The following is a 57671-nucleotide window of genomic DNA, read 5'->3' on the forward strand; positions in this document are numbered from 1 at the left end:
TATCCTCCACGCGGGCCTAGTCCGGCAACAGGCCGGGCCTCCCAGGCCACTTTTCCGAAGACCGACAGCACCCGGCTGTCATGCAGAGGGAATTGCAACAGGCGTGCCAACTGATCACGGCCCGTGTAGGGGGTCGTGATAGCTGCGCTTTTTGTTCGAGCGAGGGAGCGTACAAAGCAACCCCGTCCCGGAAATCCGCTCCACATCGAACGTTCAATCGGGCGAAAACACACACTCTACTTTATCTACAAACAACCTCCGGCCATTGACGATCTTCTGAACGTCGGTTGCCGCGCCCCAATCGACTACCCAAGTGATACATCTTTGACCTCGGCTAATTGGATGGGCACATCCAGCAGCGATCCGCTCTATCACCAATTGGCGCACATTTGACACCCGAGCAAGCTTGCGCAACTCGCCTCTGCGCTCTCGCGCCGTTTCCTCGGATGACGCAAATAGTGACCGCTCAAATCAGGCATTTGCGGATCGACAAATGCGCCTGAAGACTCGGGAAATCGTCAAGCGATAGTGGGCGGTGGGCCCAGATAGCATCTGATCAAGGTCGGTGGAGATCGAGCTCATAGACGAGGGATCGCTTCGCTCTTGCACGGGTGCGGTCGACGACTAAGCGCCTTTCGTATTGGCTAAGCGCAGTGTCACACCCTCGACAATGTCGGACACAGAACAAGGCGCATGGCTGCTATCTTATTGTTTTAAAACAATGTTGCCGTGCGGCACGATACGTGCTCCATTTCGGCAAAGGCGTTGCCGGAAATCTAATCAAGTCTCGCAAGCTACTGGTGGCCTAGGCGAGGTCAGAAAAAGATCGCGTCCTCGCGCATGTCCTGCAGCATCGGATCTGTCATCCATCGTCGTGAACTCACCCTACGGTCGATCAAAGATTCTGCCGTCTGCGACAACCGCGTGGCTCTTTTTGATTAAGCCGCCTGTCTTGGTAAAGGTACGCAAATGAAAAACAACGAACGCTACCTTGCGCGCCTCGCGCCATTGGCCGCCACCATGATGAAAAATGGCGTTGTCGAACAGATTGGTGCGATCTGCCACCGGTTCGGCGAGAACGGAAGCGTTCAGGTTTTGCTCATTACAACGCGAGACTCTCACCGGTGGACGATACCAAAAGGGTGGCCTATCAAGAAACTGAAACCTCACCGTGTTGCGGAGCGGGAGGCGTGGGAAGAGGCGGGCATTCTAGGAAAAGCGAAAAAACGCCCCTTGGGCTATTACACCTACGTCAAAACACTTGAGAACGGCAGGAAAGTTGTTCCGGTGGTCGCGGCGCACTTGCTCAAGGTGGGTGGAACCCACAGCAAGTTTCCAGAGCGGGGAGAAAGGCAACTCGAGTGGCTTTCGCCGATTGAGGCGGCCTCTCGTGTTCAGGAGCCCGAGTTGAAGGGATTGCTCACGACTGTGTTGAAGAAAATCCCGCTGAAAACTGCAGCCGGTGAAACGTAAAGGGCTCCCGCATAGCTCCAGGGACGGGAGGCATCCTGAGCGTCGGTCCTGACGATTGTCCATGTTCGGCAGTGAGTGGCGGCTGCCATTCTTGATCATCACCGTGTAGCGGCTCTTGCGCTTAACTAGCGAGGTGCCATTGGCGTCGCCGAATTCGCGTCGGAGGATAAGAAGATCGCCCTTCCTGCTCAACGACCAGCAAAAGCAGCGCCGTGTCGGGGTCTCGGGTCTCACGCTCCTGTTTCCGTACGAGACGGCGAGCCCGATCGATGCGCTGGACACCTTCATGGCGCAGAATGCGGCGACGATCCAGGCCCAGCATCCCGCGTCTGTCTTCGATATCCATCCTTCGCGGTTTGCTGCCGCATCGATAGCGATGGACCACCTCGCGGTCGGGGCATTAGTCGGCGGCCGAGATCCGGCGCTAGTGATTCGAATTTCTCCCGCAACTCCTGTGTCAAAGCCCATGCGTCGGCGTCGCTATCAACCACCCGAGGATTGAGCAGCACCAAGAGCTCGGTTCGGTAACTGGTGTGTTCCGTGTTGCGGAATAGCGGTCCAAGCAAGGGAATGCTCTTCAGCCCTGGAAAGCCGCCATTGGCATGCTCCACGCTATCCTGCATCAAACCGCCAATCGCTATCGTATCACCGTCTACTGTCGATACGGTGCTTTGGAGGCGGCGTACCGAAATGATCGGGGACTGAAGATCGGTCAGTGTGTTCTTGTCGGCGGTGCTGACCTCCTGAAAGGTGTCGAGTGTTACACTACCACCTGCGCCGATTCGAGGCGTAACAGCCAAGATTACGCCTGTGTCGCGCAATTCGATGTCGCTCACCACTGGGGAGCCCTCACTCACGGTGGATTGGGATGCTCGCGTCAAAATCGGCACCTGATCGCCCACCTGAATTGTCGCGGTTTGATTGTCGAGAGCCAGAATACGTGGCGCCGATACAACCTTTACGTCTCCAAGCCCACTCAGCGCGTGTAACACGGCGTTGACGTCCGAACCGGGAAATACATACGACAAGCCGCCTTGTGGAACCCCACCCAAGCCCCTAGACGAGAGAAGATAGTCCAGGCCGTATTTCAGGCGCTTGCTCAACCGCACCTCGGCGACAATGGCCTGGATGAGAACCTGTCGAGGCTTGACGTCCAGCCGACGAATTGCGGCCTCGATTGTCCTGTAGTCTTGCGGTGCTGCAATGATCACCAACGCGTTCTGTCCGGTGTCGGCCTGGATGCGCACAGGCCGCGAGAGGCCGAGACTCACTGCTGAAAGAACCGCTTCGTCCTGCGCCTCGTTTGTTAACGCGGATGTGTCCGGCCCTTGGTCCGGAAGGCCGGGCAGGTTGACTGGCAGGCTCGATCGCTTAGATGCGTTACCTCCGACTGAGAGCTCGCCAAACTCTCCCGCGACTTGCGGGGAACCTTTGGTACCGGGTATCTTGGCGCCATAGGCCTGCGCCAGGACATCCGCCACTTCCTTTGCTCTTCGGTTCTGCAGTGGACGTACGTGAATGTTCGTCGTCGCCTCGGATGCGATATCCAGCTTGGCGACAGCCCGACGGACTTGCTTGAGTGACGCAGGATCGTCCGCCACCACAAGGATGCCGTTCAAACGCTCGAGCGCGGCAAACCGGACGCGCTCCGTGCCGTGGCCATTTTGATTGAACAAGAAACCGAGTTCTCGCTCGACCGCGGCTGGACTCGCCTGAGACAGCGTATACACCGCAAACGACTTGTGGAGCATGGCATCATTGTCAAATAGGCTGATTAGTTTGCGTACGGAGCTCACGGCGCCGGGCGGCCCCGTGATGGCGATTCCCCGCTGCCCTGGCGCTGGTTTCAGACGCACGCTCTCTTCGACATTCGGTCGGATTACCTCGATGACTTCGGCCGGATTGACATAGCGAACTGGAATAACTTGAAGTTCGCTTCGGACTCCGCCGGCGAGGTCGGTCAAACGCCCCACCCGAACTCCCTGCTCGACCACCGCCAATCCGTAGCCGTAGGGCCCCAGCGCTTGGTCGAGCAGTCGCGGCACATCGCTAGCAGGCACTTGGCCAGAGGTACGAAGCGTCATTGTCCCACCCACGCCCGGATCAATGATCACAGGCATGCTCATAATATCGCCGACAACATCCTCCACGACTTGCCGAATGTCGGCATTGGTGTAGTCGAGGCTCACGCGCCTGTTCTCCGACATGACCGGCAGCGTTCGTTCCACGGTGGCGGTGACCGCCTCGGCCGGCGGCTGTGCCAGCAGTTCAAAGCCACGTGCTTGCGGTCCCCGCGCTCCACCTAGGGATGGTCCGGACTCAAGCGAGCCGAAGCTTGGCGGCGCGAGAAGGGGGTCAGGTTCAGCAATCGAGTCGAAGTTAGCACACCCGGTAATAAGTAGACAAAACAGCGCCGGCAACGTCCTGCGCGCTGGTGATGGAGGGGGCTCCGCGCTTGGGACGCGCATTGAATCATACTTTCTCTTCACCGCCGCAGTGTACACATGACTGGCACTGTATTTGGGTGAGCGGGAGATCACTGCCTTTCTCGCACTCCTTGAGTGGCTGCCGTGTTTATCGCGTGTTCGCGATAACGGTTTCCTTGGTCTTGTAGTCCTTCGAAAGGAGGTTGGACATCAGTTCAAGAACCTGATTTAATTTATCCAGAAGCCCCTGCAGCCGAATGAGGGCCATCTGGCCTTCGCTGTTGGCGCTATCAATGGCGGCCTTAAGATTGTTGATGGCAGCGTCGAACTCCGACTGCACGCCTGCGTTGTCGTTTTTGATTTGCTCGATGGGAATGCCGTTGTCCAGCATCCACTGATGCACGTCGTGCGTAATACCCTGGAAATCGACGAACTCACCATACCAGACGATTGCGTGTTCATCGGCAGGGCGATTTTTACGCAGCTCAGCCAACGCGGCATTCATGTCTTTCAATAAGTTGTTCCGCATCTGCATGTCATCATGTTCAGCTCGGATTTGCTTCTCGTTGATGTCATACCGCTCCATTAGGATCACCATCATAGTCGCAGACAACGGCAGGCCACGCGGGAGGAGATTGCCTATCTGGATGGCCGAAGTGTAGGGCTGCGACGTTGAGTCGATCATTTTCACTTTCCCCAGATCTCGGTTAATCGTCGTCGAACTGTGCTCGAGAATTTAGCCCATATTGATGATTTTGCTTCTCATTTCGGTATCGGTGCGACGGATTTCAGCAAGTTTCTCGAGAATGTCCTGAATCAACTTTTCGTAGTTTGCGATGAATTCGCTTTCGTCCTCTGCCTGCTCGTGCGCCTTGGTGCTATCCGCCTCCAGCCTCACCTTCTCCTCCTGGAAATGGGTAGCGCCCATGTTCAAGCCGGCGCCGGGCAGCTTTGAGGCTTCCGTTGCGATCGTGCCCATCGCACTCCATCGCATCCCTTCCGTCTGCGCGGCTGTTTGTGCTTGGATGATGGACGTAAAGTTAAACGCCTCCGCCGTGTCACCAGATGGCGGGGCGTCGTGGTTTCCCGGCTGGGTAGACGTAGCGCTTTTGTCGAATAATCCACTTCTGTCCGGAGTCTGTGCCCTGCCTTCAAGGTTACCCTCCGAAAGCCGCGTCGCGGAATTGTCCGCAATCGGCGCCTTGAGCGCACGGTCGTGCGCATTGAATTGCTTTTCAATCTGACGGACGCCCTTGAGGTTCACGCCAGCACCGGCCATAGCACCGCAAGAGATGGCTATCGCACCTAATAACTGGCATACCCCTGAATCGCGAAGCGCTTTGGCCGCCGCTTTCTGCCCAGCCATCTCAGCGTCACGCGCAGCCCATCGGTCCTCTCGAGCCGCCTCGCGGTACTCCCTATTGAGACGGAGGACGAGTGACGCGACTGCTGATATGTCGACCGTCGTAGCGAAGTCCTTCGCCTTCGCCAGCGTGCCTGAGAGCTTCTCTTGGATTGCAAAGTCCGCGAACCGGGGTACATCGGCTCTTGTGGAAATCCCGATTGACGAATCCCGCGCCCGATCGAAGAGATCTGTCCGAGGGAGCGTGATCTCGCCTTCCAACGCGCTAGGCTGGTGGACGGTTGCAAGGGTCGCCATCAAGGGAAGTTGGTGCTGCGCGGTACGGTCCGACAGGTCGTAGTCGCGACCGCCGCTTGCCTGATCAATTGTATCGAGCACGACTGCGCTCCTTAAGCTGAATAGGTGAATGCGACTCCAAGCGGCTGTTAGCCGAAGTGTCGTATGAGGTTCGCGTTGGAGCGGCTTTGTTTCTCAATGGCGTCGGCAACCTCTTGTGTGGTCGTTTCCCTATCGAGGAGCAGGTGACTGATAAACTCCATTTCATCGTCTTGAAGCTGCCTCAGCCTGGCAACAAACCGTCTGATGTCCAACGTTTGCGCCTGCGTATCCGTTGCCTCCTTCTGCTGGACGGCATTCGCTATGCCGGCCCCGGCCCCTCCCAGAGAAGAAATTGCTTCGCCGACTCGAGCGGCACTGGAAACCCGCTGACTGATCTGGACAACCTTGACGGAATTAGACGCCCCCGCCTCCCCGAAGCGGCTCCACAAGGCAGTGGTGCGCAACGCTTGATTTCCAGCTCCACCCACCCCGGCGCCTAGCGTTAGCACCGATATGGCGAATAGAATGCCAATCGTAATGCCCAGGGCCAACTTTTTGGCCTCGCCTTCCTTAATTCCGTCTTTCATGAGGCTCTTCGCAATTGCCTCGGTCATCTTTTCGACAACACCCGTCTCGACAAGTGTCGCGACTCCGACAGTCACTGCTGCTGCGACCACAGACAGAGCCCCGCCGGTCACGACGGCAGCCAAGACAGAGAGCCCAACCGCCAGCCATCCCAGGAATTTCATGGCGTGGGAGCTCTTCTTTGCTTCCGCCAACTTTTTCGCCGTTTCAATGATGTTTGCAGCGATCTTTTTGTGCAATTCTCTTTGCTGCTCACCCCAGTGTCGCGCATCCTGGATGCCCGACGCGACCAGACCGTCGTCCATCTTGGTCTTCAGGGTCAATAACGTGCCAAGGAACTCAATCCCATCCAACGAACGAGGCGCCGGTAAGCTCGGAATAGCATCTGACTTGACAGCGTTTTCGGAAATTGGTGGCGGCACTACGTCGACGCCCTGGGCATTGGCTGGAAAGTCAATAATGGAGGCGTCGACTGGAGGAGCAGTCCCGACTTGTGGTGTTGCTTCGCGAACGACAGTCATCGTAGTGCAGCTATGCATCATCGCCCCCCTGGGTCGCCGCTTCTGATCTGAGCCGATTCAGCATCATTAGAGCGCGTCGGCTGAAAACTGCGTGCTCGGGCTTTCTAGCACTCAGTGCCAAGGCACCCTCGAGTGCGTTGACGGCCGCTGCGGACTGGTCGAGCCTGATGAAACATTCCGCAGCGCGAAGCGGTATCTGCGGATCCTCGCTGTTCAGAAGCGCTGCAAGCCGATAGGCATGCACGGCCCTTTCTGCGTCACCTAGCATCTGGCTCGCAGCAGCCAAAGCGAACCAGAAACGCCCGTCGATGTGTCTGTGCAAGCAGAGGAAGCGAAAGAAATTCAGCGCCTCCTCGTACTTGCCGGAGGAATAGTAGCGGTGGCCAAGCACATAGAGAGCTTCAATCTCCTCATCAGTGATCCCAATGATGGCAGCTAGATCAAGGCGCCCAGCCATGAGCTCAGCGGCGAGCTGTCCCGCCCGCGCCATGTCGGCTGCATCGCCAGCCTTCAAAGGATTAAACTCCGTCGCCGTCATCATTATCAAATCCTCTGTCTCGTCGGCTTAATGCGTGGGACATGCGAATTGGGCGCTGGCGGCACGACGTGGCTTGAAGTCACTGCCTCGCAAGAATACCGGCGTTGAAAATCCTCGTCTTCGGCTTCCATGCATGCGGCAATTGAAGCGGAGCTCATCGCGTTGTCGCCGACCAGTTGCGCGCACCGGGCAAGTTGTTCGCGAGTCTTCCTCAGGAGACTATCTATCTGCACAATTGTCTGTTGCGCACTCTGTATCGTTTCATCGAGGTCCATGAGGCTTCCTACGGCTTGCTATGCCAATGCGACTGTGGCGCAGCATGCTCGAGTACGGACGAACCATCTGCTCTCGGGAACGGGCGGTCAAAGCCTGACCAGCACACGGTCTGTCGATGTTCGGGCCACGCTTGCGACATCAAACCCCAGACATAAACATTTGCTCGCATCATTACTTGAGGCCTTGCAAGGCGCAAAATACTTGATCGCTATGAACACATCGGCGGCCGTTATGAAACGGTGCACTCGATGCCGACTGCTGCGGGAACCTGCCGGTTCCTGGCCCTACAGCGCCGCGCGTCTTTTCAGACGCGCAAAGGACGCTGTATCACTTTGAATTGCTGCATGTTCTTGTCCTTTAATCGGCTACGATTAAAGGCGACATGCAGTAGAGCCAGCTGTTCGGGCACGTGCTGCAAACGATGGCTCCCACTCATAATCCTCGAGACGTTGGGTGAACGCGTCTCGGCAAGAGATTGTCGGTAAGACCATGGCCGGATAGATCCGGTCCGGTTTCTAGTTCAAACCGCTACGAAAAACGCACCCGTCTGAATAGGTCTCGCAGACCGCTTGGCTGATGCGCAGCCGGCCGCTTCAAGCTGTTGTGGGCGGACCGAGCGATGAAACGCGCGCATCGATTATCCATATGCAGCCGGTCTGGCACCATACCGGCATTGTATTTGCGCCGACCGGTTGGCCGAATTAAATGCTCATGAGAGTTGATAGTTTCGACTGGCTTGATTGTCGGCAGAAGCCCCGATCAAGTGCTTACGGACCTGGTCAGCAGCATCGATCTCATAGCCATGCTCTTACCGGCGGGAACCTGGCACGATGGATTTTTCCCTGATGAGGTAAGCGAGCAGATATGGCGTGTATTACTGGCAGGCAACGTACAAACTACGAACCAGGAGAATTTCGGCGTACATGTCTACCTTGTCTGATCTCCGCCGACATCTCGCCGCAACCGCATTCTTGGCTTCCATCACGAACGACGTCGTGCGGGCGAGGCGGATCGCAAAGGGGCTTGACGCAATTGCGCCGGGTAGCCGGGAATGCGTCATTGCTTACGCTTTTGCAGATCTGACGGCAGGCAATATTGAGGCAGCGCTGGAACGTCTCCGTCCTCTTGCCGACGCGAATGACGCATATGGGATGGCGTTTCAAGCCCTGGTTCTTGAGGTCGCAGGGCGCTCAAGCGAAAGCACTACTGTGCTAGGGCGTGTCCCAGGTGGCGACCCCGGCCTCGACGGGCTCCTCTCAGCCTTGGGCAAGACGGTGCCAGCACATACTATAGAACGGAGCATCTGATGAGCAGCGTGCATAAGATCTTCTCGCAAACACTGCCGGCCAAGTTGATGGCGGACACATCGGCCGCATCGATATTGCCAGCTGAATCCATCGAGGCCTTTCGTGCCGCACTCGAGCGGCCAGAAGCGTTGGAACGCGACAACGCTCTACTGATTACCGCTGGCGACGGGTCGAAGGAGAAGGGGCGCGGACCTGACGTCGTTCGCACACCCGATGGCATGCTCGGCGGGATGGAGAACCTGAGCACGAGCCTTACCCACGCCGTTGACGCCACTCGCAGGGCTACAGAACGCTTGAACCCGGGGGAAATCCGCTCGGCTGACTGGCTGCGAGCGCAACTCGCGCTATCGGCCATGACCTTGCAGTACGGCGTTGCGGCCAAGATGGTTGGAAAGGCTACCGAAAGTCTCGATACATTCCTGAAGAGCCAATGAGGGACAATGGTGGGGGTGTCACGTGCATTGAAGCGGGTGGTGGCACCTGTTGTGCTACTCACGCTGGTGAGCTGTGGATCGAAGATAGAGCTCTACCGCGATCTTTCTGCGCGTGAGGCTAACCAAATGCTTGCGTCCCTTCTGCGTCAAGGTATCCATGCCGAACGGGCGACAGACAGCAGGGGTAATGTGTCCCTGTCGGTGCCTACGAAGGACGTGCCGCGTGCTATGGATGTGTTGGATAGTGCTGGGCTGCCTCGCGAACACTTCGCGGATCTGGCGACTCTCTTCAACAAAGAAGGGATGATCTCATCGCCGACAGAGGAGCGTGTGCGCTTTATTTATGGTACGACACAGGAACTCTCTCGGACTTTGTCCAGTATCGACGGCGTGCTCAATGCGCGGGTCCATGCGGTTTTGCCCGAAAACGCGGGTGATGACCTTAATACGGCCTCACCCTCAAGTGCTGGCGTGCTCGTCCGTTACAAACCTGGCGCTCCGATTGATCAGATCGTGCCGAAGATCAAGGAATTGGTCGCAAATAGCCTGGAGGGTCTGTCCTACGATCGGGTCTCGGTCGTCCTGGTTGAGGCTCACCAGGACGATGCCTCGGTGGGTCCCGTCGATGGGGCTGCCTCGCCGACGGAAGGCAGCGACCAATTCTACCTTTTGATGGGGCTCGCAGCCGGCATGGCGGTGTTGCTAATTGGCAATGTCGCGCTTGCATTACTCCTGTGGCGGCGGCGCTTCCGCCGCACGCCCGTTGGGGCGGCGTCATGAATTCAAAAAACGAAGCGAACAAACCAGCTATAACCGCGACGAGCTCGCGAGCGACTTCGGATGACTGGCTTAACGCGCCATGGGCGGGGGCGCTGATGCGCTGCATTGCCGATCCTGCTGCCGATCTCGATATCGCTATCGCGAGTGATTGGCCCGACTGGATGCCCCTGGGTACCGCTACCCTGGGTACCGCTCTGGCCGACCCGTTCATCCGCGTGAAACTTGGACGCTGGCTGCTTCGCGAACAATGTACAGCTCCGTCTGCCATTATTTCGGCCAGCGATGCACAACGCGCGCGGCTCGCTCTATTGCCGGCGCCGGACGCCGTGCGCCTCATGTGTCTGGCCGGCGCTTGGATCGGTGTGCCCAGTCTCTTGGGCCTTCTTCGGAACGTCGATGTTGAGGCGGCGCGCGCGATCCTTGGAGAAGAGGCTGTCGCATTCGCTTCGCATGCTGCACTTCTGCCGCGACCAACGGTCGAATTGATGTCGGCGCTCGGCGCTTCAAAGACGCCGAGCGAGCCTGGTGCATTGCTCCACTGCGGTGCGGCGATGTTCGGCCTTGCGATTGGCGGCATCCCACCGATGCTGCGGGCCCGACTGAGATTGCGCCGCCCTGCGTCGATCTGGATGACGGCGGCGGACGCCTGCCGCAACGACACGGCTGGCGAGGACGCGTTTCGTGCCATGCGGCGCCTGGTCCGAAAATCGATGCCAACATGGTCGCACTGGTTCAACTGACGTCCGGAGCGGTCGGCATTCTCGGCCCGGGGCGGATCTTGCCGGCGGCGAGCGCGCAGGCGATGGTGGACGCCGAGCAACTGCTCGATCGGGCGCGACGCGAGGCGGACGCGCTCACTGCTGCAGCGCGCGAGTCCGCGACCACGATCGAGACGGCAGCCAAAGAGGCGGGGTTGAAAGCAGCGCAAGCGGAAATCCAGGATCGTTTGGCTGCAATCGCCTTGGGGTCACTGCGGATCATGGAGCAGAATGAACAGCGGATTGTAGACATGGCCTTGCACATCGCACGCCGGATTATCGATACCGTCGCGCCGGAGAAAGCGGCAGTGGATATTGCTTTGCAGAGTCTGAGATTCGTTGGCGAGAGCTCTGTTGTCCGGTTGCGCGTAACACCATCGCTTGTTGAAACGGTTCGCAAACGGTTGGACGAGCTCCTTCCGGCAATGACATCGCGGTCCATCGTCGAAGTGGTTCCCGATCCGTGCGTCAATGATGCCGGGTGCATCCTTGAAACTGATGCTGGACTGGTCGACGCCACGATCGAAGCGCAGCTGGCGTTGATCGAAAGCGGCCTGCGGAACAGCCTGGGAGCCTCTGTCAGGTGATGCCCAAGCCGCCCGAACCGCTGCCAGCAGCAGCCTTCAATAATTCTTCGCAGGACTACATCGAACGCTTCTTCCAGCTTGCGGGCAGGGAGGTTGCCCAGACATCAACGATGCGGCTCCGCGGTCGTGTTCTTCAGATTGTTGGAACGATCATCCGTGCCACGGTCCCCGGCGCCCGCATCGGCGACCTGTGCATGCTGCGCAACCGCGAAAACCACTTCGAGCTATCAGCGGAAGTCGTCGGCGTTCAGCACGACATCGCCATTCTGACGCCGCTTGGGGAGTTGCAGGGACTTTCTACCCGCACCGAGGTGATACCGCTTGGGAAGCCTCTGATGGCTCCAGCAGGCTGGAACCTGCTCGGCCGGATACTTGACGGTCTCGGGCGCCCTCTTGACGAGCCCACCCATGGCCCTTTGCTTTCAGAGACCCGCGTGCCGGTACACGGCGACGCGCCGGATCCCCTGAACCGGCGGATGATCGACAACGTTCTTCCGCTGGGTGTACGCGCACTCGACGGTCTTTTGACGTGCGGCGAGGGGCAGCGCATGGGAATTTTTGCCGCAGCGGGCGGCGGCAAGAGTACACTGTTGTCGATGTTGGCGCGCGGCGCAGCGGTCGACTTGACGGTGGTAGCGTTGATTGGCGAGCGTGGCCGAGAGGTGCAGGAGTTCATCGAACACAATCTCGGCGCACAAGCGCGATCGAGATCGGTTCTCGTCGTTGCCACATCCGACCGTCCCGCCGTGGAGCGGGTGAAGGCGGCCTACGTGGCCACGGCAATCGCCGAATGGTATCGCGATCAGGGACAGCGTGTGCTGCTTCTTATGGATTCAGTAACCCGGTTTGCGCGCGCGCAGAGGGAGATCGGTCTCGCTGCAGGTGAACCGCCCGCACAGCGTGGTTTCCCGCCATCGGTCTTCGCGACTTTGCCGCGGCTCGTGGAACGGGCCGGAAACAACGACTGCGGATCGATAACGGCCTTCTATACAGTGCTTGTGGAGGGCGATGACATGGCCGAACCCGTGGCCGATGAAATCCGTTCTGTCGTGGATGGCCATATTGTGCTCTCGCGCACTCTGGCGATGTCCAATCACTATCCAGCCATCGACATCCTGGCAAGTGTCAGCCGGGTCATGAGCACGATTGTCTCTTCGCGGCATGAGAAGCTGGCAGGTAGGCTGCGGGAGCTCATGGCGAAATACCAAGAGGTGGAACTACTAATACGCGTCGGAGAATACAAGCAAGGAGCAGATCCTCTCGCCGATACGGCTATCGCGAAGATAGACGATATACGAAGTTTCCTGCGACAGTCGAGGAGAGAGCAGATCGGCTTCCAAACGATGCTTCACAAGCTCACCGCGTGCCTGGCATGATTCCCAAGGCGGTACATCAACTCCTTGAGTTGAAGCAATTGCGGCGTCGCCGTGCCGAAGAGACGCTACAAGTACGGCACTCAGCCCTTGGCAAAGCTGCCGCAGCTGTCGATACCGCTCTGATGGAGCTGCGTACCTGGCAGCAAGAGCGCCCCCGTCGAGAAGCCGCGTTATACGATGCGTTAATCGGGGAAACTGTCGCTGTCAGCGATCTTGAGGAGGTGAAGGCGAAAATAGCCTCGCTGCACGAGTACGAACAGCTGCTCGAGAGGCGCCTTGAGGCGGTCCTGACGGAAGGCCACCAAAGGCTGCAGGCACGTGAAGAGGCGCACAAGGCAGCACGTGATGCAAACCGCGAGGCGGTTAAATTCGAGAATTTGGTTCGAAGCCTCCACGCCGGCGACACCGCGGAAGAAGAGTGGGCCGCGGAGTTAGAATTGTAGGATCTTGTCGAGGAGCGAGACTGTGACTCGGTATCGATATGGCGTTGCTTAACACTGCGACCTGGCCGGGCTCCGCATTCTCCAGCACCCTTTGGTGCAATATCGGAACCGTGCCGCCGATTAAAACAGCGCGACCATTTTGTTGCGAAGGGGCGCTCAGTCCATGCCACATGGGACAATACAACATACGAAAATCATTAATATAAGCGAGTTGCGTAAAAGAGAGGTGGCGCAGACCAGCCCGTCAAAGTGACGGATGCCGCGAGGAACGGGGCATTGCGGTTGGTGTTCCATGGCCTACCTTGTTGTTTGGTCAGCGTCATCTCAGGCGCAAGCTCCGCATAGCACCGCGTAAGGTCCTCCTTGGCTCCAGGATCTTTCGGGCCGAATCGCTGAGCATCCTCGCTGCGACGGGCATAACATCTGCAGCTGGCCCAATACTGAAATCGTATTTGCTTCCAGCCACAATGGGGGCGATGGTCTGCAACGAAAATCCCCTTCCTTCAGTCGTGTAGGGATTGACCAATATAAGCTTCGCGTGGTGGCGGGTGCAGGGGACCGCTGAGAGATACCATTGTGGTTCGGCACCTCTTCGTCATTAGTGTCCTGTCCAATTACTTCCACAGTCGGCAAATCAGGTCATCCACTATCACTGCGATGAACGTCGGCGTCAGTGGAGACAGTTTGATGCGAGAACGCCCGTTGGCAATCAATGCTCGAATCTCGGCCGTCACGCAATGCGGCCATTCCGCCTGCTCAGCGGGAGGGGTCCCTGCGCCGAAAAGCGTGCATTTGCGGGATGTCGAACGGTTCTCGCAAAAGTTCGAAGAGGGGAAGAAGGACACATGCGAGTTGGCCGAGGATGCCCCGGACTACAAGATCCGCGGTGATCAACATGATTCGGCGGAAAACGGGAGTGCCGCACTCCTCCTTTCCTTGCTTGCCACCTCGCTCGACAGTGCCGTGCTGAATGCCGTGGAGCGTCTGGGATCGGCCAAGCAGCCGTCTCGGTCAGCCGAACTCGCTGAGTTGGCCCAAGCAATAATCGAGCACATTTTGGTCGGTCAAGACGAAGTCGGCGATAGCGTCGTGCACATCGTGCTGAGGGGCGAGGTGTTTGGCAACACGCATGTGACCATCAGTTGTCGCCCCAACGCCCTGAGAGTTTACATCCGATCCGAACGGCTTCGGCACCTCCTGAAGTCACACGGCCATGCTTTTGCGTGCGACTTGTCCAATCAGCTCGGCGTACATGTCGCGGTTGCGGTATGCGGTAACAGCCCAATCTTTGAGGAACAAGGCGGTAATTGCCGATCTCGCGGGTGGGAGCCAGTACTGCACTTTGTCGCTGAGAAGAGTACATGATTGATCTTCCCTGCTATGTCCCGCGTGAGGCTGCCGACGTGTCCCGTCTTGCTACCCGACTGCCGGTCGCTTTCAACCTTGCGGGCATCAATGTCGAAGCTATCATGCCGGGATTGGCACTGCCGCGCCTCCCACCGGACTACTACCGAGCAGTGATGCGCGTATGCGGTCACAATATTCGCGTCGCAGTCGACTCGTCGCTCCTCCCGCCCATGGCGGTCAAACATTGGCCCGAAGTGACTGCGCTGCCTCTCAACGACCCCTTGCGGGAACTACTGTTCGACATCGTGCTTCGAGATGTCGCTGTCCAGGTGGAACAATGGTGCGGTAGGCGGCCCATCTGGGCCGCATCCGAGATCACCGAAGCGCTTCCCCACGCATTTAAGGTCGTTCGCCAGGACGGTCCAGGCGACCTCCTCGGCCTGGTAGAGTTCGATGCCGACGGGCTGCATTGGATCGCCGACTGCTGCTCAGCGCTGCCCGTCGTGTGCGCCGTCGTCGATCACATCCGCCTTTTTCTCTCTCTGCTAATCGCCCGCATCAATCTTACCCTGGCGGATCTGCAGCAACTCGCGTCCGGTGACGTCATCCTGCTGGATAACACACCCGTTTCCCCTGACGGCGCCATGACTGTTTTGCTATTTTGCTCTGACAATCCTCGCTTTCGCGCCTCCATTCTGAATGGCCATCTTACCGTCCTTGCAGCAGTGGATCCCGTAATGGATAGACCTGACTCACTCCCACCGGAAACCCTCGACAGCATCAACTTGCGAGTTGACGTCGATGTTGGACAGCTGACCATGCCGTTCAGGCAGGTTCGCGAACTCGCTGTCGGACAGGTACTGGATCTAGGTTTTGATGCCACAGCCAATGTTAGCTTGCGCATCAATGGACAGGTGGTCGCAACCGGAGAACTGGTGCGTATCGCCGAGCGGACAGGTGTGCGCGTGGTGGACATGCGCTTACCGCGGGCAGAACCATGAACGGGTTGCCTGATCCCCTTATGCTGATCGCGCTGCTCGGCGCCATCGCGGTCATCCCCTTCATTGCGATTACCGTCACTTCTTATGTGAAGCTCGTCGTCGTATTTGGACTGGTACGCAATGCGCTCGGCGTTCAGAACATACCGCCGAACATGGCCCTGAATGCGCTCGCGATCCTACTCTCCGTTTATATCATGCAGCCAGTGGTCAAGAGCGTGTATGAAGCAGTGAGCGATAAGCCGATCGTGTTCGAAAATACGCGGGAGCTGAGCGAAACGATGATACTTGCTGCCGAGCCAGTGCGTAATTTTCTCCAGAAAAACACATCGCGGCAGGAACGACAGTTCTTCGTCAATGCGAGCCGGCAATTATGGAAGAAGCAGGACGGCGCTTCGGTAACTGACACGGATTTCCTGGTTCAGATCCCGGCCTTCCTCACATCCGAACTGGAGGACGCGTTCAAGATCGGTTTCTTATTGTTCCTACCCTTTGTTGTCATCGACCTCGTCATTTCGAACATTCTTCTGGCAATGGGCATGATGATGGTCTCGCCCATGACGATATCGTTGCCATTCAAGCTGTTCTTGTTCGTTGCCGTGAATGGCTGGCAGCGCCTGATCCACGGCCTCGTCTTGTCTTACGCGGGGTCAGCGTCGTGAACAGCGCCACTCTCAGCACCACCGCGATCGAGGCGCTCACCCTGACACTGGTCCTGTCGATGCCGACAATCCTGGTTGCCGCGGCGGTGGGGCTGATCGTCAGTGTCTTACAGGCCCTGACCCAAGTTCAAGAGCAGACACTTCCTTTCGTGGTAAAGCTGATAGGCGTGAGTCTGGCACTGGTCGTCACCGAGAGCTGGTTCGGTGAGCTTAATCGCTATACGATCAAGATCTTCGACAAGATCGGCGCGGTGTGAGTTCGATTGAATGCCTTCCCTGTGCGCATCTACGAAGGTGAGCGCAGTGACCCCACTTGATCATCTCGACTGATCCACTCCATGTCGCCACTCGATCCAACTCAGTTGCATATTGCCCTCGTTGTGTTTGCGCTTGCGATGGCGCGTACGTCGGGGATGATGTTGATCACGCCCATTTTCGGACGCGGCATTGTTACTGGGCTGGCGCGCAACGGCATCATCATTTCATGGGCGCTTCCGGTCATCGCATATGCTTGGAGAACCAAGCCTGCGAACCTCGACGTCATGCACCTTTTACCAATCCTGGGTCTTTGTCTTAAGGAACTGGTCGTCGGACTCGTATTAGGGATGCCAGTTGCCACGATCATGTGGGGTGTGGAGGCCGCAGGTACGTTCATTGACAACCAGAGAGGCGCCACGATGGCAAGCCTCCTCAATCCCGCAACCGGGAACCAGGCCTCGCCGCTCGGGGCCTTGTTAGCACAGCTTTATGTCACATGGCTCTTCGTCACCGGTGGCTTCTCCACTGTCATTGCCATACTCTACGGTTCCTATGACGTCTGGCCTCTGTGGCGCTTCCAACCCGCGTTCGGTCCGGCATTCGTCACCGAAATTTTACGCCTCGCGGACGTCGTCATGCTGCTCACATTGCTTCTGGCTGGTCCAGCCATCGTTGCCATGTTCCTCAGCGAACTGGGCTTGGCACTGATGAGCCGGTTCGCGCCGCAGCTGCAGGTCTTCTTTCTCGCCATGCCGGTCAAGAGCGCAGTCGGTCTTTTTCTGCTGATCCTTTCACTCACGAATGTACTGACCACCGCCGACAAGCACGTGCCCTCGGCTGTCATGATCTTCAACCACGTCGCCACATGACATGACAGGTAAAAAGACCGAAAAGCCGACCCCCAAGCGACTGCGGGACCTACGAAAAAGGGGTCAGGTCTCCCAGAGTAAGGAAGTCGTAAACGCGGCAGTGACCATTGGTTTCTTCGCCTTGTTTTTCGGCTCGTTGTCCGGCATCGTAGACCGACTTAAGGCAATGATCCTGAAGCCTATCCCGTTTGTGGAAGGGGACTTTCTCATTGTCTCGCGACAGCTCCTCGAAATCTACGTCGGTGAAGCAGCAAGTGTGGTCGCACCTTTCCTCGGTGTCGTCCTGGTGATCGGAGTAGGTGCTTACGTCCTGCAGAACGGAGTTGTCTTCTCGCCCGAGGCGGCCGCGCCATCGCTCAAAAAGCTCAGGCCCAGTCAGAATATCAAGAGAATCTTTTCGCTGCAGAATCTCGCTGACGTTTGTAAGTCGATCGTAAAGGTGTTGATGCTCGGTTTAGTTCTTGTGTCTGTACTGAATGAAGGTGTGCAGGCACTCGTTTGGACGCCGAGCTGCGGTAGAGGTTGCCTCAGCGCAGTTACAAGTAACCTGCTGCTTAAGATCGCAAGCTATGTAGGGTTAAGTTATATTTTAGTGGCAATTGTGGACTTCGCATTCCAGCGATGGCAGTTCACGAAAAAAAATATGATGTCGAGGGATGAGGTGAAGCAAGAACTGAAGGAAAGTGAAGGCAACCCTCTCACCAAAGGCCGACGCAAGCGGTTCCATACGCAGTTGCTTGCTAAGGACATGATTGACCCGTCGCGCAGAGCGACCGTTTTGATTACCAATCCCACGCACATTGCAGTAGCGATTTACTACGACCGGCAGCATACCCCCTTACCCATCATTGAGGCCCTCGGTACCGATCTCATGGCGCAGCGAATGATCGATGCCGCGGTCGCTGCCGGAGTGCCGGTGTTGCGAAATGTTCGACTGGCACGCGCGCTCCTAGAGGACGGCCTTGTCGATGAGTATATTCCGTCGCACCTGATTGAACCTCTCGCGGCGGTCCTTCGGGCGCTGGGGACGCTGGCGGCCGATGCCGGCAGCCCATTGCGTTAGTCTCATTCGAGTTCAAATATTTGAAGACATGCTGCCTCCGGCCTATCCGCAGATCTCTTGGCAGCGATATGCCTGAGATATGGGGCGATATCGAACAACTATTTGTCTTGTTCACAGTAAGCTTTATCTGTCGGGTGCGTTAGGCGCGGCGCAATGAGGGTTCCCGTCGATTTCAATGTCTTGCTGTCAAGACGCGTCATCACAAGGAGCGGGCTCCCTTAGATATTCCCTCCGGGCCGGACATATCGCGCTTGAAACAGAGCGACCGAATTTCCTCTTAATGGAGGCGAAACAATGCCCGATCGAGCAGGATTTCCCCCGACGCTTGCGACGCTCTTGGAGCAGGCAAAGGAAGAGCGGACTTTTGGATTTTCTGAGTTGATGGAGGTGAAGAAGCGCGCCGAACGCAAGATCTCGCGGGAGCGTCTGGCGCAGTGTCCCAGCACGAATGAAGAGTTCAATGCTTGCTTCGAACGGTTGGAATATTTCAATCGTGCCGACCCGGAGGCGCTATTGCGTGGTGTCCGCGGCGACAATTCCGCGTATGGGAATATTCGGCTCGATGCAGGCCATGGATCCACGGACCCCCCATATGCCGATCTAGCACTCGATCCGGCGGCGCGAGAATTATACCGCGAAGGCCCCGGCCAGCTTGCCGACCGCACCGGCAAGGCCCAGCGCACGGCCGAGCAAGAGGTAGCTGTCTGGGCTGGTCCCAACATACCGGGCGAGGCAGATGAACAGGCGTGCGGCGATCAACAGGTCGCCGGCGAACTGCGCAATTTCTGCCGAGCAACAGTCTCGAGCGCTTCAGCGCTAGGCCGACTATATAAAACAATCTTCAAAAACCTTGGCGCCGAGGGGTTCGCGCAGCGCATTGCCTTCTTGACGCGTGCGCTCGGCGAAGACATCCGCTCAGCCGGTCCCTCTGTCGAGCCCGTGCAGTTACATTGCATCCTTGTAGGACTGACGGCGCTCCGTGTGCTCGACAGCGTGCATGAGCGCTGCGGCGAAATGATCATGCGGATACGGCGGCAGAGCCAGGTCGACATGACCCCTACTGCGGTGATGCAGCAGCTATTGCCGTTTGTCGGGGACGTTCTGCCCGGGCCCTCGAACGTCAATTTTATTCCGGAGCGACTCGGAATCTCGCCCGACCGACTGGATGTCCAAATTGCGGTACTGCGCGAATCGCGTGATCTCCTCGCATTGATACCGACTTGTGTTTACCGCGATTCGGAGACGCGAACAGCAGCGCTAAGGGCGATGCAGCAAGCAATGGACATCCGCATTGAACAGGAGGAAAGCGCATGAATGGCAAGATCGGCTTCTGTTCGAGGACGGGGCTCATGCCCAAGGCCGCGAAGGCGTGGTTGTCCCTTCGGGCGGCGCACATTGCGAAACCAGATCACATTTGTCCAGCGACGCGGGTTGACCTGCTCAACCAGACGCGGCGCGATTTTATCTGAGAGGCGTGCCGTGCTCTGACGCGAGAATGATCCCAATGACGGAACAGCTCATCGGTTTGGACATGCGAGACGCCTTGTATGCGCGCGCATACCCTTACGATGTCTTTGACTACCAAGACAACGCCGCCAAGTTGCTGCTCGATCCCGCGTGCCGCTGGGCAGGACATGCGCGCTGTCTGGCATTGCGGCAAGCGGGAGCCTGCGCGAAGGCTGCTGCCCAGACAAGCCGGTTTCCGGCGCAGCCACTGGACGTGAAAGACCGAGTTCGCACCCTGTGGCTGTTGGCCAGCGCCTATTGGCAGCTCGCCGTTCGGGCGAAGGTGAGGGCTTGGCCGGACAGGGACCTACAGAAAACGTCGCGCGGATGGCCAGTGTGAAGTATCTCCACAAAGTCCTGACGGTGTCGACCGGCCGCAACGATATTGTTCTGGTGGCGTTGCTAATCGCGATCATTTTTATGATGATCATTCCGCTTCCCCCAAGCATAATGGATGTGCTGCAGGCCATCAACTTGGGCATTTCAGCGCTTCTGCTGATGTTGGCGGTCTATATCAAGTCACCCCTCGCGTTCGTCTCATTCCCGTCCGTACTTTTGCTGACGACGCTCTTTCGGCTGTCGCTTGGCATTGCTGCGACACGTACGATCTTGCTGCGCGCGGATGCCGGCCAAATCATCAGAACATTCGGCGATTTCGTCGTGGCCGGCAATCTCGTGGTGGGTGCGGTCACCTTCCTGATCATCACAATTGTGCAGTTTGTGGTCATCACCAAAGGCTCCGAACGCGTGGCCGAGGTCGCTGCACGCTTCTCCCTCGATGCAATGCCGGGCAAGCAAATGAGCGTCGACGGCGACCTGCGTGCTGGCAGCATCGATATCCGAGAGGCACGCCGGCGCCGTGTTGCGATCGAGCGCGAGAGTCAACTGTACGGTGCCATGGACGGCGCCATGAAGTTCGTGAAGGGTGATGCCATTGCGGGCTTGTTTAGCATCGCGGTGAACATCATAGGCGGCATCGCGATTGGTTCGCTGCAAAGGGGAATGGGCCTGTACGAGGCGCTTGAGGTCTACGCGATCCTCACCATCGGGGATGGGCTGGTCGGTCAGATTCCGGCTCTCTTCACAGCCGTCACGGCAGGTTTCATCGTCACGAGGGTAAGTGATGACGATAATGGCGCCGATCTCGGCAGTGAAATCGGCGAAGAGGTCAGCGCACAGCCACGTGCACTGATCGTCGGGTCATTCATCCTCCTCTTGTTCTCTTTCGTGCCTGGCTTTCCGATGGCGATCTTCGTGATCTTGGCACTATTGGCGGGGGGCGGTGGCTGGCTACTGCAGCGCAGTCGGCAGCATTCAGCCCCGGTGTTGTATTCCGACTCGAAGAACGGCGGGGTCCTTTTACCGGCATTGGACGGGTCTGCCGAGCAGGGCAGCCAGGGCGGCAGTGGCATCGTGCCGACCGTACCTGTGATGGTCGATATTGGCCACGACGTCCAGCTAATTATCCAGCCAGATCTATTGAATGAAGCGGTGGCCGCCGTGCGGCAGACAATTCTTGTCGATCTCGGCATTCCCCTTCCAGGGATCAAACTGCGGGTCAACGATAGCTGCAAGGACAGAGCGTACATCATCATGCTGCATGAAATACCGTGTGGTGAAGGAGAGCTACGGTCGCAACACCTTCTGGCACGCGAGACCCCCGAGAATCTCGACCTTTTGGGCGTTCCCTATGTGGATAAATGCTTCTTGCCTCAGATCGAGACAGTCTGGGTGGACCTTGCACACCGCGAGTCTTTACAAGCTGCCGGCATCCCATTCCTGGAGCCCGTTCAGATCCTTAGCTATCATATTGATCATGTCCTACGCCGACACGCTGATGAGTTCGTCGGAATTCAGGAAACGAAAATACTTTTGAACCAGGTGGAGGCGTGGCTCCCGGAACTCGTGAAAGAGGTGCTGCGCTCAGTTCCGGCGCAAACGATCTCTGAAGTCTTTCAGCGACTGGTGTCCGAAGGAGTCTCGCTGCGCAACATGCGCACCATTCTCACGGCACTCCTCGAATGGGGCCAGAAGGAAAAGGACATAGTCCTGCTGACCGAGCATGTCCGCTGTGCGCTGAAGAGGCAAATCTGCTTCCAGTATTGTAGCATGAACCTGTTGCCGGCCTACATTCTGACGCCGGAAGTGGAAGACACAGTGCGTAATGCCATTCGGCAGACTTCCGCTGGAAGCTATCTCGCTCTCGACGCTCTAACCACACGCCAGATTATCGAAAAAATGCGAGAGGCGACCGGCGACCTCCACCAGCAGCCGCACAAGCCGGTTTTGCTGACTTCCATGGATATCCGCCGATACTTGCGCAAGATTATTGAAGCCGATTTCCACGGACTTCCAGTGCTCTCGTACCAGGAGCTTACTCCCGAGATCTGTGTACAGCCCTTGGCAAGGATATCGCTGCCGTGAAGAAACAAACGGGTGAGCAGGCCGAACTGGCCTTACGCGTGTTGTCCGGCCCCAACAGGGGTGCTGAGACATCACTGGGCGAAGGAGTTTGGTTGATCGGTAGCCATGACACCGATGATCTCACCTTCGCCGATCCGCAACTGGCTGGTTCGCATCTTTCCATCGCGATCACGGCGGGAGGGATCGAGATCACCGCGCTCGCGCCGGGCGTGCGCGTTGGTGGTCAAGATCTCCCAACAGACAATCCGACCGTTCTTGAACCGACCACTCCAGTTCAGGTCGGGCGGACGATTTTCGGTGTCATGCTCGCCGGGCACAGCTTTCCCGACGTAGACTCTACGCTCGAGGGCAAAATGCTGGACGCGCCGCATCTCTCCTCCGCTCTTGAAAATCCATCGGTTCTGGATGGCCACGAAGCACCTCTCTCGACGGGCTCCACACCCCGGCAATTGCGGCTTGGCGCGTTGATTTGCGGCTTCGTGATCATCACGTGCGTTGGGTTCTGGGCAGGGATGGAATGGGTTCCCGCTCTCACCTTGACCGCCGTTTCGGCTCCTGATCGGATCAAGATAGCACGCAATGTCCTTCGCGATCTGGGCATTGCACGCGACATCAAGTTCAGTCTCTCCGGCGAGAGGCTCGTCATCGACAGCGAACTACCACCTGGAGAGGGTACGAAGCTTCAAGCCGCCCTACGCGGCGCCGGGCTGACGGTTGAAGTCGCACCGAAAGGACGGCCGGCCACTCCGTCCGGTGCAAAGCTCATTGATCTCGCAACGACGGTCATGCGGGCGTTCGGCATCGAGGGCAGCGCTCGCGTGGGAGACGCAGGACAGATTGCGCTGGCTGGATACGGCCCGAGCGACGCAAGCGTCGAAGCGGCGCTTCTTCGCCTGCAGCAGGATATTCCGGGGGCGCACAAAATTGATGATGAGATCGCAACACCCGAGCGCGCCCGCGCGTTCCTGGAGACGGTGACGGCAACCCAACTGCGCCACTCCATTCGCATAGTGACGAAGCCACACGTCGTACTTGTTTCAGGAATGCTAACACCGGCCGCCTATAACGAGTGGACGGCTGTTTCTTCTCGCTTTCAGAAGAAATTCTCACCCCACATCCGGCTTGAGACGCGCTTCTCGCCAGTATTGTTGCCGGCGCCGAGAGGTTTGGACCTCGGCCCGACTCCATTCATCGTCATTGAGAATAGAAAGCACCTGAAAGTTGGCGACAACGTCGATCACGTCGGCAAGATCGTCGCCATCGATCATGACGGAGTACTTGTGCATATCGGCGAGTCTGACGTGCATGTTCTTTATCCGAGCAAGCCGAGATGGATAGCAGAGGAGGGTCAATAATGAGTGAGGATTTGATCATGTTTGACTTGCAGAGGCAGCTTTTCAATGATGTCGATGGCACATACAGATCTGCTGTTGATACAGAGTTGGAAAAATGGCGGGAATCGTTGAAACGCGAAATGGATGTCGGCGTTCCGAGGCAGGCTTTCGAAGTATTATCTGCCATTGCCGACTCAATAACTGCTGCAAGAGAGGTGGTTGATACAACATGGATGCGTTATCACGGCAATCAATTCTGAAATGGAGACGAGAATGAATTTCAATACCATAAATTCCACCATAGGCGGAGATGTTGTGGCGTCGGAACACGCTCTTAGAAATTACATGGCAAACATGAATCCCGACAACACTATGGATCAGCTTCGCCTCCAACTCGCGATGAACACGCATACTACACTCGTGAATTTGGATTCGACCCTTATCAAAGTGATCCACGAGGCCCTCAATGGCATTATTGGGAACATCCGGTGAGTGACGTAGGTCCGGCGGCTCGCGGCTCACTGCCGGGACTACATCTGCCCCCCCGTGCAGGCAGCGACGTGCTTTCGAGTTTTTGGCGCTCCGCGTCTATTCGGTATGCGTCGGGGATTATTTCCAATCGCCGACCGAGCATGCGAGACACCCGCACCAGCAACGGAACGGCCACCCGGTGACTTTAGGCGCAATCTGATGCTTTCAAGCTTTTTGCAACTACGCCACCTCCGCTATTTCAAAGGCATCGTGGATGCTGGTAGCTTTTGCCGGGCTGCGACCACAATCCACGTGGCGCAGCCGGCGTTAAGTCAACAGATGGCTGCCTTGGAAGCCGAGCTTGGTGTCCCGCTGCTGCACCGCAGCGCCCGCGGCGTCTGCCCGACACGGGAGGGCAAGGCTTTCTATCGAGAGGCCGCCTCAATCCTGCAGCAAGTGGAACAACTGCACGGCATCGTTCGCTCCACGGCGGGAGAACCGGAAGGCTCGGTAAGGGTCGGCATGTCCTCGGCGCTGGCTGCTTCCTTCGCGGGCGCCTTTGTGGGCGCCTGCCGGACTGAATTCCCAAAAGTGAAAATGCGTCTAATTACGGGAGACTTTCTCCGCATGCGGCCGCTCCTCGAATCACGCGCGCTCGACATTTGCGTGGTGTTCGAGGATGAGCCCGCTCAAGGCTTTGCGCGCCAACCGCTGTTTCATCAGCCATTGTACCTGGTCCGGCCGGCCCATGCACAAGACGTGGAATCCTCGGTTCCGCTCGAGTGCTTGGCTGAGCTTCCTCTTGTTCTGCCAACGCGGCCGAGCACAATTCGCAATGCACTGGACCGGGCGTTTGAGGCGGCCCGCGTCGTTCCGAACTGCCTCGCGGAGGTCGACACCTTCAGCAGCGCGCTCTCCCTAGTCAAGGCCGGTATCGCCAGTGCCATCATTCCCAAGAGCGACTTGTCGGACATTCCCGGCCATGAAGACCTGATCCCGGTTGTCATCGATCCACCAATGCATGTGACGGCATGCCTGATCTCCTCCCGCGACCTTCCGCTCACCTCCGCCGCCGAGGCTGTAAGCGCCTTGCTCGTTACGCAGGTGGAAAAAGTGAATCAGAAAGACCTCACATTGGATGCGAGCGCGGCTTTTTCAGGTAACCGGTCTCGTGGGTCGGCTACTCGAGATAATCGAGCATCTCTTGTACCAGAAAGCACCATCGAGTTGTCCGACTACCGGATGTAAGGCCGCTGCAATTTCATATTGGCGCCGCTTCAATGTGGATTCGAGTCGCCGAAGTGGGAATGGATGGGTCAAGCCTCGAAACCTTGCGCGAGATCAATGCGGTCATGCCCGATTGATGCTGTTGAGGCTGGATCATCGGCGTAGTTGAGGAGTGGTGCGATGCGAATCGGGAGTGACCGCCTCGGCGGCTTTGCGGCGTTAAACCAAGAGATCGTTGACCGACTGGCAGAGACCCCGAGTGCGATGACTGCGTTCCGCCAAGCGGTTCACTCACTTACCTCGCTGCGTTCTCGGAACACGCAGACCCCACCTGCGAGGAGCCCTGAACTGCCATACGGCGGCCAGGAAAAGCATAGCGGGGAAGGTACGACGGCAAGCGGAACGGGAGACCGATCAAGCCTTTCCGCGCGCGTGGTGAAGTACGGCTTGTGCCTCGCAGGTGCCGGCTACGCCTACGATAAGGTCGCTAATGACTTCCCCCTTTCCACGACCTCGCTGCATGATGGGAAAAGGGGCTTCACCAGCAACCAACGGCTGAAGGTGGCCCAGGCGAAGGCGAGGGAATATTACGCGCTCTATCACGCCGCAAGCCACGAAACTCAGCGTTTGAGTGGGCGCTCCCTCGTTCCATTTCGTACCTGCGGCAACAACCAGTTCGTTACTATGATCGATTACCGGGCGGCGACCCGCGTCCACGTCGTGCAATTGGTGGATTCCGCAGAGGCGCGCGGGTCACTCGTTCGCAACCTAGCCTGCATGAAGGGCCATCTTGTGAACGACGAGTGCGTGGCCAAGTACAAGCCGCCGCAGGTGCCGAATGATCCGGATCTGACGAAGAGCCCCCTTTACAATCAGAAGAATAAGTACGCGCTGACGGGCGTGCTCAATAAGGATACCGGTGCCTACGGATACACCTCGAGGTCGGTCACTCAGCCCTTCGTGAACAAGGGGGTGCAGCACTTTCGAGATACCATCCAAAGTGAGAAAGGGCTGACATTCAAGCGATGCACCGAAATGCTCGAGGCGCTGCTCCAGAGGGACAGCGGGCTTAGCGAGGAGATCCAGTTTGCGGCCGGCCAGGCTATCTTAAACTTCAGGCAGGTCTACGCTGCGGATGCGCACTGGGGACATGCCGAGAACGTCTTGATGAAGACTCTGGCCGAGCACGGTTTGCTATCACTGTCGGAAACCGCGAAGCTCGATGCGACTCTGATGTTTGAGGATCCCGACAAGAACAGGCTGAAGCGTAACACGAGTTTGGTGGGTCCATGGCTGCACAAACTCGATATCCGGCTCCAGGAAATTCGATCAGGTCACGATCCCGCAGTGGTCGCGGATCTGAACCACCCGGATATCGCGCAGATGAGATACCTCCCCATCGCGCATTTCAAGTTGAACGAGCAGGGAAATGGTTTCGAGGACTGCTCCGGATTCGGCGATTCATTCACGTGCGCCAATGCCGTCGCCTGCATTAACCACGCGCGCTTGATGAGTGGTCAGCAGCGGCTCTCAAAGGAGGAGGTCATAGTAATCGTGGCATGCCTCAACGCCGTGTACGACGACACGAGCTCAATCCGGCATACGCTCCATGAGATAGCGCGTGGCTGTTTCGCGGGCGCTGGCTACACGATCGAGGATGCGGATGAGTTCTACGCGGGTGTCTGTCGAAAGGCGGCGGAAGAGTATTATGGCGGCAGGAGTCTTTCGAAGATTGGGTAATGATGGTGGAAGTCTCCAGCAGCCGCCTGGAGGAAGTCTGCCCCTAAGATAGCTGATCGCTTGGCGGCATGTCGCGAAAGGAGAAGCGCCGCCTCACACTGGCGATCGAGCGCAAGAAGCAGCGACGTTCCGCCATCGAGCTGGTCACCGCCATCGCAAGGCTGACATCGCATGGCCCGCAATTACCTCGCGGACGAATGCGGAGATGAGATGCCGCTGGAACAGGCGCATCCGCACCATTTGTTTGACGGCCGACACCACTGTCCATTAGTCGACAGAGATTCGCTCTGCGCTGTGGGAACCCTGATGCGAAAATCTCTTGTGCCGACCGGCTGCGAGTATGTTTGTGCTCCATATCCGAGTGGCACGTCCTTTGCTTGATCTCATACTGTCGTTCCACCACAGAAACCAAGGGATAACCTAAGAAGGTTCCATCTCGATGCATCCCGTCGGACCGAATGATGATGTGACTTGTTGTCCGGCTGTAGTTGCTCGCGGTGATTGCGCATCAATTGTTAATGATGAAGAACCGACACCATCGATTGCTCAGCCTCATTTTGCACAGCGGTCGGAAATTAGCGCAGAGGAACCGAGGGCGCGGCTTGCTCGTGTAGCCGGCGCTTGCGCGATGCTAGTTGGCGTGGGGCATCATAGCGCGGTAGAGGTCGCCGAGAGCGCCCTCAAGTATACAGGGCAAGATATACGAAGCGTGCTTGATGATCCGGTCACACACGATGCTGCGCATTTGCTTGGCGCAGGCGCTCAACGGATCTCCTTACGGAACTTTTTGAAGGTCAGACGAACAACTTTATGCGCTCAGCAGGTTTGGGCGAAAGCTGATCGCATCATGATATCGGGATATTTGTGCGGATACCGCGCCATTGTCCTGGCGGCAGAGATTGACCGCTGCGCGCCAATCGCGATGGTCCCATCCGGTCGCTTTATAGGGGATGAAATATGAGGGGCATTGACGGGGCGGGCAAGGCTCCCATTTCGGGATTGAGCGCCAACGAATTTGATCCCGCGGACGAATCTCCTGCTGGACCGGCCGTTGACCTTGAAGAAGCCGGCCAATCATCCAGCTCCGTCGTAGAGCAGACGCGCTCTGAACCTCAAGGGTCAAGCGCTTCCTCCGATCGCAACAGGCTGCGCACCAGCGGTGTCCTTCCACTATCTCCGGAGTTACTTGCTCATATTGCTGAGCAGCTCCGCCCGATCGATCTCCTGATGACATCACAGACAAATCGCCAGTTGCGTGATGCCGCCCGACTATCGGCGGATTTTCAGGAAAAGCGTCGCAGACCTATCCTCGTTCAGTCCGTCTGGAACAGGCTAACGGCGCCCCAACCGGGCGTCGCGGATCGCTTTGCGGCGTTGATGAACGCCGACGTGATACAATCATTAGCGCCCAACTTCAATTTCTTCACTGGGGTGCAGCAGGAGCGCCTCGTCGCCCTCGCCGAGGGGCTTAACGATCCCGATCGTCGCCTCTCGGCTGTCGAAGGTCTCGGAGCGGGCATGGGAGGGCTTTCGCCCGCACTCCAGGAGCGCCTCGTCGCCCTCGCGGAGGAACTTAACGACCCCGAGCATCGCGTCGCGGCTCTGCAAAGCCTTGGACCGCGCGTGGGAAGGCTCGCGCCCGCGCTCCAGGGGCGTCTCGTCGCTCTTGCCGAGGAGCTTAACGACCCCGAGCATCGCGTCGCGGCCCTGCGAGGTTTTGGACCGCACGTGGGAGCGCTTGCGCTCGCGCTCCAGGAGCGCCTCGTCGACCTCGCGGAGGGGCTTAATGACGCCGAGCATCACCTGTCGGCGATTGAAGGCTTCGCAGTGCGCATCGACGCGCTTGCGCCCGCGCTCCAGGAGCGCCTCGTCGCCCTCGCGGAGGGGCTTAATGACCCCGAGCATCACCTGTCGGCGATTGAAGGCTTCGCAGTGCGCATCGAAGCGCTTGCGCCCGCGCTCCAGGAGCGCCTCGTCGCCCTCGTCGAGGGTTTGAACGACCCGGAACATCGCGCTCAAGCTCTACAGCGTATCGGAGTGCACAAAGAGTTTGCGCCCGCGCTCCAGCAACGTCTCGTCGTCCTTGCCGAACTTCTTGACGATCCAGAGCGCCGCGCTCAAGCGTTGGAGGGCCTATCGGGCGCGGGAGAGCTTGCGCCCGCGCTCCAGGAGCGCGTCGTCGCCCTCGCCGAGGGGCTTAACGACCCCGAGCATCAAGTCCCAGCCCTACAGGGCCTTGGACTGGGCGTGGCAGAGCTTGTGCCCGGGCTCCAGGAGCGCCTCGTCGTCCTGGCTGAGGCGCTTAACCACGCGGGGCATCGCGCTGAAGCTCTTGAAGGCATGGGTTTGCGAGTGGGACAGCTTGCGCCCGCGCTCCAGGAGCGCCTCGTCGCGCTCGCCGAGGGGCTTATCCAGCCCGAGCATCTCATCTCGGCCCTGCGAAGCCTGGGAATGGCCGTGGTAGGGCTTGCGCCCGGGCTCCAGGAGCGGCTCGTCGCGCTCGCCGAGGGGATCGCACAGCCCGTGGATCGCCTCTCAGCCTTGTGGGGCTTGGCAGCGTATGCGCGAGTGCTTGCTCCCGGCCTCCAGGAGCGCCTGGTAGCCCTCGCTGAGGGGCTTGACGGCCCCGAGCATTACGCTTCGGCCATAACTAGCTTCAGACGGAGCACGGCAGGACTTGCGCCTGCGCTCCAGGAGCGCCTCGTCGCGCTCGCCGAGGGGCTAAACATCCCCGAGCATCGCCTCATGGCCCTGGGAAGCCTGGGAGGGAGTGTGGGAGCGCTTGCGCCCGCGCTCCAGGAGCGGCTCCTCGCGCTTGCAGAAGGATTTAACCACCCCGAGCATCGCGCTTTGGCCGTGCGAAGCCTGGGAGCGGACGTGGAAAGGCTTGCGCCCGGGCTCCAGGAACGCCTCGTCACCATCGTCGAGGGGCTGAACGACCCCGGGCGTCAAATCTTGGCTCTGCGAAGCCTGGGAGCGGGCGTGGGAGCGCTTGCGCCCGCGCTTCAGCAGCGCCTCGCCGCGCTTGCCGACGGTCTCGCCCAGCCCGAAGATCGAGCTCGAGGCTTGGCGGCACTGTGGAGGTAGAATCCGGAGCTTTCCAAGTGCCACTCCGGTCATTGAGGGCACTCGGGCTCCGTGGAGCACAATCGCTAGCTTCGGTCACGAGTCGCTGGTCTATCTTGCTAAGGGATTGATTACGTGGAACAAAAGTGTTCGTTCCGGATTGACGATGCTTGCCCGATATCTCAAGCCGGGGAGGGCGCTTCGCGCTCTGAGGGCGGCAACTCTAGGCCGCCGGTGGATCAATCTGCCCAGGCGCCAGTGCGAAGTTTTGATCAAGACGAGTTTTGGCGGAACATGGATCAAGCCGGTCAAGTGCCGGCCGGCAGCATTGAATGGGCGAACTTTTGGCGGTCGATGTCTCCACCTGCCCATTCGCCGGGGCCAAGTGTCAAATCAGCCACGCCCGCCACCCTGGGATCAAGCAGTCGGGTCAGGGGTCGCATTCTTACCCCACGTCCCCCATCGATTTCCTAGAACCTATAGGCAGCGCATTCTCGCCTCCATCGGAGATGAATTATGACGGGCATCGGCAGACTTGGGAAGTCGCACATCGAGGATGCTGGAGCCGATGGCACATGGGGACCGAGCAGTTCGCACCCGGAATCAAGTCTTGCCCCGGGAGAGAGCTGCCAATCATCCGGTTCGGTCGTGGAGCGGACGCGCTCTGGGCCTCAAGATACAGGGACGTCCTACGCTCGCATCGCGTGCCGTGCCGATGATGCACTTGGGGACAGGTTTTCCGATCCCTGCGGGGGCACCCGTCGAATTTTGAGCGCTGCGCTACGTGCAGCAACGGCGCCACGGCGGCACGTGCAGCCGCTGCGCGGTTTTCCCTCATCGCCCGAGGCTGGCGCGCCAGTTCGAAAAGAGAGCCATTTGCGTTCTGATGACAGATCCTGGCTCCATGATCAACAACCCTCAAGCTCGCAGCCAGATGCGCTTCCACCTTATAGGCAAACCGTGTTCGACATGGATGCGCAAACACGACGACCACGTGCAGGGGATGTAGCCGCGCGGGGTGTCCAAGTCGCAAGCTCGGCAACACACCTTGAAGAAATACACCTTAATGACGCTCTGCACGATCTTTGCTTCGTTAGCGACATCGCCACATTCTCTCGCGCGGTCATGGAACATGACCATAAGCTGCGGGGCCAAGCGGGGCACGCAACATTCCTCCAAAAAGCCGCAGCCGAGTTCAGGCGTCGATTTGTCCCAAGATGGGGACAAGATGCCCGCGCCTGGTCCTGGCCGTATGCCACGACGTGCAACGCACTCAGTCGGGAGGCTGGAGGTCAGGCAGGTATGGAAGCTTGCAAGGCCATGGCAGCTCAGGTGTCGATGTTTGACCACGCGCTGAACGGAATCGAAAACAAGGCGCTTTCGCTCTTCGTATTGTCGTTCAGTCGATATCCCCGGGTGGCGGAATGCCGCAACGGAATGATCAGCATTGCCGAATTTTTTCGTGATCAAAGGGAAGTGCTTCGGGACCTCAACGGTCAAAGTCTGGCCCTGCTGGTCAACGGTTTCAGCAAGTGGCCGGAACACGAGAACGCTCGTGAGGCTACAGTAGCAATCGCCGTCGAGATCCGTCATCATGCCGACCGGCTCTCCGGTTTTGAACCACAGAATTTGGCAAACTTGGTGAACGGCTTCAGCAAATGGCCGGAGGACTGCCATGCCGCCATAAATGCGATCGCTGGTGAGATCCGTCACCGCGCCGGCCGCCCCGACCGGCTTTCGGACCATACTTCCCAGAACTTGGCCAATCTGGTGAACGGCTTCAGCAAGAGGCCCGAAGGAGCCCAGTGTCGTGGCGCTGTAGTTGCAATCGCCCGGGAGGTCTGTCTTCGGGCCGACCGACTGTCTCGTTTTTTGCCGCAAGAGCTGTCGAACCTGGTGAACGGCTTCAGCAAGTGGCCGCGAGAGGCTAAGTGCGAGGACGCCGTAGCTGCGATCGCCCGAGAGACCGCCGACCGGGCGGACAGACTGTCTGCATTTATTCCGCAGGATCTGACCAATCTCTTGAACGGCTTCTCCAAGCGGCCGCAAATGGGGGACTGCCGCCGTGCTGCGGTCGTGATAGCCACAGAGGTTATTCGCCGCGCCGATCGTGGTGTCTTGAAGAATGCTTTTATTCCGCAGCATCTGGCGAACCTGGTGAACGGCTTCAGCAAATGGCCGGACATGGGGGACTGTGGCCGTGCTGCGGTCGTGATAGCCACAGAGGTTATTCGCCGCGCCGATCGTGGCGCCTTGAAGAATGCTTTTATTCCGCAGCACCTGGCGAACCTGGTGAACGGCTTCAGCAAATGGCCGCAAACGTGGGATTGTGGCCGTGCCGTAGTCGTGATGGCCACAGAGATTATTCGCCGCGCCGATTGTGGCGCCTTGACGAACGATTTTAGTCCGCAAGAGTTTGGGAACCTCGTGAATGGTTTCAGCAAATGGCCGCAAACAGTAGAATGTCACCGCGCTGCAGCTGCAATCGCCAAGGAGCTCACCGGCCGACGAGGCCGACTGTCTCAGTTCAGTCCGCAGGGGCTCGCGATCCTGGTGAACGGCTTCAGCAAGTGGCCCGACAGCTGCCGCGATGGTATCGTTAGCATCGCCACCGAAGTCTCTCACCGTGCCGACCGGCTCTGTGGGTTTGATCCGCAGGGCCTTGCGAACCTCGCGAATGGTTTCAGCAAATGGCCTGACGAGACGTGCTGTGGCGAAGCCCTCCTTGTGATCGCTGACGAGATTTTTCGCCGCGCCGAGCAGCTTACTGAGTTTGATCAGCAGGGGCTGGCGAATCTCGCGAACGGTTTCAGCAAATGGCCCGAACAAGCGGGCTGCGGCGAAGCCATCGTCGCGATCGCCGGTGAAGTCCTTCGCCGGACAGAAGAACTGGCTGATTTCAGCTCGCAGCATCTGGCGAACCTGGTGAACGGCTTCAGCAAATGGCCACAAGAGGAGGACACTCGCCGCGCCTCGATCGCGATTGTCGGTGAGGTGCTTCGCCGCGCCGACCGCATCGCTGATTTTACCCCGCAAGGACTGGCGAACTTGATGAACGGCTTCAGCAAATGGCCGGAGGAAGCGGCGTGCCACCAGGCGATAGTGGAAATTGCGCGCCAACTCGGCGCCGGAGGCCAGCGATTCGGAGCCTTCACCACACCTCAGCTCTGCGTTATTGCCAATGTTCTGGCGCGACATGTCACGCAGGGAGAGGACCTCGGAGAGATTGCTGAGACCGGTCTGGTGAAGGATCGGTTACACCAGCTGGCCCACTACCTTCAGTATGCCGATGATAGACTGGGGCAGGCAGACGCTCTCAGCGTCGCCACCCTGTTGAAGGCGCTTGCCAAGGCCCAGCTATTTGATGACCTGAGTTTCCTGGCGCGAGCAGGGCTAGAGCGGCTCACCGTGCTGCTCCGTGCCCCTGATTTTGTCATCAACATTAACCTCGAAACCATGGGTAATCTTTGCGCCGCTCTGTTGCCGCTGGCGCGCAGCCCGCAGAAGCAACTGCACTGGCACCGGAGGCAGGCTCTAGGCTTGCTGAACGACATTCAGCCGGTCGTCGAGCGAAAGATCGAGGCCCATCTTAGAGCAAGTAATGCCGAGCGCATCCGTGGACCGGCCTCCAGTCGTTGTCCCGCCTTGTCGATCTATCAAGCGCTCAAAGTCCGTGTGAACCTGGAGGCATTATACCGGCGACCGCATGTCGTAGGCGTGAAGTCCGATTTGCGGTTGAGGCAGCAAGAGCTGCGGCGCAAGACCAAGGAGATCCTAGTCAGCACGCGGGACCTCATCGAAGGCGATCTTTCCAACATGAGCTGGAACGTGATCGCGGAAATCGAAGCGGAGAGCCCGGTCGATGCGCTGGACACCTTCATGGCGCGGAATGCGACGGCAGTCCAGGCCCAACATCCCGCGTCGGTCTTCGATGTCTATCAGGTGCTTCGAGCCATGGACCAGGAGCCCAGACCGCCCGAAGGTGAGGCGGGACTGATGCGGTTGCCGGTGGTAGACATGCAGGGCCGGCGAATAGCCACAGAACCGGAGACACGCTATTCGGTTTTCCATCGCCTGACCTCGGGCGCTTTGCCAGTGGTTGCGGTGCAGCTACCGGGAATGCCGAGCGCCTTCATGCTGGCACGTACACTCACCGTCGAGGGTGTACCGTACCGCATGGATCTGTTCGGCGGCAGCAAGCTAAAACCGCCAAATCCGACCGTGTCGCAGGTCGCGGCCCGCCCTCCGGGTGCGGAGACAGCCATGCGCGGCGGGGGAAAGCTGCTGGCGATTCCGTACGCCGAAACCGCACCGGGCACGGCGTTCGAGCAGCTAGCGCGCGCTTGGGCCCCCTTCAAAGAGGCATATTATTACACGCAGCGCCGGGGTTTTGCGGCGCCTCCGGCAATCAACGGCCTCGGACCTCACGACTACGCGCTGGAAGGCGCCTTCAAGCTGTCGCTGCTGCCGGACCGCCGGGCCACCGAGGCGCACCCCTTCAGGTTGACCGGCCCGCAAGGCTCGATCGCCTTGCGACCGCATGACGGCTGCGGCTTCATCAAGGCTTCCTTGGCCGAACGTATGCAGGCAGTTCGCCGGGCCGGCCCACAGCAAGGTCCTGACCGGCTGCCTGCCTTTGGTGAGCGAAGGAGATGCTCCATTCCTGCGTCGGCCCTGCAACATTATCCGCGCAGCGAACTGGTGGCCGATGAGGTGCGAAAGACGGCCACCAAGTGGCTTGAGACCAGACAAGGGCGCGAGTTGACGTCCGAAGAGCTGTTTCGCACCGTAACGGCCGGACACATCGACGGTCCCGGCGCAGTTGCCGTACCGTCCAGTGATGACTGCCTCCATGTGCCGACGCTCAAAAGCGAGACGTTGACCGGGACGAGCGGTGTGCTGATCGGGCGAGCCCCCTATGACAAGCCCAACCTGCGCCCGTTCGCGGCCGAGCAAGTCAGGTCGGCGGTTGATCGCGATCCTACCGCCGTGTTTCTAGATAGCTGTACGGCCATCCAATACAGCTTCAATGTCGCCCAGAAGTCGGGGCAGGAGCTGACTGCCGACGATCCGATATTTTTTGCCAAAGGCATTCTGATCGTGGTCCCAGATAAGATGTGGCCGGCCGAGTTCGCCGAGCGGGGGCTGGTGATGTCTGCTGAAGACGTCAAGTGTCATTCGAACTGGACGCAGAGCAAGGACCGCGTCAAGGTGGATACACCGGTCGACTGCGTCGGCATCCTGCAGGCGACCGAGGTGTTCGCTCCGGGGTCTTTGGTTGCTGTCCCGACCGGCGAACAGAATAAGCTTGACGGTGACTTCGACGGGGATACCGTCGTTATCGTCGGGGACCGGCCACAGCTCTATGAGCATGTGCGCGCGTTCGATCAAAAGGAGCAAGCTCGCGGACTTCGCTCACTCAAGCCGCCCAAGTCGCATAGCCCGGCGATCGCGGCGGATGGCTACCAATTCAGTCGTGGCCGCCAGATCCTCTCCGCCACGCAGAACACCCTGGAAACCTATAGCTGCCTGCAGCGAAGCTTTCTGGCTCAATCCCATGAAGGACGCCGTTGGTTTGCCGAGCGTGCAATCTTCGGCACATATGAGGGCATTCACCACGAGCTCGGGCGAGAGATCGCTCGGCTGTTGGGTCAGGAACAAGTAAGTAGCGGGGACATCCTCAACACGCTCGCGAGAGCCAGGGACGAGGTTGAGATCGCCAAAAATCCGGTCGCCCGCGAATTGGCCGAGTTGCTCGTCGCCGACCTCGTGGCATGGGCAGCGAGGCCCGACCCGCAACTCCAGACCGACACAGTCGAAGGCGTGAGCGGCGCAAAGCTCACTGTGAGCCCACGGTTCTGCGAGCTTTTCCCGGAGCTGGCGGAGACCTATACGGCAACTCCTCAGCCGCGAGACCGCGTCCAGCTCTTGCTCGACCATTATCCTCCGCGCATTCATCCCCACCCGGATGGCTACAATCCCGACGACCTCGTACAAAGTGCAAACAACCTCCTGAGCCTCGGCATCAAGGTCGGCACCGACGCCTATAAATCCGACACTGGCGCCCGTCTCTTCATGAAGAAGAGCGGGACGCTTATGCAGTTGCTGTCACAGGCGCCGGGGCTGAGATCCGTACCCTACGTCAAGAACATCGCGGCGCACCTCAAACACGGAACGCTCTGCGTCGAAGCGACCTTGGAAGACCTGAAGAACAATCCCACGCTGGCAGCTTCAGTCATGGAAGCCTCGCTCAAACTTGCAACGGAGGAGGGTATTCTGCCCGCACCCTCTGGCCGCCGGTCTGCCCTCGAGGATTCCGCCATGATGATCACGCTCAGCCGCGAGGAGGCCTTGGAGCGCGCCACGATTGAGGCTGCCCGCGCTCGGGCCGAAGAAAGCAAAATCACCGAGGCGGCACTTAGGGTTGCCGCAAGCCTGAGGACAGCGGACATCCAGGTGAATACGCCTCATCTGGAGCACCGCTTGCGATCGAAAGCCTCCATGACTGACCAACTCACCGGGATGAGCATCAGGTCATGCGACGCGCAACTCATCAAAAACGCCGTACGCCATGTCTTCGAAGTTCCTGACAAGGATTTTACGCGCGCCTTCAAGAAAGCCATGCTTGCCTTCGACGAGCTGGGATATGCCGAGATCAGCACGACCAATTGGTTCAGAGTACGGACCCCGACTTTCATCGGCATCAAGACTGTGCTCACCACGCCGGACAAATATCGCTTCGAGGTGGAGTTCCATACGCCAGGCAGCTACCGGGCCAAGCTTGTGAACCACGACGCCTATAAGAAGCAGGACGCGCTGCGGCAAGAAGCGGGCGCAGATGCTTTGCGGCGGGCGGAGGAACTCGCGCAGCATACTAGAGAGGTCTGCAGCAACGTCGCGATTCCCGATGACGCCGTGGGCATACCTCATTGGGGAATAGAAGAAAATCGTGGGGGAAGTGCCGCTACGGCATTTGGATTGCAAGCTGTCGCACAGCCAAGAATGCCTCAAATCGCCAGCTCAACGGAGGCAAGGGAAATTGTCGCGGCCATCGGCATGCGGCCGGTCGTGCTCATCGGCATGCCATGCGCCGGTAAATCCACCATTGGCGATGCCTTTGCGAAGCGGCTCAGGCTGCCCTTCGTCGATACAGACAAAAAAATCAAGGAAAGAACCGGTAAAAAGATATCCCAGATATTCGAGGTCGAGGGCGAGGAGTATTTCAGGAAGTTGGAGGCGGATGTGATCGCTGATTTGCTCAAGACGACGGAGCCCGTGGTGATCGCGACCGGTGGCGGCGCGATCCTGCATGAGCAAAGCCGGTGCCTCATCGGCAAGAAAGCGCTTTCGATCTGGCTTAATACCCGGCTCGAAGTGATCGAGAAACGCCTCAAGCATGATACGAGCCGCCCGCTGCTGCAAGGTCCCAACCGGAAGCAGAAGATTGCCCAACTATTCAGAGAGCGGAAGCCGTTTTATGAACAAGCCGACTTCACATTCGCCCCGTCCCACAAACAAGATAAAAAGAACGCGGATCTCTGCTTGACGGCGCTGCACGCTCATCTTCACGGCGAGGCGGTCGCCGCTGAGCAAGCTTCCAGCACAAACGGTGTCAGGCACAACATAGTCTTTCCTTGATCGCGCCCCTTGATGAAAGCTGCAGTCAGTACGGATCCATTTGCAATAAGGAAGGACCCGCGGAGCTCCCCGATGATCGGTCGCCGCACGAGTATGTGCGGAAGCCGAGCAACAAATGAGCCATCGTCCGGAATGATAGCGACCATGGCATCCTCAAAGCCCAACCATTCGCGTGTGAGCGGGGACCATGCCTCGAAGATGCTTTCCTTGACAGAGGAGCCGTCCCGGATGCCCAGGCGACCTAAGACGCCGCTCTTCATGCGCAATGAGCGACGGCACGCCCGGCGGCAGTTCTTCGTCTATTTCTGCATAAATCCAACCGCAATGCAGTTTTCTGCGCCCTGATGCTTACGATGAAGGAGACCCCGAGTGGCTTTAACTAAGCGCCGAGCTCGAGATAGAAATGCCCGGACAGGATGCCCGCGGGGCTTACAGCCCGAACTCGTTCTTAAGCGTATGGAGATCGTTGAGAAACTGCTCACGCATCTTGGTCGTGTAGATGCGCGTGATTTTGCCCTGGTTCTGGCGCTGAACGATCTTGCGCAGATCGGACGTGCGAGCTCTCCACGTAAGGCCGTCGGTCAAGAACAAGAGGGGCGTATCGTGACGTTTTGCCGCGATGATCGCATCTAGGTCTCCAATGATGTCCGTCATCTTTGAGCCGGTGGCGCCATAAGCTTTGGACTCTATCACGATACGCGGCTTATTCCGGTCCGGAACGACAACGTCGCATTTTGCTGTTGATCCATCTGCGCCCGTAAAGGTGCAGCGAGTCTCATACCCTCCTTCGCCGAAGACCTCGGCTACTAATGCTTCGGCGAAATCTTCCAGGCCTCTTCCACGGCGTTGTCCTTGAATGGCCGACCCGCGCCCAGAGCGAAGCCGCTCCACCAGAATATCGCTCCATACTGGCTGATAGTTTATTGTTGTTGCCATCGCCTCAAGGAGGCCGAGACTCTCCAATGCGTCAAGGTAACCCTGCGGATCGCTTGCAAATCGCTTCGCTCCAATTCCGCCGCTGCCGAGGATGTTGCGCAGTTCCGTCTCCATGCCATCCTTCGACAGAGCGAGGAACAGCCGAACGCAGAGAAGCCCCTCTTCGAATTTGGCGTTCAGCAGAGCTCCGACGTCGGCACGGCTGTATTCGGTCTTCTTCGGCAGGGCGGAAAGCGAGGCAATTGCTGACGCTGCGACATCGTCCATCCAGTCGACTGACAGCGGGCTAAGACTGGCAACTACATCGTCGATGGTTTGTTCGATGACCTGCATTAACGTCCGACAATCAGGTATTCGGTGACGGCTGACCGCTCGACGCGGCTGTGCGTACCAAAGTGATAGCGATGCGGCTTTTCAAAAACTCGCACGCTTGACTTATGTTTCCGCATAAGGTCTTCCAGAATGGGCAGGTCGGGATATCCGTTTGAACTGTAAGACAGAACGATAGTGCATTTCTTGAACATGGAGAAAAGCCGGTCGAATGCGTCAACAGCCGTCTTGCGATAACTGAATGGCGTATACCGTTTGGCGATTTTCTTGACCTTGGTCGTCCCATCGATGGGCATATCTTCCCAATAGCAGGACAGCCCCTCCAGGAAGTGATATCGTTTGATGTAGCAATTGTCGTCGGAGCGCGGAACATAAGGGGGGTCGAGATAGACGAGGTCCACCTTTTTTGATCCGACCTCGAATACATCTCCCCTCAAGGCCCGGTTCCGCCGGCCGTTGTCGAACACGGCGTTGTTGTAGACCTCGATCTGTTCGAGAAAGTGCTCCTCGAGCGAAAGACGCAAATCCCGCCGCCCGTCGTTATAGTGATCGAGATTTCCCGAAATTGTGAAAACACCACGAGGCTGACGCTTTACGCAGGAGCGGAACAAGGCCGCAAATGCGAGAGCCTGCTCATGTCGTCCTTCAAGCTGTCGAATCTTGCCAGAAACTCGATCCAGAAACCTCAAGTCCTCCGCTGTATAGAATACGTTTTGAAACGTGCGCTCGATGAAATCGGTCGCGTCCGGATCGGGGTCTATCAGTTTCTTGATGCTTTTGCCGTCGAGCCTCACATTATTGTTTTCAATGGTTGCCCGCGCGACGAGGCTGGAGAAATTGAGAAAATCGGACGCAATGACGCGTCGCCCCATGGCCTTCATGAGGTAACCGACGCTGCCAGTACCCGAAAACGGGTCCATCCCACTTTCGAAATCGAGGTCATTCAGAATCTGATAAATCCACGGCAGCAGGCGCTTTTTCGAGCCCATGTACCGCAGTTCCGGGTACTTGGCTGATTGGACTGGCGCGTCGGGCTCGGTCCACTTGTTCGCAAGCGGAACGACTGTATCGTAAGTGGAAGATCTTGCTGCCGAATCTCTCATGCCAAGATCCTAGCCGATAGGATGTACCGCGCGCAACGAATGTTCCCTGCCACGCACGAGAAATGGCTATCAAGCTTAGCGCGGGCGAAAATTGTTGCCATTGCCGCCTGATTACGAGCTCCGCAGCGCGCCCTTTTTCCACCAACCCATCTGTTTTGTTCGATTTCCTTATGGATGGCCGAGGCAGTGCGCAGCATGCGCACGTTTTGCGACATCGCCTCGGATTTGGAATGAGATATAGCTGAGTCGCACCCGTTCGCGAGGCACGTGTCAAGCGGCCCAGATCGGGATGATTAAAAGAGGCAGAAATTCAGCGGTCGCAACAAGGTTGATATCATAATATACCGTGGCGTCGAGGGACACGAAATTGGCATAGCAGTGGCACAGGACAGCCATCGCAATGTGACATCGGGTGCTACGATTCGACAGGCATATACTCATAAAGCTCATCGCCCAATTCGACGAGCTGGCGCTTGAACGGCTTGGTGTCGAAGTCGTAGACGGTCTTACCGCATGTGATCGCGAAGAGTACGTTCGCGCCGGCCTCCTCAAGGACCTCTTTGGCAGCAAGCATCGTACTTCCAGTCGATAGGACGTCGTCCACTAAAACAACGCGCCGCCCTTCGACATTACCTTGGACTTCTAGATATTGCTTCCAGTAGGCGCGCTTGCGATGCCCGCCGCCCTCGTGCGCTCTAGGCAATGCCTTAGTCCACCTGAGGCCATCGTAGACTTTGCCCGGGAACACCTTGTCTTTCATAGCCTCGGCCAACATCCAAAGGGACCGATAACCTCCCTTGACCGTCCGAAGAGCATCCTTCGATGGCACAGGGATCAGGAGGACGTTGGTCGGTGCCGCCTCACTCTCGAGGGTCGAGGCGATAAATTGACCGAAGGCGCTTCTGGCTCGCTTGATATTGCCTGGGCCTATTTTGACCCTGGCGCCGCCTCTGAAGGCAATCGTGAAGCCGGTTTTGTATTGACCGGTCTTCACAGCCCAGACGAACAGGTAGGAGTCCCAGTAGTCTGGCTTACGCTTTGCTTTTTCCTTGTGCGCCCGCTCGGAGTAGTAGGCGCTGATGAAATGGACATCCATTACGCAATCCGGGAAAGGATGTCTTCCACGCTCGTGAGAACGACCGTCTTGGGGTTATCGAGAAAACGGCCCGGCCAAGAGACCGTCCGATTCTCGATGACGGACCGCATGATGAAGAGCCAACGCCCCAAGCGCACGCATTCCGCGGCCTGGTGAAGTGTTCCGGACGTGTCGGATGCCTCTACGATGACACTGCCGTCAGAGAGCGCTGCCATCAGGCGGTTTCTCTTGGGGAAATCTGATTGGAATGTCCGCTGTCCGGGGTGGAACTGCGAAACCAAAAGGTGGTGCTCGTAGATATCGCGTTGCAGGTCGGCATTCTCCGCTGGGTACGCCTTGTCAAGAGGCGTCCCAATCACGGAGATCGTCCGTCCTCCAGCGCCAATGGCGGCTATGTGCGCGGCGGTATCCACGCCCTTGGCCAAGCCACTCGTCACCACGACCCCAGCTGAAGCCAATTCGCGTGAAATGCGCGTTGCCCGCAGGATGCCCTCGCTGGAGACTGACCGCGCACCGATCACAGAGATGGACTTCGCCTTCAGGAGGTTCAAATCGCCGGCGAAGAATATGATGGGATCACGCTCCTCAGCCTTCTTGAAGAGACCCTGCTGCTCCTTCAGCATCGGGCGACCAGCGACATCCATAAGGTGACCGAGCGGCATGGAGTGCACGTCTGCGGGGGGAATATATCCGGATCTGCTTATGGAATTCTTCGTCTGATCGCGCCTCGTAGTTTCCGTATGTTCTGAGCTCATGTCCAACAGCATTTCGACTTCTCCAGAAATGCTCTCGTTGCACTAGTACCGTGATTCTGGTGGCGGGTTAAAGTTGATCCTGCGGCTATCCACTGCAAAACTGTCGACCGGCTTCGCTCAGCTGTCAAGATGTCCGCTGACATTTGGAGCATCCCTTGCCGGATAGACTGTGGATCACCGGCTTGGCTTTAACATCATGCAATATGTTCACTATATGTTCCCTTCGCCGCAACATCAAGGTAGTGGCTTTCCGTTCCTTGGCAAAGGCTGGCGTCGATGTGGACGCCTCTGCGCTAATCTTTACGGCTCGTGACACGACGACGATGCGTTTCGTTCCGCAGCAGTGTGTTCTGATGCTGTATCGGGGTTATCCGTCAGCGGTCGATGCGGATCAACGCCTTGCGGCGACATCGCCGAGTTCGAGATCGCCAGGGTGTTGCCGGAGTGGGCGTGCTGGTACCGTCACGTTGGCCCCTGCGACGTGTTCACAGGGGCCGGCCACCATTATTCACTCATCAGGCATAACTGATGAGCTTCCAGGTAACAGCCTTACCGCCGTAGGGAGGCATACGGTTGCCCTTCGCGATAGGAGCGGTGGTTGTCGGCGAGCCGACGACCTCCCACTTTCCACTCTCGGGGCAAGTTTCGCCTGTTCGGGCCGTCGTTCCAATGGGCTTCTTCATTGCATTCACTCCCGCGACTGGTTGATGAAACTGCCTTTAGGAGTAAAATCCGATGCTCTGTGGATCTGGTAGAACTCCGCGTGGCCGATTAGTCTGACGGTGTCGCGAGCCGACCAGACCAACCGAGAGGCGAGGCCGCTGGCGCGGTCTCGCCTTTTTCTTTCTGAGACAAAGTCCCGCTGTCAGAGGAGCTGCCGTGTTCTCCGGCGACCAGTTTTTCTGCCAGCGCTTCTGCAAGTTGCTTCTTGAGCGAGCCAAGACCGGTCCGCGGCTCTCGACCGATTCGATCGCGGCAATGTTGGCACGTTGCCGGCGCAAACCCACGAACCTTAAAAAAGGGCTGTCGCCGAACGTTGCCGACGACAGCCAAGGCCCCTCGGGAGGAGGTCGAGAAAACCGCGTGCGTATACCTTCCGATTAGTCCCCAATTGCCTTATGACGCGATATAGACGGTGGCTCGGCGAACGAGCAGCCCATACTCTGAAGCTAATGTGCAGGGTTGATGGAATGGGGCAGCGAATTGCAGAATATCGGTCGACACGGGCGGAGCGCTCCTGACGCCGTAGCTTCAAGTCCACAAGGCGCCTTAAAAATCGGCAAGTCCTCAGCCCTGTAAACAGGGTCCAGCCCCTATAAGTTCCTAATCGGGGTCGGCTGCCATGTCAGTAAGCAGAGCCGGACGTATCATTAAGGTTGTGGCGCTCGGTGCCCTTGAGTGGCGGGTTGAAGACGCTGACGAGGATCAGGTCCTGCTCGCGGCCGCCACGCAGGTAGTGCTTGTCATGTTTGTCGAGCACATAGATGTCGCCCTTGCGGATCGGGAAGACGTTGCCTTCCATGTCTTCAACCTCGCCCTCTCCTGCGATGCAATAGCAAGCCTCGAGATGATTGCGGTATTGAAGCACCGAAACGGTGTTGGCCCGCACCACCGTGTGACAGACGGTAAAGCCCATTCCATCTCTTTCCGTCAGCAGACGATGGCTGGTACCGCTGCCCCATTCGACGAAGTGATCGGTTGCTTCAACATCTTGCAGGCTCCTCACGAACATGCTGTTCTCCTCGCGTAAGCAAATTTGACAATGGCGGCGAGCGAGCTCGGATCGATCGCGGCGCAGCACCTTTATCCGCTCGCTTCTCACGATAAACAAATGACGATTCCTAATCGGATAGTTGAGGAGAATCTACATATGCTGCCTCCCCTCGGTACCTTGCGGGTCTTCGAAGTTGCTGCTCGTCTCGCAAGCTTTTCGCGGGCCGCCGACGAGTTGCATGTGACCCATGCCGCTGTCAGCCATCAGATACGACAGTTAGAGGAGTGGTTCGGTCGCCCTTTGTTCCTGCGTGAAAAGCGCGGCGTGCGCTTGGCTCCCGACGCCGAACGCCTCGCAGAAGCCCTGTCGGAGAGCTTTGAGCGCATAGCCGCTGAGGCGGGGTCCTTGAAGCTCAGGACAAGATCGGAAATCACCGTCGCCTGCATTCCATCGATCGCGACACGCTGGCTGATCCCGGCGCTCAGCGAGTTCCTCTCGACGCATGCAGACATCACGGTCAGGGTGGTTTATGCCTCGGCCGCCCAGCGCTTGCGTGAAACCGGCTGTGACGTTTTGGTCACCCTCGGCGCCGACACCTCGGACGGAATTCTATGCACGCGGCTCTTTTCGCGCGTCAACAAACCCGTCGCGAGCCCACGCTATATCGAGAGTAAGGGCGACCTCATGAATGTCGAACAGATCGCGGCAGCGGACCTGCTGCACGACGAGACGACTGCTCATTGGCAGCACTGGTTCACGAAAGCAGGCGTATCATCGTCTGGAGTGCCAAGAGGTCCGGTGTTTCAGGACTTCAATCTGCTTGCGACCGCCGCCATCGCCGGGCATGGCGTCGCGCTTTGTCCGGTCGAGGTATGCAGGCGGGAAATTACGAACGGAGATTTGATCGTGCTCTCGGACATCGCCGTTCTCGAAGAGGAAAGCTATTTCTTGATCAGCAAAGCGTCTCGTCAGAAGGCTGTGGCTGCCTTCTGCGGGTGGTTCCAAGATGTCGTTGATCCGGCAGCAGGCCATAGGCACCTGCGCGTTTAGGCATAAAGATGCGCGGAACGATGCTGGTATGTCGGAGAAAGCCTCCAACAGCCGGAGCTGCGAAAGCCCACTCAGAAAAACTCGTCCTGTTAGCGGTGGAGCTACGGATATAGCTCTCCCAAAGATGTTTGGGATTTGATCATTCTGAAGACATTTCGCTCGCGCTCAGACCTTCGGCAGTCCGTCTGGCCGTGTCAGTCTTCGTTGCGCCGCGATGCGGAACGGCGCGTTCAATGCGCCATACCCCGTATACGGACCTCTCCGTTCGACGATCTCGAAAAAGAAGCCCTCCCCGAAGGGGCGGCTATAGACCTGAAAGTATTCGCCGTGCTCATCACGATCATACAGAATGCTGGCGGCTTTGAGCCTGTCGGAAAACGCCGGCTCCAGGTCGAAGCGGGCTTGCAGATCATCGTAATAGTTGGGTGATATGGGCAGCGGCTGAAAGCCTTTCGTCTTCAAGATGCGAGTCGTCTCGAAGATATCTTCCGTTGCAAACGCGACATGCTGGATGCTGGTGCCATATCCTTCCGCCAAGAACTTTCCGGCGAATGTCTTGCGATTGTCGACGCCGTTCATCGTCAGGCGGAAACCACGGCTGGCAGTGCTTTCGATAGCCTGGCTGCGGACCAGTCCGCCGGGATCTACGACGTCGATCATGGGCGTGCGCTCGGTGTCGAAGATCGAAGTGTAGAACAGCAGCCACGTCAACATCTCGTCGTACCGCGTGGTCTGGGCCAAATGATCGATGCGAGTTAAACCGGCACCCTCGCTCGAGGGCGCGACTTGTGCCGAGACAAATTCCTGATCCCACACCGACGCCAATAAAGTGGAGCCATCAAGGAAGTAGATCACGCTGTTTCCGACCCCGTGAATAGCTGGCACGGTGACCTCCCCCAAGCGACGCGGTTCGCAGAAAGTTACAGCTCCAAGGGTTTGTGCTCGACGGAGGGCGGCTTGCGCGTCATCGACCTTCATGCCGAATGCGTACGCGTTCGTACCATGCGCAGAATAGGATGAAGCCGCAAATGTATCGCCCGATGCATCGGTGTTGATGACGATCCGGATATCGGCCTGCGTGTAAAGGTCAACGGCCCGATTGCGATGCCGAGCGGTCTTCGAAAAACCCAGAGTGACTAGTAGCGCCTCAAGATTTTCCTTTTCGTCACCGCCGGTTGTGAACTCGAGGAATTCAACACCTTCAGCAGAAATTCTGATTGGCATCTGCGGGACGTCGATGCGGATGTCCGGTTCCTGCCTTGCCACCTGGTCCATCAAGTAGACCAGTGAGCGGTGGCCATCTTCAGCAATGGTTCTCGCCGAACCGCCACGAAACTGGTCGTTGAAGATTTCCAGTGACAATGGGCCGTCATATCCCGTGGCGGCAACAGCGCGCATGAAATCCACGACGGGCAGGTCTCCCTCTCCAGGCATGTTTCTGAAATGGCGGCTCCAATAGAGCAAATCCATGTCGATGAGAGGAGCGTCCGCGAGCTGGACGATAAAGATCTTGTCGCCGGGTATGGACCGGATCGTGTTCGGATCGATTTTGCGGGAAAGCGTGTGGAAGCTGTCGAGGATCAACCCGATATTCGGATGATTTGCTCGCCTAACGATTTCCCAGGCATCGCGGTGATCGTTAATGTGGCGACCCCATGCAAGGGCCTCAAATCCCACGCGAACACCATGTTTCGCCGCCCGCTCGCCGAGTTCGTAGAAATCAGCGACAGCACGGTCAATGCCGCCAAGTGAAATCGGAGACACGTTCGAGCAGATTAGCATGAGATCGGTACCGAGTTCGCCCATGACTTCGAACTTGCGTTCGGCGCGCTCGAATGCTCGAGCACGATGTGGTCCTGGCATGCCTTCAAAATCGCGAAATGGCTGAAAAAGAGTGATGTCGAGCCCTTGGTCGCCGGCCATACTCGCGACCTGGCGTGGCGACGCGTCACAGGTTAGGAAGTCGTTCTCGAAGATCTCCACGCCTGTGAACCCGGCCTTGGCTATCGCAGCCAGTTTCTCCGGAAACTCCCCGCCAAGTGATGCGGTCGCCATCGAAGTCTTCATTTCGCTTCCTCGCTCATAGCAAGTTTCGATACGGCGTCGCGGAGCGCCACGAGATAGCCCGCAGTGCCCATTCCGACGACGATCCCATTCGCGCGCGAAGAGATGTAGGAGTGATGCCGGAAGCTCTCGCGCTGATGCACGTTCGAGATGTGAATTTCAATTACCGGTCCTTCAAAGGCGTTCAGCGCATCGAGTAGGGCGACAGACGTATGCGTGAACGCCGCGGGATTGATCACGATAGCATCGGCATGCTCGCGTGCTTCGTGGATCCAGTCGATGAGTTCGTACTCTCTGTTGCTTTGATGGAATCGGATTTCATGACCGAGCTCGGCAGCGAGTGCGCGAACTTCGCGCTCTATATCCTCAAGCGTCTTACTGCCGTAGATATGCGGCTGCCGCTTGCCGAGCAGATTGAGGTTCGGTCCATTCAAGACATAAATCAAAGCCATCTTACTTCTCCTCGCGAGTGTCATGGCGGAGCGTCCATCAAACAAGTTAAAGTGCGAGGCTACGTGCGGCCCGTGCGAAGGCCTCCGTCATCTCTTCCATCACCGCTTGATCGGAACGCGCCGAAATGTAGTGCCGGCCATAAGTACTAAACATGGACATCACGCCGCTCTGGCGTAGCGCCACGTGCATGTTTTCGACAAAAGCAGGATCGGCTCTCTGGACCGCCTCGTTATAATCGCTCGGCGCGCTTTTGTGCCGCCAGATGGTAAACACGGTGCCATAGCCACTCGTCGAAACGTCGGTACCGGTTTTCTCGAAGGCCAAACGGATGGCTTCACGCAGCGCGTCGCCGGATCGGCGCAGCGCTTCATAATCCACCGTGTCGAGGACATTCATCGCGGCGTGAACGGCAGCGCAGGCCACGGGATTGCCGTTGTAGGTGCCCGCATGCGTCACCCGCTTTTCCTCAAACGCCGCCATGATATCCGGCCGACCGATCAACGCCGCGACCGCGAACCCGTTTCCAATGGCTTTGCCCACCGTTGCCAGGTCCGGCGAAATGCCGAGATAGTGTGATGCGAGACCGGGATGAAGCCGAAAGCCCATAAGCACTTCGTCCATGATTACCAGCGCGCCGTGTCGCCGGGCCAGCGCCACGACATGCTCTAGGTACCCTGGCTTTGCGACCACGCATCCGGCGTTGGCCATCATCGGCTCAAGAACGATGGCGGCGACATCGTCGCACTCGGAGAACAACAAATCCGCGTCGGTGAAGTCATTGAAACGCAATAGCAACGTATCGCCATTTTGTGGGCGCGCATTGGTGGCCATCAATGCCTCGGGAGAGCCCGCGTTTCCAAACGCGACATCGTCGAACCAGCCGTCATAGCCCGCGGCAGCCTTCACAATCTTGCTGCGGCCGGTCACCTTCCTGGCCGTCCGGCAGGCGAGATGGACGGCTTCGCTACCGGAGTTGAGAAAGATGACCTTGCTGAGGTCGCGTGTGTGCGCAGCCAGGCTTGCGGCAGCTTCCTCTTCCAGAGTGTGGGCGTAGGCCGGCATCGATCCGCGCTCCATCGCAGTGCGCACCGCTTCAGTCACCACCGGATCGGTATGGCCGAGAAAGGTCGCTCCAAACCCAAGCGCCGTATCGATGTACCGCCTGCCCCTCTGGTCCCAGACATATGGACCTTCAGCCTTGGCGACAAGAAACCGCTCTCCGTCCACTTCAGGGACGATACGGCCGGCACTCGATATTCCGCACACAAGATGTTGCATTTTATTCAAACTCCAAAAAGGTTCGGTAGCCATTCGGTCAGCGAGGGGAAGGCGACGAGACCAGCCACGCAAAGGACGCTTGCAATCCAGTAGGGGACCAGCCAAACGGAGACGGACCACATATCCAGCTTGGCGACGTTGCAAACAACGAATATGTTCGTGCCGATGGGAGGCGTGAACAGGCCTATGCCGAGTGTCATCGTGAACACGATGCCGGTCTGGTAAGGGGTCATACCGGCAGCCAGCGCAATCGGCACAAGGATCGGAGCGAGGATAATCAACGCCGGTCCGAGGTCGAGCCAAAATCCGACGACCTTGAGCAGGACCAGGACAAGGATGATCGTCACGACGGGCGTGGTGTCGAGGCCGGTAATCCAGGCGGCAGCGTCGGCTGGCACCTGCTCGACGGTCAGGATCCATCCAAACGGGGTCGCAAGCGCCATGATCATCATGATGACGCCAGTTGTTGCAACTGCCGTTCCGGCAGCCGCGTAAAGCGAGTGGAGCGGCAGCTCCCGGTAGACCAGGACACCGATCAGGAAAGAATATACGACAGCAAGTGCCGACGCTTCCGTCGCGGTTGCGATGCCGCCGATGATGGAGCCGAGCACCAGGACCGGCATCATTAGCGCGGGCAGCGCGCCAACGACATCCTTGCCAATCTGACCCCAATCGGCAGGCGTTTCGTTGCGCGGAAACCGGTGTCTGCGCGCGACGATGTACGACGTGATCATGAAGGTTACCGCGATGAAAGCGCCGGGCACGAGCGCCGCCACGAGCAGTCCACCGATCGAAGTGTTCGTAAGTACGCCGTATAGAATGAGAATGACGCTTTGCGGCCCGATGATGCCGAGCGTACCGGAGGCTGCGGTCACGGCCGCGGCAAATGCCTTCGGGTAACCGCGTTCCGACATCGCGGGTATCATGATCGAACCGACGGCGCCCGTATCGGCCGTCGCCGAGCCGCTGATCCCACCGTAGACGAGCGCAGTAGCGACGTTGACGAGACCGAGTCCGCCGGTAACGCGCCCGAAAATGTGCTCAGCGACCCGCATGATGCGTGCAGTGAGTCCGCCTCGGTTCATCAGTTCGCCTGCAAACAGGAACAACGGGATAGCCGCAAGCGTGATCGCGTCAGCACCTCGCAAGGTCTGCTGTGCAAACCAGGCGGTCGGCAGGTGCAGGTCGCTGACCAGGATGGTGATCAGGGTTGCCACCCCCATGCACCAAGCGATCGGCACTCCGATCAGCAGCAAGACTGTAAAGCTGAGGATAAGCATCGCAACGGTCATGCGCGCACTCCTTCGCGCTGGCGCAACGAAACAGTCAGGGCGGTGAACCTTCGAGCCGCGATGACAACAGCGCCGATACCGAGAATGATGACTGGGATCGTAACGACGCCGCTCGGAAGGCGCAGGACAGCCGTCGGGACCATTGCCGAACGTTGCCAGACCGCCCAACCGCTCACCAGAAAGGCCGCACCCATGGCGAAGAGCGCGAGTGCGGCGATGAAGTCTAAGCACCGCTTCAACAGGGGCGGGGAGGCCTGGTTCAGAGCTTCGAAAGCAACATTTTCGCCGCGTAGTTCGGCGTTCAACAGACCGACGAATGTAATCCAAACGAAGGCGATGCTGGCAACCTCGAACGACCATTCTACGCCGCCGAACTCGAAGTAACGGGCGATGACCCCGAGCAGGGTCGTTGAAAACATGATGGCGAAGGCGGCGACGCCGGCAAACGCCAGGACGCCAGTCAGGAGCCCCCGCCTCCGCGGCGGGGCTGAGGTAACGATGGGTTGCATGGGCTTACCTCAGTTCGCGGCTGCGGCTGACTGGACGGTGGAGACGAGATCGGGGCCCCATTCCTTCGCAAATTGATCATAGACTGGCTGCACCATATCGACGAACGGGCCCGTCTCCACCTTGGTGATTGTCACGCCTTTGGCCTCGAGGGTTTTCTGGGTGTCGGCGTAAATCTTGTCCAGCTCGCCGCGATACCAATCGACTGTGTCGGTCGCCGACTTCTCGATTGCAGCCTGCTCGTCAGGCGTCAACGCATCGAAGCGGTCCTTGTTCATGTACCACCAGTTGGCGGTCCAGATGTAGTTGGAGATGCTGAGATGCTTGGCGACTTCGTACCAACTCGAATCGTAGTAATCGCGCATTTCAGGCTCTACCGCCGCCACGACATGCGACTGCAGCGCCGTGTAGACCTGTCCGAACGGAATGGACTCTGCCAGAGCGCCGAACTGCTTCATCGTGGCGAGAATGACCGGATTCGGCGGTGTTCTGATCTTTATCCCGGCAAGATCGGAAGGCGCCTCGATCGCCTTGTTCGTCGCGAACTGGCGGAAGCCTGAATCCAGGGCGCCAAGCATGAGATAGCCACGCTCTTCGCCCATATGCTGTATCTTCTGACCCTCTTCGCTGTCGAGAAACTTATGAACGTTCGCCGGCCCCTTGAACAGGAACGGCAACGAAAGAACGTTGAGGCGAGGATCGATCGCATCGATCGCGCCGCCGAGGCCAATATCGATCGCACCGGCGCCGACGCCGTCGGCGATCGGTCCTTCATCCCCAAGCTGAGCGTTGGGATAGATCTGAACGATGACGGAGCCCTTGCTCTCATCCTTGACGTCGGCCGCGAATTTCTCCATGGCCTTGTTGATCAGACTGTCGGGTGAAGAGGCATGTGCGAGCCGAAGGGTTGTCTCGGCAGCTGCCGGACGTTCGAGCATGAAGGCGAGCGATGCTCCCAGCAGGAGTGCTGGAATGACTGAAAGTTGACGTAGTTGCCTCACTTTGTTCCCCCATTTTTTGGATGTGATTGATGGGGGAAGAGCATAATATTACGGTACGCGGACGAAACACGAGATTTCTTATTGCTCCATAAGCATCGTTGATAGGAAGCACATCTCGGGTCTTGCTTGCCAGCCGTCGATGAGGAACAGGTAGCATGAGAAATCTGGACAGCGATGCTTTGGCGGCATTCCTGGCGGTCGCGGAAACCGGCAGCTTTACCGCGGCGGCAGAAAGGCTCGGGCGGACCCAGGCGGCTGTCAGCATGGCCATCGCGAAATGGGAAGAGCGTCTTGACCTGCGTCTCTTCGAACGCGCCCATCGCCGGGTGTCGCTGACGCCGACAGGACAGCGGCTTCTAGTATACGCGCGCAAGATGAGGGCCATCGAAGACGAGGCTCTCGCCATGCTGCTTGAGGGACGCAATGAGAGCCGCGTCCGGCTCGGCATGCCTGACGACTATCTGACGCTGTTCGGTACCGCTTTAATGGAGCGTTTCGTCCCGCGATATCCCAACGTAAGTTTGGATCTGCGATACGACTTCTCTCTTCGCCTCGAACAAATGGTTGAGACCACCGAGCTCGACATGGCGATCGTGACCCAGAGTGCCTCCGAGCCAAAGGGCGAAGTTATTCGGGAGGAGAGGCAAATCTGGTGTTGCGCCCCCAATCGCACACCGGAGAATGCAAGCTGCCTGCAACTTGCATTGTTCCCCGACGGGTGTCGGGCACGCCCTCACATACTCGCGTCGCTCGACCAGATCGAGCGAAACTGGCGTATCGTCTACTCTTCATCGGACAGTGCGGGGATCCAGCTTGCAGTGGCGTCGGGAGAATTGCTGACGGTGTTGCCGGAGAGTGCGGTACCAGCGAACTGGAGGAGGCTCGGAGAAGAAGAGGGATTGCCGGCCCTGCCATGGCTGCGTCTGGCGATGATCTTGCCGCAGCATCCTCGGCTGCCCGTGCGCCAGCTCGCTGCCTTCCTCCGATCCGAGTTTCAACCGGGCGGGATCGCTTGCGAGGCACCCGCACGCGGTGTTGGCGGTTGAGAAGACCCGCAAGTATTGAATCACCCAGCAATCGCAGCCAAGCCAATGGCGCGAGAGCTACAATGATGCCGCGTAGAAAAAGGTTACGCCGTGGAGCCGGAGACGGGCGGTCGCGGTCGTGGGATCGGCCAGATATCTCCGAGATCCCTCGCTGCTGCGAGCAGATCATCTGCCACCTCTGCCAGACGAGATTCCGTCATCCGCACGGAGGGTCCAGCTACGCTGATAGCCCCTACCGCCGAGCCATGTTGCCGATCAGGGATGGCGGCGCCAACCGCCGACATGCCGATCAAACTCTCGTCGGCAGAGATCGCGTATCCGAGCTTGCGGACTCGCGTGAGTTCTTCGAGCAGTTCCTGCTCGTTGGAAATGAACGAGCGAGCATATCCGGGCGGCAGGTCAAATCCGTGCCGGCGGACAAGCGCCATGGCGCTGTCGTCATCCAGCGTCGCTAACCACGCACGCCCGTGAGCGGTGGCGTGGAGAACCGGCCCGGGCTCGAGGAGAGGGTCATAACGAAGACCGTTTGAGCTGCCTTGCGCCTTTGCTATCCAAACCAGTTCACCATTTTCCGCGGCGCTGACGCGAATGAATTCGCCTGTGCGTTGGGCTAACCGATTGATGATGGGCTGACACACGTCCACAAGGCCGATATTCCCGAAAAATCGAAGTCCCAGCGCCGCAGTCCGAATAGCGAGCCGGTAATGTTGCGTCAGCGGATCTTGAACGGCGAAGTCCCTGCCAGCCAGCACCGACAAGAGCCTGTGCGCGATGCTCTTCGGAAGACTGAGGCGTCTGGCTATTTCGGTCAGCGCCAAGCCCTCCGGGTAGTCAGCCAGCAACTCGATGATATCAAGAGTTCTCTCTGTCGGTGAAACGTTCGCCACAATGATCTCGTCGACTTAGATGGACACAAACAATCTTCATAAGCGCATCTATAATAGCAGAACGGGGTTCCGGCAAACCTTGATCTCGCGAAATTCCTTCCCCTCCGACCTGCCTCCACAGCAAAAGCGAGCTGGCACGAGCTTGCACGAGGGCGACGCCGTACAGAAGACTGCCCGATCAAGCCAGCTGTGCCGAGCGGCAGTTTGCTCCGGCGCGTACCTTGGGCCGCAACTGGCTCCAGGGCCTCGCCACTTCAAGATCGCGCGCAACGCGCACGAGTGTGGCTTCGTCACCCATGCGGCCCACGAGTTGGAGGCCGATAGGCAGGCCGTCAGCACTCATTGCCAAAGGCAGCGAAACCGAGGGATTGCCGGTCACGTTGAATACCCCCAGATGCTGATAGAACGCGGCGTCCGCCTCCATGAACTCTTCTGGTGTCAGTTCGGAGGTGACCGTCGAGTACTTGCCCCCATGCGGCACGGCAACCGTCGGCATGGTCGGCGTCAACAAGAGATCGTATCCGGCGATCGCTTCTCCGACCTCAAGGCGCATTCGCCGGATTGCCTCGTGGAGGTCGGCGGCGTTGGATAGCGGCAAATCACGGCCTCGCTCATAGAGCCTGAGGTTCATCGGCTCCAAGGTTGCGGGGCTGATACTACGCCCGATTGCGTGCGCCGCTGCCGCCAGCGAGGTGGCATTGAGATCTGACATTCCCAGCAAGATCTTGCTGTAGTCGTGCGATTGATAAGGTGGCGCAATTTCCTCGACCTCGTGCCCCATATCCTCGAAAAGGGCTGCGATCGCTTGAACAGCCTCCCGGACATCCGCAGCCACGTCGAGCTCGCCCCACCTGGATATCGCCACCCCGACCCGCAAAACGCCGGTCGCTTGCAACAATTCCTCTCGATATGGCCGGTCCGGCTGGACGATAATGAACGGGTCACCGGGCTGCGGCCCCGCGAATATATCCAGAGCGGCGGCCATATCTCGCACAGAGCGACAAACGACAAAGTGTCGGGCAAGGCCAAAGGCGGCATCCTGGTTGTTCGGACCACCCGAGATGCGTCCCCGCGAAGGGTTCAGGCCGACAAGCCCGCACCAGGCAGCTGGCGTTCGTATGGAACCGCCACCGTCGCCCGCAGAGGCGATCGGCGTTATCCCAGCGGCCACAGCTGCTGCAGCACCACAAGACGAGCCTCCGGCAGAACGCTCCGGGTCCCAAGGGTTGCCCGTGATTCCGTTGAGGATCGACTCGCTCAGTCCGGAGGTGCCAAGCTCGGTCGTCGTGGTTCTCCCGACGCACCGCAATCCACCGGCTCGCGCGCGACGGATGAAGTTGCTGTCGAAATGGGTGCGGCACCCTTGAAATAGCCGGCTTCCTCTTTCCTGCAGCCGGCCGGCTTCCGCGGCACCGAGGTCCTTTCTAAGAAACGGCACGCCATTCAAAACGCCGGTGTCCAATCCGGCGACGTTTTCGGCATCGTCGTAGAACTCGATTACCGCGTTGATACGGGGGTTCACCTCATTGCAAGCCTCGCGAGCGAGACGAGTGAGCTCGGCTGGCGTCACCTCTTTCGAAGTCACGAGAGATGCCAGACCGGTAGCGTCGTAACCTACATATTCAGTGAGCTTCATTTCAATGATCCAGTTCGTTACCGTCCGGACCGGAGGCCAGAGGATGATGGCAGGCGAAGGCGCGGCCAGGATCTGCGACCTCGAGCGCTGGGTCGATCTCAGTACAGCGGCGCGTTTTCCAACGGCAGCGTGGCGCGAAGCTGCATCCGCTCGGGCGATCGACGGGGCTGGGAACTTCACCATCCAGGGTTACGAAGACGCCGCGGTTGCGTGGGTCGAGCGTGGGAACCGCATCGAGCAGCGCCCGGGTATAAGGATGCCTGGGCGCTGCGAAGACATCCTGCACCCGCCCGCTTTCTACGATGCGGCCCAGGTACATCACGATGATCTGGTCAGCGATATGATCGACCGTACCCAAGTCATGCGTGATGTAAAGGTAGCTGGTCCCGTGGTGCTCCTGTAAGCTTTTGAGCAGTTTCAAGATCTGCATCCGCACAGAAACATCCAAGGCGGCGGTGGGCTCATCGAGGATGAGCAACTTCGGCTCCAGCGCCAGGGCGCGCGCAATCGCGACGCGCTGCATCTGACCGCCAGAAAGCTCGTGCGGATAACGTTCCATATACTGCCGACCAAGACCGACTTGCTCGAGAAGGGTGACGACCCGATCGGTCAAGGCATTGCCATGCAGATCTGACGACGCCTTCAGCGGTTCTGCTACGAGCGAGCGAACCTTCATTCTTGGGTTCAACGACGAATGCGGGTTCTGGAAGACGATCCCCAAGCCGCGATCCGGCCGGCGATGCGCTCGATCCGCGATTGGTGCCGCGGACCTTCCGTCAAACGCCAGCATGCCGGAATCGGCTCCGAGCAGTCCGAGCAGAACCAGGGCGAGCGTACTCTTCCCGGATCCCGACTCGCCAACCAAAGCAAGAGTCTCACCGGGTTTGATGGAAAAGCTCACCCCATCAAGGGCCTTCAACGGACCCCGTGGGGTCGCGAATGATTTTCGCACGTCGCTGACGGACAGAAGCGTTGGATTGGTCATGACGCCCCTCCCATGATGATGCTCGGGCCGCATGCCGGTTTTCCTTGAGCTTTGAACGTCTGCTGGCCACGACCAACCGCTGGGAAGGCTTCGATCAGCCTCTTCGAGTAGGCGTGCTGAGGATTGTCGATGATATCGCTGACAGAGCCGGTCTCGACGATTTCCCCCTCGTACATCACCGCAACTCTATCGCAGAGCTGCGATACCACACCGAGATCATGGGTTATGAACAGGATGGTGAGGCCGGCTTCCTTCGCCAGGCGATAAAGCAGCGAGATGATCTGGGCCTGCACGGTCACATCGAGGGCCGTGGTCGGTTCGTCAGCGATCAGCAGCTTGGGGCGACAAGCAAGCGCCAGTGCAATCATCACCCGCTGGATCTGGCCGCCTGAGAGTTGATGAGGGTATCGACACAGGATGACGTTCGAGTCAGGTAGTTGTACGGACCTTAAGCCCTCGGTAGCCGCCGCGATCGCCTCTTGCTTTCCGCACGACCTATGGCGCCGAATGATCTCGGTCAGTTGCTGGCCAATCGTGAAGAACGGATTGAGCGAGCGCATCGGGTTTTGAAAGACCATCGCGACCTGGCCGCCACGCATCTTGTTCAATTCAGCATCCGAACGACCGACAACCTCTTCGCCATCGATGAGGATGCTGCCGCTGACCACGGCCGGCTCCGGAACCATGCCCAGGCAGGCTGAGGCGGTCATCGACTTTCCGGAACCCGACTCGCCCACGAGGCCCAATATTTGCCCCGCCTGGATCTGAAGGTCGACGCCACGCAGGATGCGCGTGTCTCTGACCAAACCGGGAAACGTCACGTCGAGGCCGGTTATGTCAAGAATCGATCTTGTCATGCCCGGCGCCCCTGTTTCGGATCGAGGATATCCCTCAGGCCGTCTCCGACGAGATTGACTGCCAGGACCGTGAGAAATATCGCAAGCCCAGGGCTGACAGCGGTCCACCAATGATCGAGGAACTGCGTGCGTGCCTCCGCAGCCATCAAGCCCCATTCGACGGCGGGCGGACGCGCGCCCAGTCCGATGAAGCTAAGGGAGGCTGCTGCCAGGATGGCATATCCGAAATCCATCGAGGCCTGGACGATGACTGGGGTGAGTGAGTTCGGCAGAACGTGGCGCAGCATGATGCGAGGATGGCTGACGCCCATTGTCCACGCCGCGTCTATGAAGAGCTCCTTGCGAACGCGCAGAACGGCGCCGCGCATGATGCGCGCATACCAGGGAAACCAAGAGATCGCCAGCGCAACGACCGTGTTCTCCAACCCTGGTCCCAACACCGCGGTGATCGCAATCGGGAGAAGCAGCGGCGGAAATGCCAGGAAGACGTCGGATATCCGCATGAGGATCGTATCGACGATACCTCCGAAGTAGCCCGCGAGCATTCCAACGGGCAAGCCGAGCAGGATGGCGATCGCGACCACGCTGAAACCGACGGTAAGGGAGGTGCTCGCCCCGTGCAGCACGCGGGAGAAGATGTCTCTCCCGAATTTGTCCGTGCCCATCAAATGCTCAGCACTTGGCGCCGAGAACTTACTCCCCATCGCAATCTCTGTCGGCGAATAGGGTGCGATCCAATGCGCGGCCAGGGCACTCGCCACGATCAAACAGAGCAACATGGCTCCGGCGACGAAGAGCTTATTGTCAGCCGCAAATACGATCGTTCGCAGCCGCCAACTTACCCGACCGGACGACCGGTCATGTTCCAAAAGAGTTCCGCTCATGATGTCCGA

General features: G+C 58.5%; 49 protein-coding genes and 1 pseudogene (1 of these 50 running past the window's edge). 26 read left to right on the top strand and 24 right to left on the bottom strand.

Annotated features, from left to right (window positions below; all coding sequences use genetic code 11):
* Positions 1-969 precede the first annotated feature (969 nt).
* Positions 970-1473: an NUDIX hydrolase gene (locus tag QN222_RS27345; RefSeq protein WP_284005679.1), complete on the top strand. Its 504-nt coding sequence runs from the start codon at positions 970-972 to the stop codon at positions 1471-1473.
* On the opposite strand, the pseudogene QN222_RS27350 reads toward QN222_RS27345, so the two are convergent.
* The 6 genes and pseudogenes from QN222_RS27350 to QN222_RS27375 form a co-directional block, all read right to left on the bottom strand.
* Positions 1460-1656 (bottom strand): annotated as a pseudogene (locus QN222_RS27350) (IS30 family transposase); the annotation flags it as partial. The gene QN222_RS27345 and the pseudogene QN222_RS27350 sit on opposite strands and share 14 nt — an antisense overlap.
* Before the next feature lie 101 nt (positions 1657-1757).
* Complete coding sequence (locus QN222_RS27355) at positions 1758-3662, bottom strand: secretin N-terminal domain-containing protein (RefSeq protein ID WP_283965652.1); 1905 nt, start codon at positions 3660-3662, stop codon at positions 1758-1760.
* A 385-nt stretch (positions 3663-4047) separates the two neighbouring features.
* Entirely contained in the window at positions 4048-4584 is a 537-nt protein-coding gene (locus QN222_RS27360) for a hypothetical protein (RefSeq protein ID WP_283965653.1), read from the bottom strand.
* Between the two features lie 51 nt (positions 4585-4635).
* Positions 4636-5640: a hypothetical protein gene (locus tag QN222_RS27365; RefSeq protein WP_283965654.1), complete on the bottom strand. Its 1005-nt coding sequence runs from the start codon at positions 5638-5640 to the stop codon at positions 4636-4638.
* A 47-nt stretch (positions 5641-5687) separates the two neighbouring features.
* Positions 5688-6686 carry a type III secretion system translocon subunit SctE gene (sctE, locus tag QN222_RS27370; protein WP_283965655.1) on the bottom strand — a complete coding sequence of 333 codons (999 nt, stop codon included), beginning with the start codon at positions 6684-6686 and terminating at the stop codon, positions 5688-5690.
* A gap of 10 nt (positions 6687-6696) precedes the next feature.
* Positions 6697-7227, bottom strand: coding sequence for a SycD/LcrH family type III secretion system chaperone (locus tag QN222_RS27375; protein ID WP_283965656.1), 531 nt, complete (start codon positions 7225-7227; stop codon positions 6697-6699).
* Between the two features lie 1579 nt (positions 7228-8806).
* Between QN222_RS27375 and QN222_RS27380 the strand changes: the two genes are divergently transcribed.
* The 23 genes from QN222_RS27380 (at position 8807) to xopAD (ending at position 37788) form a co-directional block, all read left to right on the top strand.
* The gene (locus QN222_RS27380; protein WP_283965657.1) at positions 8807-9241 is read left to right on the top strand and encodes an EscI/YscI/HrpB family type III secretion system inner rod protein; all 435 of its coding nucleotides are present in this window, start codon (positions 8807-8809) and stop codon (positions 9239-9241) included.
* Positions 9242-9256: 15 nt separating this feature from the next.
* Positions 9257-10021 carry a type III secretion system inner membrane ring lipoprotein SctJ gene (gene sctJ / locus QN222_RS27385; RefSeq protein ID WP_283965658.1) on the top strand — a complete coding sequence of 255 codons (765 nt, stop codon included), beginning with the start codon at positions 9257-9259 and terminating at the stop codon, positions 10019-10021.
* Complete coding sequence (locus QN222_RS27390; protein WP_284005680.1) at positions 10018-10761, top strand: hypothetical protein; 744 nt, start codon at positions 10018-10020, stop codon at positions 10759-10761. Before sctJ ends, QN222_RS27390 begins: the two co-directional genes overlap by 4 nt.
* Positions 10740-11366 (top strand): FliH/SctL family protein, encoded by a 627-nt coding sequence (locus tag QN222_RS27395; RefSeq protein ID WP_284005681.1) that lies wholly within the window; start codon positions 10740-10742, stop codon positions 11364-11366. Before QN222_RS27390 ends, QN222_RS27395 begins: the two co-directional genes overlap by 22 nt.
* The gene (sctN, locus tag QN222_RS27400; RefSeq protein ID WP_283965034.1) at positions 11366-12742 is read left to right on the top strand and encodes a type III secretion system ATPase SctN; all 1377 of its coding nucleotides are present in this window, start codon (positions 11366-11368) and stop codon (positions 12740-12742) included. Before QN222_RS27395 ends, sctN begins: the two co-directional genes overlap by 1 nt.
* Positions 12739-13185 carry a YscO family type III secretion system apparatus protein gene (locus QN222_RS27405; protein WP_283965035.1) on the top strand — a complete coding sequence of 149 codons (447 nt, stop codon included), beginning with the start codon at positions 12739-12741 and terminating at the stop codon, positions 13183-13185. The genes sctN and QN222_RS27405 overlap by 4 nt, the downstream gene beginning before the upstream one ends.
* A gap of 687 nt (positions 13186-13872) precedes the next feature.
* Positions 13873-14550 carry a hypothetical protein gene (locus tag QN222_RS27410; RefSeq protein ID WP_283965036.1) on the top strand — a complete coding sequence of 226 codons (678 nt, stop codon included), beginning with the start codon at positions 13873-13875 and terminating at the stop codon, positions 14548-14550.
* Positions 14547-15533, top strand: coding sequence for a FliM/FliN family flagellar motor switch protein (locus tag QN222_RS27415; protein ID WP_283965037.1), 987 nt, complete (start codon positions 14547-14549; stop codon positions 15531-15533). Before QN222_RS27410 ends, QN222_RS27415 begins: the two co-directional genes overlap by 4 nt.
* Positions 15530-16192 carry a type III secretion system export apparatus subunit SctR gene (gene sctR, locus QN222_RS27420; RefSeq protein WP_283965038.1) on the top strand — a complete coding sequence of 221 codons (663 nt, stop codon included), beginning with the start codon at positions 15530-15532 and terminating at the stop codon, positions 16190-16192. The genes QN222_RS27415 and sctR overlap by 4 nt, the downstream gene beginning before the upstream one ends.
* Positions 16189-16449: a type III secretion system export apparatus subunit SctS gene (sctS, locus tag QN222_RS27425; RefSeq protein WP_283965039.1), complete on the top strand. Its 261-nt coding sequence runs from the start codon at positions 16189-16191 to the stop codon at positions 16447-16449. Before sctR ends, sctS begins: the two co-directional genes overlap by 4 nt.
* 81 nt (positions 16450-16530) lie before the next feature.
* On the top strand, positions 16531-17319 hold the full coding sequence (sctT, locus tag QN222_RS27430; protein ID WP_283965040.1) for a type III secretion system export apparatus subunit SctT: 789 nt from the start codon (positions 16531-16533) through the stop codon (positions 17317-17319).
* A gap of 1 nt (position 17320) precedes the next feature.
* Positions 17321-18382 (top strand): EscU/YscU/HrcU family type III secretion system export apparatus switch protein, encoded by a 1062-nt coding sequence (locus QN222_RS27435; RefSeq protein ID WP_283965041.1) that lies wholly within the window; start codon positions 17321-17323, stop codon positions 18380-18382.
* A gap of 294 nt (positions 18383-18676) precedes the next feature.
* Positions 18677-19696, top strand: a complete 1020-nt coding sequence (locus tag QN222_RS27440; RefSeq protein ID WP_283965042.1) for a TyeA family type III secretion system gatekeeper subunit — start codon at positions 18677-18679, stop codon at positions 19694-19696.
* On the top strand, positions 19693-19851 hold the full coding sequence (locus tag QN222_RS27445; protein WP_283965043.1) for a hypothetical protein: 159 nt from the start codon (positions 19693-19695) through the stop codon (positions 19849-19851). Before QN222_RS27440 ends, QN222_RS27445 begins: the two co-directional genes overlap by 4 nt.
* A 35-nt stretch (positions 19852-19886) precedes the next feature.
* Positions 19887-20228, top strand: coding sequence for a hypothetical protein (locus QN222_RS27450; RefSeq protein WP_283965044.1), 342 nt, complete (start codon positions 19887-19889; stop codon positions 20226-20228).
* Complete coding sequence (gene sctV / locus QN222_RS27455; protein WP_283965045.1) at positions 20216-22312, top strand: type III secretion system export apparatus subunit SctV; 2097 nt, start codon at positions 20216-20218, stop codon at positions 22310-22312. Before QN222_RS27450 ends, sctV begins: the two co-directional genes overlap by 13 nt.
* Entirely contained in the window at positions 22309-23667 is a 1359-nt protein-coding gene (locus QN222_RS27460; protein ID WP_283965046.1) for an FHA domain-containing protein, read from the top strand. Before sctV ends, QN222_RS27460 begins: the two co-directional genes overlap by 4 nt.
* Positions 23667-23906, top strand: a complete 240-nt coding sequence (locus QN222_RS27465) for an EscE/YscE/SsaE family type III secretion system needle protein co-chaperone (protein ID WP_283965047.1) — start codon at positions 23667-23669, stop codon at positions 23904-23906. The genes QN222_RS27460 and QN222_RS27465 overlap by 1 nt, the downstream gene beginning before the upstream one ends.
* A gap of 13 nt (positions 23907-23919) precedes the next feature.
* Positions 23920-24138, top strand: a complete 219-nt coding sequence (locus QN222_RS27470; protein WP_283965048.1) for an EscF/YscF/HrpA family type III secretion system needle major subunit — start codon at positions 23920-23922, stop codon at positions 24136-24138.
* Between the two features lie 198 nt (positions 24139-24336).
* Complete coding sequence (locus tag QN222_RS27475) at positions 24337-25365, top strand: LysR substrate-binding domain-containing protein (RefSeq protein ID WP_283965049.1); 1029 nt, start codon at positions 24337-24339, stop codon at positions 25363-25365.
* A gap of 159 nt (positions 25366-25524) precedes the next feature.
* Positions 25525-27084: a XopAG/AvrGf1 family type III secretion system effector gene (gene xopAG / locus QN222_RS27480; protein WP_283965050.1), complete on the top strand. Its 1560-nt coding sequence runs from the start codon at positions 25525-25527 to the stop codon at positions 27082-27084.
* 1227 nt (positions 27085-28311) lie between these two features.
* Positions 28312-30171 (top strand): hypothetical protein, encoded by a 1860-nt coding sequence (locus QN222_RS27485; protein WP_284005684.1) that lies wholly within the window; start codon positions 28312-28314, stop codon positions 30169-30171.
* A 1299-nt stretch (positions 30172-31470) separates the two neighbouring features.
* Positions 31471-37788 (top strand): XopAD/skwp family type III secretion system effector, encoded by a 6318-nt coding sequence (gene xopAD, locus QN222_RS27490; protein WP_283963488.1) that lies wholly within the window; start codon positions 31471-31473, stop codon positions 37786-37788.
* A gap of 429 nt (positions 37789-38217) precedes the next feature.
* Here the strand turns inward: xopAD and QN222_RS27495 are convergent, their stop codons facing one another.
* From QN222_RS27495 to QN222_RS27520, 6 genes are all read right to left on the bottom strand, one after another.
* Entirely contained in the window at positions 38218-39057 is an 840-nt protein-coding gene (locus QN222_RS27495; RefSeq protein WP_283963487.1) for a DpnII family type II restriction endonuclease, read from the bottom strand.
* The gene (locus tag QN222_RS27500; RefSeq protein WP_283963486.1) at positions 39057-40157 is read right to left on the bottom strand and encodes a DNA adenine methylase; all 1101 of its coding nucleotides are present in this window, start codon (positions 40155-40157) and stop codon (positions 39057-39059) included. The genes QN222_RS27495 and QN222_RS27500 overlap by 1 nt, the downstream gene beginning before the upstream one ends.
* A 415-nt stretch (positions 40158-40572) precedes the next feature.
* A complete protein-coding gene (locus tag QN222_RS27505; RefSeq protein ID WP_283963485.1) occupies positions 40573-41253 on the bottom strand; it encodes a phosphoribosyltransferase in 681 nt (226 codons plus the stop codon).
* Positions 41253-41876 (bottom strand): DNA-processing protein DprA, encoded by a 624-nt coding sequence (locus tag QN222_RS27510; protein ID WP_284005685.1) that lies wholly within the window; start codon positions 41874-41876, stop codon positions 41253-41255. The genes QN222_RS27505 and QN222_RS27510 overlap by 1 nt, the downstream gene beginning before the upstream one ends.
* A gap of 647 nt (positions 41877-42523) precedes the next feature.
* Positions 42524-42691, bottom strand: a complete 168-nt coding sequence (locus QN222_RS27515; protein WP_283963483.1) for a hypothetical protein — start codon at positions 42689-42691, stop codon at positions 42524-42526.
* Between the two features lie 662 nt (positions 42692-43353).
* On the bottom strand, positions 43354-43740 hold the full coding sequence (locus QN222_RS27520) for an ectoine synthase (protein ID WP_283963482.1): 387 nt from the start codon (positions 43738-43740) through the stop codon (positions 43354-43356).
* Positions 43741-43878: 138 nt separating this feature from the next.
* On the opposite strand from QN222_RS27520, the gene QN222_RS27525 reads away from it, so the two are divergent.
* Positions 43879-44772, top strand: a complete 894-nt coding sequence (locus QN222_RS27525; protein WP_283963481.1) for a LysR substrate-binding domain-containing protein — start codon at positions 43879-43881, stop codon at positions 44770-44772.
* 165 nt (positions 44773-44937) lie between these two features.
* Here the strand turns inward: QN222_RS27525 and QN222_RS27530 are convergent, their stop codons facing one another.
* Genes QN222_RS27530 through QN222_RS27555 form a run of 6 tightly spaced genes read right to left on the bottom strand, consistent with a single transcriptional unit; the run spans position 44938 to position 51328 of the window.
* Positions 44938-46839: a sugar phosphate isomerase/epimerase and 4-hydroxyphenylpyruvate domain-containing protein gene (locus QN222_RS27530; protein ID WP_283963480.1), complete on the bottom strand. Its 1902-nt coding sequence runs from the start codon at positions 46837-46839 to the stop codon at positions 44938-44940.
* Positions 46836-47288 (bottom strand): type II 3-dehydroquinate dehydratase, encoded by a 453-nt coding sequence (aroQ, locus tag QN222_RS27535; protein WP_283963479.1) that lies wholly within the window; start codon positions 47286-47288, stop codon positions 46836-46838. Before aroQ ends, QN222_RS27530 begins: the two co-directional genes overlap by 4 nt.
* Before the next feature lie 46 nt (positions 47289-47334).
* The gene (locus QN222_RS27540; RefSeq protein ID WP_283963478.1) at positions 47335-48600 is read right to left on the bottom strand and encodes an aminotransferase class III-fold pyridoxal phosphate-dependent enzyme; all 1266 of its coding nucleotides are present in this window, start codon (positions 48598-48600) and stop codon (positions 47335-47337) included.
* On the bottom strand, positions 48573-49859 hold the full coding sequence (locus tag QN222_RS27545; RefSeq protein WP_283963477.1) for a TRAP transporter large permease: 1287 nt from the start codon (positions 49857-49859) through the stop codon (positions 48573-48575). The genes QN222_RS27540 and QN222_RS27545 overlap by 28 nt, the downstream gene beginning before the upstream one ends.
* Positions 49856-50368: a TRAP transporter small permease gene (locus QN222_RS27550; protein ID WP_283963476.1), complete on the bottom strand. Its 513-nt coding sequence runs from the start codon at positions 50366-50368 to the stop codon at positions 49856-49858. Before QN222_RS27550 ends, QN222_RS27545 begins: the two co-directional genes overlap by 4 nt.
* Before the next feature lie 9 nt (positions 50369-50377).
* Positions 50378-51328 carry a TRAP transporter substrate-binding protein gene (locus QN222_RS27555; protein ID WP_336621046.1) on the bottom strand — a complete coding sequence of 317 codons (951 nt, stop codon included), beginning with the start codon at positions 51326-51328 and terminating at the stop codon, positions 50378-50380.
* A 194-nt stretch (positions 51329-51522) separates the two neighbouring features.
* On the opposite strand from QN222_RS27555, the gene QN222_RS27560 reads away from it, so the two are divergent.
* Positions 51523-52413, top strand: coding sequence for a LysR family transcriptional regulator (locus QN222_RS27560; RefSeq protein WP_284005686.1), 891 nt, complete (start codon positions 51523-51525; stop codon positions 52411-52413).
* Between the two features lie 83 nt (positions 52414-52496).
* On the opposite strand, the gene QN222_RS27565 is transcribed toward QN222_RS27560, so the two are convergent.
* The 6 genes from QN222_RS27565 to QN222_RS27590 form a co-directional block, all read right to left on the bottom strand.
* Positions 52497-53300 (bottom strand): IclR family transcriptional regulator, encoded by an 804-nt coding sequence (locus tag QN222_RS27565; protein WP_283963473.1) that lies wholly within the window; start codon positions 53298-53300, stop codon positions 52497-52499.
* Positions 53301-53478: 178 nt separating this feature from the next.
* The gene (locus QN222_RS27570) at positions 53479-54936 is read right to left on the bottom strand and encodes an amidase (protein WP_283963472.1); all 1458 of its coding nucleotides are present in this window, start codon (positions 54934-54936) and stop codon (positions 53479-53481) included.
* Position 54937: 1 nt separating this feature from the next.
* Positions 54938-55921 carry an ABC transporter ATP-binding protein gene (locus QN222_RS27575; protein ID WP_283963471.1) on the bottom strand — a complete coding sequence of 328 codons (984 nt, stop codon included), beginning with the start codon at positions 55919-55921 and terminating at the stop codon, positions 54938-54940.
* Complete coding sequence (locus QN222_RS27580) at positions 55918-56778, bottom strand: ABC transporter ATP-binding protein (protein ID WP_283963470.1); 861 nt, start codon at positions 56776-56778, stop codon at positions 55918-55920. Before QN222_RS27580 ends, QN222_RS27575 begins: the two co-directional genes overlap by 4 nt.
* Positions 56775-57662 (bottom strand): ABC transporter permease, encoded by an 888-nt coding sequence (locus QN222_RS27585; protein ID WP_283963469.1) that lies wholly within the window; start codon positions 57660-57662, stop codon positions 56775-56777. Before QN222_RS27585 ends, QN222_RS27580 begins: the two co-directional genes overlap by 4 nt.
* Positions 57659-57671, bottom strand: partial view of an ABC transporter permease gene (locus QN222_RS27590; RefSeq protein WP_284005688.1) — the 3' portion only. 1016 nt of this gene lie beyond the right edge of the window; only the last 13 of its 1029 coding nucleotides appear in the window; its start codon lies beyond the right edge, outside the window — the gene reads right to left on this strand; it ends in the stop codon at positions 57659-57661. The genes QN222_RS27585 and QN222_RS27590 overlap by 4 nt, the downstream gene beginning before the upstream one ends.

It is taken from the genome of Sinorhizobium sp. 6-70, from assembly GCF_030124375.1.
Lineage (GTDB): Bacteria > Pseudomonadota > Alphaproteobacteria > Rhizobiales > Rhizobiaceae > Sinorhizobium.

Coding starts and splice junctions, on each gene's coding strand:
- QN222_RS27450 (WP_283965044.1), top strand. CDS start 19,887: ATGACGGAACAGCTCATCGGTTTGGACATGCGAGACGCCTTGTATGCG.
- QN222_RS27475 (WP_283965049.1), top strand. CDS start 24,337: ATGCTTTCAAGCTTTTTGCAACTACGCCACCTCCGCTATTTCAAAGGC.
- QN222_RS27415 (WP_283965037.1), top strand. CDS start 14,547: ATGATTGATCTTCCCTGCTATGTCCCGCGTGAGGCTGCCGACGTGTCC.
- xopAD (WP_283963488.1), top strand. CDS start 31,471: ATGGCAGCTCAGGTGTCGATGTTTGACCACGCGCTGAACGGAATCGAA.
- QN222_RS27440 (WP_283965042.1), top strand. CDS start 18,677: ATGCCCGATCGAGCAGGATTTCCCCCGACGCTTGCGACGCTCTTGGAG.
- QN222_RS27405 (WP_283965035.1), top strand. CDS start 12,739: ATGATTCCCAAGGCGGTACATCAACTCCTTGAGTTGAAGCAATTGCGG.
- sctE (WP_283965655.1), bottom strand. CDS start 6,686: ATGACTGTCGTTCGCGAAGCAACACCACAAGTCGGGACTGCTCCTCCA.
- QN222_RS27520 (WP_283963482.1), bottom strand. CDS start 43,740: ATGTTCGTGAGGAGCCTGCAAGATGTTGAAGCAACCGATCACTTCGTC.
- QN222_RS27545 (WP_283963477.1), bottom strand. CDS start 49,859: ATGACCGTTGCGATGCTTATCCTCAGCTTTACAGTCTTGCTGCTGATC.
- QN222_RS27465 (WP_283965047.1), top strand. CDS start 23,667: ATGAGTGAGGATTTGATCATGTTTGACTTGCAGAGGCAGCTTTTCAAT.
- QN222_RS27560 (WP_284005686.1), top strand. CDS start 51,523: ATGAGAAATCTGGACAGCGATGCTTTGGCGGCATTCCTGGCGGTCGCG.
- QN222_RS27570 (WP_283963472.1), bottom strand. CDS start 54,936: ATGAAGCTCACTGAATATGTAGGTTACGACGCTACCGGTCTGGCATCT.
- QN222_RS27510 (WP_284005685.1), bottom strand. CDS start 41,876: ATGCTGAAGGAGCAGCAGGGTCTCTTCAAGAAGGCTGAGGAGCGTGAT.
- aroQ (WP_283963479.1), bottom strand. CDS start 47,288: ATGGCTTTGATTTATGTCTTGAATGGACCGAACCTCAATCTGCTCGGC.
- QN222_RS27375 (WP_283965656.1), bottom strand. CDS start 7,227: ATGATGACGGCGACGGAGTTTAATCCTTTGAAGGCTGGCGATGCAGCC.
- QN222_RS27585 (WP_283963469.1), bottom strand. CDS start 57,662: ATGAGCGGAACTCTTTTGGAACATGACCGGTCGTCCGGTCGGGTAAGT.
- QN222_RS27505 (WP_283963485.1), bottom strand. CDS start 41,253: ATGGATGTCCATTTCATCAGCGCCTACTACTCCGAGCGGGCGCACAAG.
- QN222_RS27515 (WP_283963483.1), bottom strand. CDS start 42,691: ATGAAGAAGCCCATTGGAACGACGGCCCGAACAGGCGAAACTTGCCCC.
- QN222_RS27410 (WP_283965036.1), top strand. CDS start 13,873: ATGCGAGAACGCCCGTTGGCAATCAATGCTCGAATCTCGGCCGTCACG.
- QN222_RS27540 (WP_283963478.1), bottom strand. CDS start 48,600: ATGGCTACCGAACCTTTTTGGAGTTTGAATAAAATGCAACATCTTGTG.
- QN222_RS27580 (WP_283963470.1), bottom strand. CDS start 56,778: ATGACAAGATCGATTCTTGACATAACCGGCCTCGACGTGACGTTTCCC.
- QN222_RS27575 (WP_283963471.1), bottom strand. CDS start 55,921: ATGACCAATCCAACGCTTCTGTCCGTCAGCGACGTGCGAAAATCATTC.
- xopAG (WP_283965050.1), top strand. CDS start 25,525: ATGCGAATCGGGAGTGACCGCCTCGGCGGCTTTGCGGCGTTAAACCAA.
- QN222_RS27495 (WP_283963487.1), bottom strand. CDS start 39,057: ATGCAGGTCATCGAACAAACCATCGACGATGTAGTTGCCAGTCTTAGC.
- QN222_RS27500 (WP_283963486.1), bottom strand. CDS start 40,157: ATGAGAGATTCGGCAGCAAGATCTTCCACTTACGATACAGTCGTTCCG.
- QN222_RS27360 (WP_283965653.1), bottom strand. CDS start 4,584: ATGATCGACTCAACGTCGCAGCCCTACACTTCGGCCATCCAGATAGGC.
- QN222_RS27485 (WP_284005684.1), top strand. CDS start 28,312: ATGACATCACAGACAAATCGCCAGTTGCGTGATGCCGCCCGACTATCG.
- QN222_RS27445 (WP_283965043.1), top strand. CDS start 19,693: ATGAATGGCAAGATCGGCTTCTGTTCGAGGACGGGGCTCATGCCCAAG.
- QN222_RS27380 (WP_283965657.1), top strand. CDS start 8,807: ATGAGCAGCGTGCATAAGATCTTCTCGCAAACACTGCCGGCCAAGTTG.
- QN222_RS27470 (WP_283965048.1), top strand. CDS start 23,920: ATGAATTTCAATACCATAAATTCCACCATAGGCGGAGATGTTGTGGCG.
- sctT (WP_283965040.1), top strand. CDS start 16,531: ATGTCGCCACTCGATCCAACTCAGTTGCATATTGCCCTCGTTGTGTTT.
- QN222_RS27530 (WP_283963480.1), bottom strand. CDS start 46,839: ATGAAGACTTCGATGGCGACCGCATCACTTGGCGGGGAGTTTCCGGAG.
- QN222_RS27390 (WP_284005680.1), top strand. CDS start 10,018: ATGAATTCAAAAAACGAAGCGAACAAACCAGCTATAACCGCGACGAGC.
- QN222_RS27435 (WP_283965041.1), top strand. CDS start 17,321: ATGACAGGTAAAAAGACCGAAAAGCCGACCCCCAAGCGACTGCGGGAC.
- sctR (WP_283965038.1), top strand. CDS start 15,530: ATGAACGGGTTGCCTGATCCCCTTATGCTGATCGCGCTGCTCGGCGCC.
- QN222_RS27345 (WP_284005679.1), top strand. CDS start 970: ATGAAAAACAACGAACGCTACCTTGCGCGCCTCGCGCCATTGGCCGCC.
- QN222_RS27550 (WP_283963476.1), bottom strand. CDS start 50,368: ATGCAACCCATCGTTACCTCAGCCCCGCCGCGGAGGCGGGGGCTCCTG.
- QN222_RS27525 (WP_283963481.1), top strand. CDS start 43,879: ATGCTGCCTCCCCTCGGTACCTTGCGGGTCTTCGAAGTTGCTGCTCGT.
- sctV (WP_283965045.1), top strand. CDS start 20,216: ATGGCCAGTGTGAAGTATCTCCACAAAGTCCTGACGGTGTCGACCGGC.
- QN222_RS27395 (WP_284005681.1), top strand. CDS start 10,740: ATGGTCGCACTGGTTCAACTGACGTCCGGAGCGGTCGGCATTCTCGGC.
- sctN (WP_283965034.1), top strand. CDS start 11,366: ATGCCCAAGCCGCCCGAACCGCTGCCAGCAGCAGCCTTCAATAATTCT.